Source organism: Campylobacter sp. US25a, assembly GCF_004379075.1.
Taxonomy (GTDB): domain Bacteria; phylum Campylobacterota; class Campylobacteria; order Campylobacterales; family Campylobacteraceae; genus Campylobacter_D; species Campylobacter_D jejuni.
Window position 1 is genome coordinate 1 of the sequence record NZ_RYYM01000010.1, and the last position, 57,302, is coordinate 57,302.

The 57,302-nt window shown below is 30.5% G+C and carries 64 protein-coding genes and 1 pseudogene (1 of these 65 running past the window's edge); 14 read left to right on the forward strand and 51 right to left on the reverse strand.

The features are described from left to right. On the reverse strand, positions 1-1,142 hold a 1,142-nt coding region (locus ELQ12_RS07385), incomplete at its 3' end, for a cache domain-containing protein (protein WP_193551455.1). 236 nt (positions 1,143-1,378) lie between these two features. Between ELQ12_RS07385 and ELQ12_RS07390 the strand changes: the two genes are divergently transcribed. The 3 genes from ELQ12_RS07390 to ELQ12_RS07400 are packed head-to-tail and all read left to right on the forward strand — an operon-like array spanning position 1,379 to position 3,926. After that, positions 1,379-2,263 carry a zinc ABC transporter substrate-binding protein gene (locus ELQ12_RS07390; protein WP_134264676.1) on the forward strand — a complete coding sequence of 295 codons (885 nt, stop codon included), beginning with the start codon at positions 1,379-1,381 and terminating at the stop codon, positions 2,261-2,263. Between the two features lie 12 nt (positions 2,264-2,275). Then, entirely contained in the window at positions 2,276-3,130 is an 855-nt protein-coding gene (locus ELQ12_RS07395) for a metal ABC transporter ATP-binding protein (RefSeq protein ID WP_070240306.1), read from the forward strand. Next, a complete protein-coding gene (locus ELQ12_RS07400; RefSeq protein ID WP_070240304.1) occupies positions 3,123-3,926 on the forward strand; it encodes a metal ABC transporter permease in 804 nt (267 codons plus the stop codon). Before ELQ12_RS07395 ends, ELQ12_RS07400 begins: the two co-directional genes overlap by 8 nt. Here ELQ12_RS07400 and ELQ12_RS07405 read toward each other — a convergent pair. From ELQ12_RS07405 to ELQ12_RS07455, 11 genes are all read right to left on the reverse strand, one after another. Continuing rightward, positions 3,915-5,246 carry an McrC family protein gene (locus tag ELQ12_RS07405; RefSeq protein WP_070240302.1) on the reverse strand — a complete coding sequence of 444 codons (1,332 nt, stop codon included), beginning with the start codon at positions 5,244-5,246 and terminating at the stop codon, positions 3,915-3,917. The genes ELQ12_RS07400 and ELQ12_RS07405 overlap by 12 nt on opposite strands. Beyond that, positions 5,239-7,245, reverse strand: coding sequence for an AAA family ATPase (locus tag ELQ12_RS07410; RefSeq protein ID WP_134264677.1), 2,007 nt, complete (start codon positions 7,243-7,245; stop codon positions 5,239-5,241). The genes ELQ12_RS07405 and ELQ12_RS07410 overlap by 8 nt, the downstream gene beginning before the upstream one ends. Before the next feature lie 64 nt (positions 7,246-7,309). Then, positions 7,310-7,732: a ribosome maturation factor RimP gene (rimP, locus tag ELQ12_RS07415; RefSeq protein WP_070261566.1), complete on the reverse strand. Its 423-nt coding sequence runs from the start codon at positions 7,730-7,732 to the stop codon at positions 7,310-7,312. Continuing rightward, positions 7,722-8,084, reverse strand: a complete 363-nt coding sequence (gene rbfA / locus ELQ12_RS07420; RefSeq protein WP_002778650.1) for a 30S ribosome-binding factor RbfA — start codon at positions 8,082-8,084, stop codon at positions 7,722-7,724. Before rbfA ends, rimP begins: the two co-directional genes overlap by 11 nt. Further along, a complete protein-coding gene (infB, locus tag ELQ12_RS07425; RefSeq protein WP_070261567.1) occupies positions 8,081-10,693 on the reverse strand; it encodes a translation initiation factor IF-2 in 2,613 nt (870 codons plus the stop codon). Before infB ends, rbfA begins: the two co-directional genes overlap by 4 nt. Beyond that, complete coding sequence (locus ELQ12_RS07430) at positions 10,680-10,937, reverse strand: YlxR family protein (RefSeq protein ID WP_002870410.1); 258 nt, start codon at positions 10,935-10,937, stop codon at positions 10,680-10,682. The genes infB and ELQ12_RS07430 overlap by 14 nt, the downstream gene beginning before the upstream one ends. Positions 10,938-10,961: 24 nt before the next feature. Continuing rightward, positions 10,962-11,840 carry a homoserine kinase gene (thrB, locus tag ELQ12_RS07435; RefSeq protein WP_002857455.1) on the reverse strand — a complete coding sequence of 293 codons (879 nt, stop codon included), beginning with the start codon at positions 11,838-11,840 and terminating at the stop codon, positions 10,962-10,964. 8 nt (positions 11,841-11,848) lie between these two features. Further along, positions 11,849-12,250, reverse strand: a complete 402-nt coding sequence (locus tag ELQ12_RS07440) for a tRNA (adenosine(37)-N6)-threonylcarbamoyltransferase complex dimerization subunit type 1 TsaB (protein ID WP_002851789.1) — start codon at positions 12,248-12,250, stop codon at positions 11,849-11,851. Between the two features lie 38 nt (positions 12,251-12,288). After that, on the reverse strand, positions 12,289-13,173 hold the full coding sequence (gene lpxC, locus ELQ12_RS07445) for a UDP-3-O-acyl-N-acetylglucosamine deacetylase (RefSeq protein WP_070210199.1): 885 nt from the start codon (positions 13,171-13,173) through the stop codon (positions 12,289-12,291). Further along, on the reverse strand, positions 13,173-14,546 hold the full coding sequence (locus ELQ12_RS07450; RefSeq protein ID WP_070261568.1) for a M23 family metallopeptidase: 1,374 nt from the start codon (positions 14,544-14,546) through the stop codon (positions 13,173-13,175). Before ELQ12_RS07450 ends, lpxC begins: the two co-directional genes overlap by 1 nt. Positions 14,547-14,625: 79 nt before the next feature. Then, the gene (locus tag ELQ12_RS07455) at positions 14,626-15,453 is read right to left on the reverse strand and encodes a prephenate dehydrogenase (RefSeq protein ID WP_002864662.1); all 828 of its coding nucleotides are present in this window, start codon (positions 15,451-15,453) and stop codon (positions 14,626-14,628) included. 76 nt (positions 15,454-15,529) lie between these two features. Between ELQ12_RS07455 and bamA the strand changes: the two genes are divergently transcribed. From bamA to ELQ12_RS07490, 7 genes are read left to right on the forward strand one after another with little or no spacing between them, the layout of a single operon-like run. After that, a complete protein-coding gene (gene bamA, locus ELQ12_RS07460; RefSeq protein ID WP_126210484.1) occupies positions 15,530-17,749 on the forward strand; it encodes an outer membrane protein assembly factor BamA in 2,220 nt (739 codons plus the stop codon). Next, complete coding sequence (locus ELQ12_RS07465; RefSeq protein ID WP_002860954.1) at positions 17,749-18,471, forward strand: inositol monophosphatase family protein; 723 nt, start codon at positions 17,749-17,751, stop codon at positions 18,469-18,471. Before bamA ends, ELQ12_RS07465 begins: the two co-directional genes overlap by 1 nt. Positions 18,472-18,479: 8 nt before the next feature. Further along, positions 18,480-19,322, forward strand: a complete 843-nt coding sequence (gene accD / locus ELQ12_RS07470; protein WP_070276142.1) for an acetyl-CoA carboxylase, carboxyltransferase subunit beta — start codon at positions 18,480-18,482, stop codon at positions 19,320-19,322. A gap of 1 nt (position 19,323) precedes the next feature. After that, positions 19,324-19,773, forward strand: coding sequence for a 23S rRNA (pseudouridine(1915)-N(3))-methyltransferase RlmH (locus ELQ12_RS07475; RefSeq protein WP_002870404.1), 450 nt, complete (start codon positions 19,324-19,326; stop codon positions 19,771-19,773). A gap of 11 nt (positions 19,774-19,784) precedes the next feature. Beyond that, on the forward strand, positions 19,785-20,147 hold the full coding sequence (dksA, locus tag ELQ12_RS07480) for a molecular chaperone DnaK suppressor DksA (RefSeq protein ID WP_002870403.1): 363 nt from the start codon (positions 19,785-19,787) through the stop codon (positions 20,145-20,147). Continuing rightward, a complete protein-coding gene (locus tag ELQ12_RS07485; protein WP_002877207.1) occupies positions 20,137-21,123 on the forward strand; it encodes a hypothetical protein in 987 nt (328 codons plus the stop codon). Before dksA ends, ELQ12_RS07485 begins: the two co-directional genes overlap by 11 nt. Further along, positions 21,120-22,046 carry a tRNA-dihydrouridine synthase gene (locus ELQ12_RS07490; RefSeq protein WP_070233945.1) on the forward strand — a complete coding sequence of 309 codons (927 nt, stop codon included), beginning with the start codon at positions 21,120-21,122 and terminating at the stop codon, positions 22,044-22,046. The genes ELQ12_RS07485 and ELQ12_RS07490 overlap by 4 nt, the downstream gene beginning before the upstream one ends. A gap of 24 nt (positions 22,047-22,070) precedes the next feature. On the opposite strand, the gene ELQ12_RS07495 is transcribed toward ELQ12_RS07490, so the two are convergent. The 36 genes from ELQ12_RS07495 to aspA all read right to left on the reverse strand — a co-directional run bounded on the left by ELQ12_RS07495 (position 22,071) and on the right by aspA (position 51,986). Continuing rightward, complete coding sequence (locus ELQ12_RS07495; RefSeq protein ID WP_134264678.1) at positions 22,071-23,273, reverse strand: hypothetical protein; 1,203 nt, start codon at positions 23,271-23,273, stop codon at positions 22,071-22,073. Positions 23,274-23,400: 127 nt separating this feature from the next. Further along, positions 23,401-23,808, reverse strand: coding sequence for an rRNA maturation RNase YbeY (gene ybeY, locus ELQ12_RS07500; RefSeq protein WP_002871111.1), 408 nt, complete (start codon positions 23,806-23,808; stop codon positions 23,401-23,403). After that, entirely contained in the window at positions 23,805-24,419 is a 615-nt protein-coding gene (gene recO / locus ELQ12_RS07505; protein WP_002851895.1) for a recombination protein RecO, read from the reverse strand. Before recO ends, ybeY begins: the two co-directional genes overlap by 4 nt. After that, positions 24,419-24,940 (reverse strand): cysteine hydrolase family protein, encoded by a 522-nt coding sequence (locus ELQ12_RS07510; RefSeq protein ID WP_002785057.1) that lies wholly within the window; start codon positions 24,938-24,940, stop codon positions 24,419-24,421. Before ELQ12_RS07510 ends, recO begins: the two co-directional genes overlap by 1 nt. 4 nt (positions 24,941-24,944) lie before the next feature. Continuing rightward, positions 24,945-25,700 carry an ATP-binding protein gene (locus ELQ12_RS07515; protein ID WP_002871110.1) on the reverse strand — a complete coding sequence of 252 codons (756 nt, stop codon included), beginning with the start codon at positions 25,698-25,700 and terminating at the stop codon, positions 24,945-24,947. Beyond that, on the reverse strand, positions 25,697-26,383 hold the full coding sequence (gene pfs, locus ELQ12_RS07520) for an aminodeoxyfutalosine nucleosidase (protein ID WP_002797846.1): 687 nt from the start codon (positions 26,381-26,383) through the stop codon (positions 25,697-25,699). Before pfs ends, ELQ12_RS07515 begins: the two co-directional genes overlap by 4 nt. After that, positions 26,380-27,255, reverse strand: a complete 876-nt coding sequence (locus tag ELQ12_RS07525; RefSeq protein ID WP_243834136.1) for an ACP S-malonyltransferase — start codon at positions 27,253-27,255, stop codon at positions 26,380-26,382. Before ELQ12_RS07525 ends, pfs begins: the two co-directional genes overlap by 4 nt. A 47-nt stretch (positions 27,256-27,302) precedes the next feature. Continuing rightward, positions 27,303-27,866: a peptidylprolyl isomerase gene (locus ELQ12_RS07530; protein ID WP_070233950.1), complete on the reverse strand. Its 564-nt coding sequence runs from the start codon at positions 27,864-27,866 to the stop codon at positions 27,303-27,305. 14 nt (positions 27,867-27,880) lie between these two features. Further along, entirely contained in the window at positions 27,881-28,828 is a 948-nt protein-coding gene (locus ELQ12_RS07535) for a tetratricopeptide repeat protein (protein ID WP_052949424.1), read from the reverse strand. Positions 28,829-28,831: 3 nt separating this feature from the next. After that, the gene (pal, locus tag ELQ12_RS07540; RefSeq protein ID WP_002851617.1) at positions 28,832-29,329 is read right to left on the reverse strand and encodes a peptidoglycan-associated lipoprotein Pal; all 498 of its coding nucleotides are present in this window, start codon (positions 29,327-29,329) and stop codon (positions 28,832-28,834) included. A 76-nt stretch (positions 29,330-29,405) separates the two neighbouring features. Beyond that, a complete protein-coding gene (gene tolB, locus ELQ12_RS07545) occupies positions 29,406-30,614 on the reverse strand; it encodes a Tol-Pal system protein TolB (RefSeq protein WP_044779377.1) in 1,209 nt (402 codons plus the stop codon). A 9-nt stretch (positions 30,615-30,623) separates the two neighbouring features. Next, entirely contained in the window at positions 30,624-31,403 is a 780-nt protein-coding gene (locus ELQ12_RS07550) for a TonB C-terminal domain-containing protein (protein ID WP_070233952.1), read from the reverse strand. 2 nt (positions 31,404-31,405) lie between these two features. Next, complete coding sequence (locus tag ELQ12_RS07555) at positions 31,406-31,795, reverse strand: ExbD/TolR family protein (RefSeq protein ID WP_002862495.1); 390 nt, start codon at positions 31,793-31,795, stop codon at positions 31,406-31,408. Positions 31,796-31,803: 8 nt separating this feature from the next. Next, positions 31,804-32,358, reverse strand: coding sequence for a MotA/TolQ/ExbB proton channel family protein (locus ELQ12_RS07560; RefSeq protein ID WP_002854361.1), 555 nt, complete (start codon positions 32,356-32,358; stop codon positions 31,804-31,806). Then, positions 32,358-32,747 carry an ATP synthase F1 subunit epsilon gene (atpC, locus tag ELQ12_RS07565; RefSeq protein ID WP_002851752.1) on the reverse strand — a complete coding sequence of 130 codons (390 nt, stop codon included), beginning with the start codon at positions 32,745-32,747 and terminating at the stop codon, positions 32,358-32,360. The genes ELQ12_RS07560 and atpC overlap by 1 nt, the downstream gene beginning before the upstream one ends. 3 nt (positions 32,748-32,750) lie before the next feature. Beyond that, positions 32,751-34,148, reverse strand: coding sequence for a F0F1 ATP synthase subunit beta (gene atpD, locus ELQ12_RS07570; protein WP_002852005.1), 1,398 nt, complete (start codon positions 34,146-34,148; stop codon positions 32,751-32,753). Between the two features lie 24 nt (positions 34,149-34,172). After that, on the reverse strand, positions 34,173-35,057 hold the full coding sequence (gene atpG, locus ELQ12_RS07575) for an ATP synthase F1 subunit gamma (protein WP_002860587.1): 885 nt from the start codon (positions 35,055-35,057) through the stop codon (positions 34,173-34,175). A gap of 8 nt (positions 35,058-35,065) precedes the next feature. Further along, the gene (gene atpA / locus ELQ12_RS07580; RefSeq protein WP_002851836.1) at positions 35,066-36,571 is read right to left on the reverse strand and encodes a F0F1 ATP synthase subunit alpha; all 1,506 of its coding nucleotides are present in this window, start codon (positions 36,569-36,571) and stop codon (positions 35,066-35,068) included. Positions 36,572-36,584: 13 nt separating this feature from the next. Next, positions 36,585-37,106 carry a F0F1 ATP synthase subunit delta gene (locus ELQ12_RS07585; protein ID WP_134264679.1) on the reverse strand — a complete coding sequence of 174 codons (522 nt, stop codon included), beginning with the start codon at positions 37,104-37,106 and terminating at the stop codon, positions 36,585-36,587. A 2-nt stretch (positions 37,107-37,108) separates the two neighbouring features. Further along, positions 37,109-37,621, reverse strand: coding sequence for a F0F1 ATP synthase subunit B (locus ELQ12_RS07590; RefSeq protein ID WP_002860937.1), 513 nt, complete (start codon positions 37,619-37,621; stop codon positions 37,109-37,111). A 10-nt stretch (positions 37,622-37,631) separates the two neighbouring features. After that, entirely contained in the window at positions 37,632-38,057 is a 426-nt protein-coding gene (locus ELQ12_RS07595) for a FoF1 ATP synthase subunit B' (protein ID WP_002871099.1), read from the reverse strand. A gap of 60 nt (positions 38,058-38,117) precedes the next feature. Continuing rightward, the gene (locus ELQ12_RS07600) at positions 38,118-38,954 is read right to left on the reverse strand and encodes a ParB/RepB/Spo0J family partition protein (protein ID WP_002871098.1); all 837 of its coding nucleotides are present in this window, start codon (positions 38,952-38,954) and stop codon (positions 38,118-38,120) included. Positions 38,955-38,959: 5 nt separating this feature from the next. Further along, entirely contained in the window at positions 38,960-39,745 is a 786-nt protein-coding gene (locus tag ELQ12_RS07605; RefSeq protein ID WP_002851697.1) for an AAA family ATPase, read from the reverse strand. After that, positions 39,742-40,395 carry a biotin--[acetyl-CoA-carboxylase] ligase gene (locus ELQ12_RS07610; protein WP_002860934.1) on the reverse strand — a complete coding sequence of 218 codons (654 nt, stop codon included), beginning with the start codon at positions 40,393-40,395 and terminating at the stop codon, positions 39,742-39,744. The genes ELQ12_RS07605 and ELQ12_RS07610 overlap by 4 nt, the downstream gene beginning before the upstream one ends. Next, positions 40,358-41,275, reverse strand: a complete 918-nt coding sequence (gene fmt / locus ELQ12_RS07615; RefSeq protein WP_002881381.1) for a methionyl-tRNA formyltransferase — start codon at positions 41,273-41,275, stop codon at positions 40,358-40,360. The genes ELQ12_RS07610 and fmt overlap by 38 nt, the downstream gene beginning before the upstream one ends. 73 nt (positions 41,276-41,348) lie before the next feature. Further along, on the reverse strand, positions 41,349-42,104 hold the full coding sequence (gene proB / locus ELQ12_RS07620) for a glutamate 5-kinase (protein WP_070243409.1): 756 nt from the start codon (positions 42,102-42,104) through the stop codon (positions 41,349-41,351). A 122-nt stretch (positions 42,105-42,226) separates the two neighbouring features. Continuing rightward, positions 42,227-43,264 carry a GTPase ObgE gene (gene obgE, locus ELQ12_RS07625; RefSeq protein ID WP_070243408.1) on the reverse strand — a complete coding sequence of 346 codons (1,038 nt, stop codon included), beginning with the start codon at positions 43,262-43,264 and terminating at the stop codon, positions 42,227-42,229. Positions 43,265-43,370: 106 nt separating this feature from the next. Then, positions 43,371-43,625 (reverse strand): 50S ribosomal protein L27, encoded by a 255-nt coding sequence (gene rpmA / locus ELQ12_RS07630; protein WP_002800974.1) that lies wholly within the window; start codon positions 43,623-43,625, stop codon positions 43,371-43,373. A gap of 10 nt (positions 43,626-43,635) precedes the next feature. Continuing rightward, on the reverse strand, positions 43,636-43,944 hold the full coding sequence (rplU, locus tag ELQ12_RS07635) for a 50S ribosomal protein L21 (RefSeq protein ID WP_002778820.1): 309 nt from the start codon (positions 43,942-43,944) through the stop codon (positions 43,636-43,638). A gap of 158 nt (positions 43,945-44,102) precedes the next feature. After that, positions 44,103-45,305: a CsgG/HfaB family protein gene (locus ELQ12_RS07640; RefSeq protein WP_070261575.1), complete on the reverse strand. Its 1,203-nt coding sequence runs from the start codon at positions 45,303-45,305 to the stop codon at positions 44,103-44,105. A gap of 9 nt (positions 45,306-45,314) precedes the next feature. Next, positions 45,315-46,652, reverse strand: coding sequence for a DUF6844 domain-containing protein (locus ELQ12_RS07645; protein WP_002871095.1), 1,338 nt, complete (start codon positions 46,650-46,652; stop codon positions 45,315-45,317). A gap of 81 nt (positions 46,653-46,733) precedes the next feature. Further along, on the reverse strand, positions 46,734-47,357 hold the full coding sequence (lpoB, locus tag ELQ12_RS07650) for a penicillin-binding protein activator LpoB (protein ID WP_070261576.1): 624 nt from the start codon (positions 47,355-47,357) through the stop codon (positions 46,734-46,736). Between the two features lie 23 nt (positions 47,358-47,380). Beyond that, positions 47,381-47,749, reverse strand: coding sequence for a YcfL family protein (locus ELQ12_RS07655; RefSeq protein ID WP_070285794.1), 369 nt, complete (start codon positions 47,747-47,749; stop codon positions 47,381-47,383). A 9-nt stretch (positions 47,750-47,758) separates the two neighbouring features. Next, entirely contained in the window at positions 47,759-49,120 is a 1,362-nt protein-coding gene (locus ELQ12_RS07660; RefSeq protein ID WP_134264680.1) for a COG3014 family protein, read from the reverse strand. A gap of 105 nt (positions 49,121-49,225) precedes the next feature. Further along, complete coding sequence (locus ELQ12_RS07665; protein WP_070274131.1) at positions 49,226-50,563, reverse strand: anaerobic C4-dicarboxylate transporter; 1,338 nt, start codon at positions 50,561-50,563, stop codon at positions 49,226-49,228. 16 nt (positions 50,564-50,579) lie between these two features. Further along, on the reverse strand, positions 50,580-51,986 hold the full coding sequence (gene aspA / locus ELQ12_RS07670) for an aspartate ammonia-lyase (protein WP_002854440.1): 1,407 nt from the start codon (positions 51,984-51,986) through the stop codon (positions 50,580-50,582). Positions 51,987-52,261: 275 nt separating this feature from the next. Between aspA and ung the strand changes: the two genes are divergently transcribed. Both ung and ELQ12_RS07680 read left to right on the forward strand, forming a co-directional pair. Then, complete coding sequence (ung, locus tag ELQ12_RS07675; RefSeq protein WP_070243405.1) at positions 52,262-52,957, forward strand: uracil-DNA glycosylase; 696 nt, start codon at positions 52,262-52,264, stop codon at positions 52,955-52,957. A gap of 119 nt (positions 52,958-53,076) precedes the next feature. Next, positions 53,077-53,772 carry an aspartate/glutamate racemase family protein gene (locus ELQ12_RS07680; protein WP_002860924.1) on the forward strand — a complete coding sequence of 232 codons (696 nt, stop codon included), beginning with the start codon at positions 53,077-53,079 and terminating at the stop codon, positions 53,770-53,772. 193 nt (positions 53,773-53,965) lie between these two features. Here ELQ12_RS07680 and cydB read toward each other — a convergent pair whose 3' ends face one another. From cydB to ELQ12_RS07695, 3 genes are read right to left on the reverse strand one after another with little or no spacing between them, the layout of a single operon-like run. After that, complete coding sequence (gene cydB, locus ELQ12_RS07685; protein WP_002860923.1) at positions 53,966-55,090, reverse strand: cytochrome d ubiquinol oxidase subunit II; 1,125 nt, start codon at positions 55,088-55,090, stop codon at positions 53,966-53,968. Continuing rightward, on the reverse strand, positions 55,090-56,652 hold the full coding sequence (locus ELQ12_RS07690) for a cytochrome ubiquinol oxidase subunit I (protein WP_070210683.1): 1,563 nt from the start codon (positions 56,650-56,652) through the stop codon (positions 55,090-55,092). Before ELQ12_RS07690 ends, cydB begins: the two co-directional genes overlap by 1 nt. After that, entirely contained in the window at positions 56,653-56,886 is a 234-nt protein-coding gene (locus tag ELQ12_RS07695; protein ID WP_002851632.1) for a DUF4492 domain-containing protein, read from the reverse strand. A 159-nt stretch (positions 56,887-57,045) separates the two neighbouring features. Here ELQ12_RS07695 and ELQ12_RS07700 point away from each other — a divergent pair, with 159 nt between their 5' ends. Continuing rightward, positions 57,046-57,234 (forward strand): toxin, encoded by a 189-nt coding sequence (locus ELQ12_RS07700; protein ID WP_070210682.1) that lies wholly within the window; start codon positions 57,046-57,048, stop codon positions 57,232-57,234. Positions 57,235-57,244: 10 nt separating this feature from the next. Then, positions 57,245-57,302 (forward strand): annotated as a pseudogene (locus ELQ12_RS10395) (cytolethal distending toxin subunit B family protein); its annotated part runs 607 nt beyond the window's last position; the annotation flags it as partial.

A 57,302-nucleotide genomic window follows, 5' to 3' on the forward strand; every position in this document is an offset into this window, starting at 1 on the left:
ACGGTTTGAACTGATTCTTTAACAGCTTGATTGTCTTGTTCTAAACCTTTTTTAGTAGCAAGGATGTTTTCGTTGATAGCACTTGAGATTTGTCCAAATTCATCATTGCTTTTTACTTCTATAGTAGAAACATTTTTTGTTTTATGGTTGATGAAGTCAAAGAATGAAGTTAAACCTGTTTGGATAGCTGCAAGCGGAGAGAGATATTTTGATACGATGAAATAAAGGAGGATGACGCTAATAATACTTGTAAAAATAACAATCGCGGTTTGTATAAATGCAATTTTATATATTGGAGATTCTATTTGTTCTATTGACTCCCCAATACAAGCAGTATAAACTCCAGAAACTTTTGCACATACAGCAAATCTTTCACTACCATCTTTTGGTCTAGTATACTCAAAAGGTTCAAAATCTTTCTTGGTTTTTGCAAGATTTGTAATTGCACTAATATCATAACCTTGTTGTAAAAGAGCTTTGTCTGTAGAAACAAATACTTTATTTTCTTCATCAAATACAAAAGTTCTACCTGGTAAATTTTCAAATTCAGCTTGCAAATCTGCTGCAAGAACATCTACGGCCAAAACTCCTATAAATTTACCATCTTTATAAAGTGGAATAGAATATGTAAAGCAAGGTAAATTTGTAGTTACATCAATATAAGATGGGGTAATATAAAGTTTATTTGTTTTAACTGCTTCTATATAATATTCTCTTGTTCTAGCATCATAATTATCAGCTTTTCCATAAGTTCCAAAATCTAAATTTTTAGCATCAGAGTCTGGATCACTTACAACAAGTTCGCCATTTGGTTGAGCAATATAAACTGCTAAGAATCTTCCAGCATCTCTAAAATTCTTTAAATCTTTTCCAACATAATGCATTAAAGCATCTTGACTATCTAACTGTTCTACAGGATGCTTTAAAATACTTTTAGCCAAACTTTCAAGAGTTAAAGAATTTCTTGCCTTAAAAGACTCCATAGAATTTTTAGCCGTTTTAACATAATTTATTTCAGCATTCACAACTTCATGAAAAATTGCTTGCTTTACAAATATAAATGTTACAACACCTAAAATTATCAAACACACTACTGCGATTAAATTTGCAATCAGTGAAACCTTCAATTTTACGCTTTTCATAATTTAAGCGCTCCTTTCTAATATTATTTTATAGGGATATCTACATAAAGTTTTATAATTATAAATTAAAAAATTTAAATTTTTACTTAAATTTAAAAGTTATAAAAAATTAATTTAATATTTATTAAATTAATTTATATTTATTATTTTTATTTAAAGTAATATCGCTTCGAAAATTCTATGTATTAAGCTTAATATCGTTATAATTTAGAAAAATTTATATCGAAGGAAATATTTTGAAAAAAATTATATTATTTATCTTATCTTTAGGGATATTTTATACTTTCACACAAGCTAAAAACTTCGAACAAGATCAAAATAACAATAGCAATTTAGTTAGTGTCAGTATAGCACCTCAAGCATTTTTTGTTAAAAAAATAGCTGCAAATACTCTAGATGTCAATGTTATTTTGCCCTCAAATAGCAATGAGCATAATTTTGAATTTAAACCAAGTGCTATGAAAAAACTTGAAAAAAGTGATATTTATTTCACCATAGGCTTAGAATTTGAAAAAGTTTTTACGGATAAATTTAAACAAAATTTTCCAAAACTTCAAGTTGTAAATATGCAAAAAAACATAGCTTTGATTCAAACTCATGATACACACGAACACTCTCATGAGCACCACGAACATGAACATTTTGATCCTCATACTTGGCTAGATCCTATTTTGGTCCAAACTATGGCTTTAAATATTTATGACACCTTGATTCAAAAATATCCACAAAATAAAAATTTATATAAACAAAATTTAGATAAATTTTTAGCAGAATTAGATAGTTTAAATTTACAAATTGCCTCAAAATTAGAAAAATTAAAAAATAGAGAATTTGTAGTTTATCATCCTTCTTGGACATATTTTGCAAAACGCTATAATCTTATACAAATTCCTGTAGAAATTTTAGGCAAGGAGCCAAAAAGCAAAGATTTGCAAAAACTTATCACTCTAATGAAAGATAAAAATTTAAAAGTCATTTTTGTTCAAAATGGTTTCCCTGAAAATGCAGCAAAAACACTTGCTAAAGAATGTGATGCAAAAATTTACAAAATAGATCATTTATCTTATGATTGGGAAAATGAGCTTTTAAAAACTGCTGATGCCTTTTCTCATAATTTATAATCAGGTTTTTTGATGCTTTTTTTTGAAATTTCTAATCTAAACTACGCTTATGATAATGAAATCATCTTAAAAAACATCAATCTTAGCTATGACAATAAAGATTTTCTCTCTATCATAGGTCCAAATGGTGCAGGAAAATCAACACTCGTAAAACTTATCTTAGGACTTTTAAAATCCAAAAATAAAATCCATTTCAAAGCTCTTCAAAGAAAAGAAATAGGCTATGTTCCTCAACACACTCTAGCCAATCCTAATTTTTGTCCAAGAGTACTTGAAATCGTTCTTATGGGACTTGTAAGTAAAAAAATTTTTGGTTTTTATGGGAAAAAAGATAAAGAAAAAGCAATGCAAGCTTTAAAAAGCGTAGGGATGGAAAAATTTTGTAACAAAACAATTGATTCTCTAAGCGGAGGACAAAGACAACGTGTTTTTATTGCAAGAGCCTTAGCTAGTGAATGTAAGATGCTTATTTTAGATGAACCTACCGCAAGCGTTGATAACAAATCTGCTATACAAATTTTTGAACTTCTAAGCTCCTTGCACCAAAAAGGTATGGGAATTTTACTCATTTGTCACGATATCAACCTTGTATTAGCTTATAGCGATAAAATTGCACATTTAAATAAAGAACTTTTCTTGCATACCAACACTAAAGAAAAAGAAAAAAGTTCATTTTTAAAACATTTATACGAAAACCACTCTCATTTTTGTGATGTAGAAATGAGTTTAAATACTTGTTTTTGCGATGAAGAAAATTGCGATAGTAAAAAACTATGCGAACAAGAATTTACAAGAAGAAATTTGAAAAAAACAGAATTTAAAAAAGAAAATTTTTGTTTAAAATTTTCAAAGGAAAATAATGCTTGAAATTTTAAATTTCACCTTTTTTCAAAACGCTTTATTAGGAGCGATTTTAGTCAGTATAACTTGTGGGATCATAGGCACTTTGGTGATGATAAATCGCCTTTTTTCTATGGCTGGAGGTATAACACATGGGGCTTTTGGTGGTATAGGTATAGCTTTTTATTTCTCTTTACCTATTTTATTAAGCACGGGAATATTTACTTTATTTTTGGCTTTTTTAGTAGCTTTTTTAGCTAAACACTATGAACACAGAAGCGATAGTATTATCGCTGTAATTTGGGCTTTTGGAATGGCTGTTGGGATTATTTTAATCGATTTAAGCCCTAATTATAACACAGATTTAATGGCTTATCTTTTTGGGAGCATTTTGGCTGTAGGAACGCAAGATTTATGGCTTATGGCTTTGGTTGATAGCGTGGTCGTACTTTTGATCTTTTTATTTTATAGACAATTTGAAGCATTAAGCTTTGATGCGGAATTTGCAAAAGTTCGTGGTATCAATACAAGTTTTTTTCATTATCTTTTAATCGCCCTTATGGCTTTATGTATAGTTATTTCTATACGCCTTGTAGGGCTTATTTTGGTTATGGCTTTACTTAGTATCCCAAGCTTTATTGCTGAAAATTTCACTAAAAGACTTGGCTTTATCATGATTTTGGCAAGTTTTTTAAGTATGATTTTTTGTGTTTTAGGACTTATACTTAGCTATTATCTTAATCTCTCAAGCGGTGCTTGCATCATAGCTGTAGCTTGTTTTGGTTTTTTAGTGCATTTGATAGGAAAATTTTTAAAAAGGTAAAGGTGCGAATAACACTTGCACTTTTATATCTTTTTGCCCTTGTTCTTTAAAATACAAATGTTCGCTTGCCTTAAAAACAAAAAATTTTTCTGCGATTTTTCTTTGTAAATCTTGAGTTTTTTCACATAAAGGATACACAAGTTTAATATCATAAATTTTAAATTTGCAAGCATAAGCAAACATTTGATACAAATCGCTTTGTGCTATACCCTGTTTTTTCTCATCTTCACTATCATTTGGAATTTTCCATTTGGTATCTAGGATCGTTTTATTTTCTATATATAAATCAGGCTTTAACATGAAACAATTTTCATCATTTTTTGAGATTAAATACTTTCCATTGTTTTGAACTTTAATATCTTGAGTTGGATTTACTTTTTTTAGCATATAAGCTACATAATCTTCAAAAATTTTCTCCATAGGAAAAAGCAAAGCAAAAGCTTCATTTTTACCATGATAAGGCATAAAACTTTCATTTTTTAAGAAAATTTTACACCACAAAAGCAAGTTTTCATAATAATCAAAATGTCTTGAAATTTTATAACTAAAATCTTTTTCATAATTTTTAGAAAATTCTACCTCATCAAGCATTTGCATGGCTTTTATAAGTCTAAATTTATTCAAACTTGTTTTGGATTTTAAAAAATTTAGCGTTGATTTTATCAAACGATTGGGTGCTATATCTAAAACAAACTCATCATTGCTTGTAAAAAATCTTTCTTTGTGTATCAAATTTTGCTTGATATGTTCGTTAAATAGTAATTTTCCCTTCAAAAAAACCCTATTTTCTTCGCAACTTAGATAAGATCTCATCAAGCCTTTTTTATGCACGCTATCAAATTCATCTAAAAACATAGTGATAAACACTTCAAATAAAGGAATTTTAGAACTTTGCAAAGATGAAATTTGCGATTTTTTAAAGGGGGAGTTTTTTAAGGTTTTTAGCATATTTATCAAAAGATTTTTAGGATTAAATTTAAAATCTTTTTCATAAAAATCATTATTTTTAGAAATATTGTCTAATTCATAGTATCTTTTTAGTTTTTCTTTATCGTGATTTGAAGAGCTATCTTCTTTTTTATAGCTATCTAAATTCGTGCATTTTGGCAAGATCTCCAAAACCCCACTTTTAGTCTGTATAATGCCGACATAATTTTTAGCTTTTAAGGTATTTTTATTTTTAAAGCCTAGAAGATTTTCATTATTTTTTGCAAAATCTTCTAGCTCTTTATAAAACCCTTCGGCCTTTTCTTTGAAAATTTCTTTTAAATCTTCTTTAGAAAAAGCTTGGTGTTCGATGATGGAAAAAGTGCTATTCATTTTCGTTTTTTAATTTATTTGCTATTTCATCATTATAAATTGCTTGATATATTTCTATTTTATCCCAAATTTTATCATCAAATGAAGCAATATTATAAATACTTCTCTCGCTATTAACACTATCTAGATTTTTTATTTTTTGAAGATATTTATCATCTTTTTTATCTTTAAAAATCATACCATTATCATTTAAAACCGCATTAATCAAAGCATAATCATTATAAAAATACTCTTGCAAAAGCGGGATAATTTTGTTTTGAAAAATACTTTTTAAATCATTTAAATTTTCAACACCTATAAAAAATGCGTGTCCTATGGTTTTTTCTCTATCTAGTAAATATTCTATACGAGTGTTTATAGCTTTTAATAATTCTTGTAAATTAATACCTTTACAATCCATAGATAATTTGCTCACATCAGGCATCATCTCAACAAATTCAAAGCGTCTTCGCAAAGCTGTATCAAGAGAAGTTATGCTTCTATCGGCTGTATTCATAGTGCCTATGATATAAACATTTTTAGGCACTCCAAATTTTTCATCGCTATAAGGCAAAGCCACTTTTAACTCTTCTTTTTCACCTAACCTTTTGCTAGGTTCTATCAAGGTTATAAGCTCACCAAAAATCTTACTTACATTACCACGATTGATCTCATCTATTATGATTATAAAAGGCTTTTTTGTATTATCTTGTATAAGTTCTAGATTTTTTACGTTACTAATTTTATCTAATAAAATATTGGGAGAAATTCTCCATAGTTTATAAACTGTTTTTTGGGTTAAATTTATATTATCATTGAGTTCGTATATATTAACTTCATCATCTTTTGATATCCATTCTACTTCTCTATAGGTTTGATATTCACCTTGTTGAGTATATTTAACATCACTCTTAATTATACCTATGCCTTTTATTGTCTTTAAAGAATTAAAAACACATACTAAATCACCCAATTGCATTTCATTTTTAAAACTATTAATGGTATTTTTATCATTATTGCCTAGTTTTAAAAATTCATCTCCCATATTTTTTGGAATTTCATTCCATCCAATGCAAATTTTATTTTCTTTAAAACATTCTTCCCTTAATGAAGCATTATATCCTAATGAAATTTTCCATACAGATGAATAATTACTTATTAAGGTATCATTTTTTGATTTCTGTTCTTTATATAAAGCTTTCTTATAGAGTTTTTTAAAAATACCATCTTTAATTTTATATCTAATTTGTGAATTTTCATTTTCATTTTGTTTATCTAAATCAGGCTTTATACCTTCTATAAATTCTTCATATCCATAGCTTTGATGAAAAGTGGTAAAAACTATTTGTCCATTTTTTACATACTCATCAAATTTGGCTTTTTTCTCATCTCTGCTTTCTAAATTTTCACCTAAAATCTCTAAAGCTTTATCTATAGTATGATAAGTTTTTCCTGTCCCTGGAGGTCCATAAAGAATTTGATTTAAAGGCGTATTGTTCTTCATCATATTATAGTCCTTTATAATTTTAAAATCATCTTTAGATAAATTATTTATATAGTTTGATAAGTATAAAAATACATCAAATAACCTATCCTTTATTTCTTCAAATTTATCAATCTTTTCTTCTAATTTATAATCGAGTATATTGTCTTTTTGTATTTTAAGCAATGCATTACACTTCTCTTCTTCTTTGGTAACTATGCGCATATAAATATCATCCCTTGACACTCCAAACCATATATAAATACCATGCCAAGCAGATCTACCTTTTTTAAACTTTATATACTCTTCTTCTTCAATTTCTTTATATAATGCAAACCCTTTATATTCATCCTTTTGGAGTGTTTGCAATCCGGTATATAATTTCCACTCATAGCTTTCAAAAAAATTTTGAATATCTTCTATGTCGTCCTTGAAAGTAGAATTGCGATCATTGTAAAATTTCATTGCCAAATCAATCATTTTTTTAAAAATATCTTGAATTTCTTTCTTGTCATTTTCAGAAAATATTTTTGTCATTTAACATCCTTGATTTTTGTTTTTTATAAAAAATAATTAAATTATATTAATATTTAACTTAAATTTACCATATAACAAAGGTTCTAGCTTTTTTTATATCATTAAAATTTATAGTAGTTTTTTCTTTGTTTTCTAAATTTTCTAAAGTGATATTTTCATCATCTACAGCAATGATTTTTGCTTCGAATTTTTCTTTTTCATTGGTTGCAATCTTCACAAGTTCACCTATACTTTTTGCAAAGTGTTCTATCTTACTCAGTTTTCTTTCAAGTCCTGGTGAAGATACTTCTAAAAAATACTCCCCATTTACAGGTGGCTCTACGTCAAAAATAGGCGATAAAATTTCACTAAGTCTTGCACAATCATCAAGATTTACCCCGCCTTCTTTTTGCACATAAATTCTATAAATTTTTCTGCCATTTTCACTTACTAGCTCATCATCATAAAAACTAAGTCCTGCTTCTTTGCAAAGGGCTTCAAGATTCATTTTTATCCTTTTTTATTTTTTCAAAAAGTGCGTCCATGTGGTTTTGATACTCAAGTCTATCATCAAATTTAAAGTGAAAATTCGGACACCTATACCAGCCCTGCTCACTCATGCAGTAATTTTGCAAAGCTCTACTTGCCTTTTTTAAAGAAGATAAAATTTTTTCTTGCTCATGAACATTAAAAAACATCTTATCAAGATACACAAAAGCATCGTATCTGCCTTTTTTACACTCTACATCCACTACACACAAATTTTTCAAATTTTCATCATCTAAATTTGCTAAAGCTTCAGGGATCAGCTCTTTTAAGATACTTTCAGTGCGTAGTTTTTTAATCTCACTTGGGTTCATAGACTTGCTTGTTCCTCTACTTCTTTATAGCTTTCTATATAATCACCCACTCTCATATCATCACACCCTTCTATACCTACGCCACACTCATAGCCTTTTGCCACTTCTTTAGCATCATCTTTAAAGCGTTTAAGCGAGCTTACATTTCCTTCATAAACCACAACTCCATCACGGATAAGGCGAATTTTAGCTCCACGGTTAATCACCCCTTCAGTTACCATACAACCTGCAATTTGTCCGATTTTTGGCACATTGATCACTTGTCTAATCTCTGCTTGTCCTAATTGCTCTTCAGAAATAATCGGACTCATCATACCACCAAGCAAAGCTTTTACATCATCAAGTAGATTATAAATCACATTATAGGTTTTAATTTCTACGCCTTTATCCTTAGCACGCTCTTTAACTTCCCCTGTTGGGCGTATGTTAAAACCTAGTACTATAGAGTTTTCACTCGCACTTGCAAGCTCTATATCACTTTGTGTGATCCCTCCTACCCCGCTATGAATGATATTCACTTTAATCTCATCATTTCTAAGTTTTTCTAAACTTGCTTTTAAGGCTTCTAAAGATCCTTGTACATCAGCTTTTAAAATAACAGGCAAGGCTTTTAGATTACCTTCTTTGATCTTAGCTCCAAGCTCATCAATGCTAACTTTAGTAGATTTACTAAGTTCTTTTTGGCGATTGTATTCGTGGCGTTTATTAGCGTATTCTCTTGCTTCTTTATCGGTTTTTACTGCGATTAAAATTTCACCTGCATCTGCTACTTCGCTAAGCCCTACGATAACCCCACATTCGCCTGGTTTGATTTCTTTTAAAGCTTTACCTTGATCATCACTCATCGCACGCACTTTTCCATAAGCCTCACCTGCAACCACAGTACTTCCTACAGTAAGTGTTCCATTTTGCACGATGATAGTAGCTACCGCACCACGCCCTTTTTGCACAGAACTTTCTATAATACTTGCTTTAGCAAAACTTTTTGGATTGGCTTTAAGTTCTAAAATATCAGCTTGTAAAAGCACGATCTCAAGCAAATCTTCAATCCCCATTCCTGTTTTAGCCGAAACCCCTACAAATTCATAAGATCCACCCCATTCTACTGGCATGATTTCCATTTCTGCGAGTTGAGTTTTTACCATATCAGGATTTGCTGCTTCTTTATCCATTTTGTTAATAGCAATAATAATAGGCACGCCCGCTGCTTTAGCATGATTTATCGCTTCTTTGGTTTGTGGTTTTACCCCATCATCTGCGGCCACAACAATGATTACAATATCAGTGATACTTGCACCCCTTGCACGCATAGCAGTAAAAGCTTCGTGACCTGGAGTATCAATAAAAGTAATTTTACGCCCATTTTTTTCTACCATATAAGCACCCACATGCTGAGTAATACCCCCTGCTTCACCACTTGCAACGCGTGATTTTCTAATATAATCTAACAAAGAAGTTTTACCATGATCAACATGCCCCATGATAGTGATCACAGGTGCTCTAGTCACTAAATCTTTTTCATCAATCTCTTCTTCATAGTCTTTTACATAATCAAACTCATCAGCCTCGTTAATGATATTGATCTCTATACCAAATTCAGCAGCCAAAATTTCAATCGCATCTTCATCTAAGAAATCATTTTTTGTTGTCATCATTCCAAGCATGAAAAGTTTTGAAATCACTTCACTAGTGCTTTTTCCTATCTTATCAGCGAATTCATACACACGAATTTCTTTAGAAATAGCAACGCTACTTACTTCTTCTACTTCCTTTTTTTCAATCTTTTTAGGTGGTTTTTTACGACTTCTTCTTTGAATTCCACCTTCAAGTCCAAAACCCGCAGAATTTCCAACAGCTTGTCTTATAAAATTAGGTTGTTTTTTATTGATATTTTGTGGTTTTTCTTGTTCTTTTACACTAAAATCAGGTAACACTACCTCATCTTCATCATCTAAAGAAATATCACCAAAATCATGTTCATCTAAAAAATTCATTTTTTCGGTACTTTCTTTTTTACTCGCAACAAAAGATTTTTTTTCTTTTTTCTTTTTCTTTAAACTCTCATCAGCATTTGAAAACATAGTTTTTAAACTTAAGCGCTCTTCATTATTGATAGATATATCATTTGAATTTTTTACTTCTTCTTTTTTAACTTGAATTTCTTCTTCGTCTTTTTTCTTTTTAACAATGACAAGTCCGCGTCTTTTAGCTAAAGTTGCACTAGCAAGGCTTTGTGGCTTATGAGCATCAATAATTTCTTGTTTTTCTTCTTTTGCATTTTCTTTTTCAACTTTTAATTCTTCTTTTTTAACTTCTTGTTTAAGCTTTTCTTCTTTTTTAGGTTCTTTTTTTTCAGATTCATTTAGCTTTTCTTGTTCTTTTATATTTTCTTTTTTAGGCTTTTTTGCCGTAGAAGTTTTGATATTTTTCTTAAAAGCTTCTGGAATTTCTCTTGTTTGTATATACTCATAAATAGCTGCTGCGATCTCAGGTTCTACAGCATTTGATGCTGTTTTAATTCCAAGTCCTAATTCATTTGCCTTTTCAATAATTTCCTTACTATCATAACCTAATTCTTTTGCGATTTCATGAATTCTAATCTTTGCCATTTAAAAATATCTCCTTAAGTCCTTGCTGAGTAATTTTAGTATTTAAATTTTTACATATTTTAGAAAATGCTTTTTGTAAGATTTTATCTTCTTTCTCAATACAATTTTGACATAAATATCCGCTTCTTCCATGTTCTGCTTTAGGCACAATATCTCCTAAAACAACTTTAAATCTAAATAACATATTTTGCTCAAAGCGGTTTTTACACACTATGCACATTCTAATTGGTATATGTTTTTTCAAAATTATATCTTTTTTTTATATTTTTTAGCAAATTTCAAAGCCATTATCATCAAATTCTAAATATTGCACACGAAAATCTTTAAATTTTGTTTGCATTTTCTTTGCCAAAGCTAAAGCATCATCTTTAAAAGCTAAAGAAAAAAAGCTCGATCCCGAACCTGAAAGCGTACTCATTAAAGCTTTATTTTCTAAGGCAAATTTTTGCACTTCAAAAAGCTCGGGTAAGTTTTTCATACGATTGATTTCATGGAGCTTATCTTGACTTGCAAATTTTAAAAATTCATATTTTTTCTCCAAAAAACAAGCGGTTAAAAATGAAGCATGAGAAAGATTGAAAACCGCATCATTAAAACTTAAATTTTTGGCCAAAGCTTGGCGTGATTGTTCCGTGCTCATTGCCAAATTTGGGATCACAACCACAGCAGCTAAATCTTTATCAATCTCTTTTTTGATGCTATAAACTTTATTTTTTTCAACCAAAGAACACACAAAACCACCAAGAGTAGCTGGAGCGATATTATCTGGATGGTTTTCATAAATTAAAGCTTCATCTAAAATACGTTCTTTTTCTACCTTAAATCCACTCATATAATAAGCACTGGCAATAGCTCCAACAATCACAGCTGAAGAGCTTCCTAACCCTCTTGAAAGAGGAATGTTATTTTGAAAAATAAAACGAAAATTATCTTTTTTTCCGCTTAGTTTTTCATAAATTTCATAAAAAATATTTACAAATATATTGTTTTTTTTAAGAAAAATATTATCACTGCCCTCACCTCCAATACTAATGCTAAAAACACCTGATTTTTGGATTTGAGTTTCATTAAAAAGCTTTAAACTAAGTCCTAAACAATCAAAACCTGGCCCTAAATTCGCACTCGTAGCGGGAACTAAAATTTTCAAATTTCATCCTAAATTGCATCTAAAAAATAAAAGGGAAGATTATCATTATTTAGTTTAAGCTCTTGTAAATTTTTTGGTAAAAAAAACTCTGCTGGGATATTTTGCTCTAAACAAATTTCACCTTCCTTATATACAAAACAAAAATTTTTATTTGCACTTATGGGTTTATAACCATTTAATTCAAAAGCACTCACCGCAAATAAAGGAATATTTTTTACTATACTTAAAGTACTCAAACTTACATAAGAAATTTTAATCCCCATATAAGAACCTGGACCATTAGCATAGATTAAACTTGTAAAATCATATTCTTTAAGCAATTCATCTAAAATTTTTGGTAAAAATTCGCTTGCTTTTTCTTCACTTTTATAAGTTTTTATAAGTTTATCATCTTGATAAATTCCAATCATTAAAGGCTTAGATAAAGCATTAAGCAAAAGAGAGGTTTTTATGCAAATACCTTTTCATAAGCTTTTTGGGTTGTTTTTTCAAGGCTTACAATTTCATAAGCATCTTTATCTTTTAAAACTTCTTTAGTGAGCAAATGATTTAAATGATGACTCCCAGCATATGAAGTATAATCTCCAAAAACACGATATCCAAGTAAGGTTAAATCTCCAATTGCATCTAAAATTTTATGTCTTACAAACTCATCTTTGAAACGCAAACCCTCAGGATTTAAAATACGATTTTCATCTACCACTATAGTATTTTCTAAACTTCCACCTAGTGCTAAATTCATACTCCTAAGGGCTTGAACATCTTTTAAAAAACCAAAAGTTCTAGCTCTTGCTATGTTTTCTATATAATTTTTTTTGCTGAATTCAAAATTGTAACTTTGTTCACCTATAACAGCATTGTCAAATTTAATCGTATAGTTAATACGGGGTTCTTTAGTAGGAGTTAAACGCACAAATTTATTACCATCTCTTACTTCTATAGGCTTTTTAATTACCATAATTTTTTTAGGCGCATCAAGTTCTTTTACCCCTGCTTCATCAAGCATCATACAAAAACTAATACTTGATCCATCCATAACAGGAGCTTCATTTGCATTTAAAACTATGCGTACATTATCGATTCCATAAGCATTAATCGCACTCATTAAATGCTCTATTGTAGAAATAAACCCCCTTTCATCTCCTAAAACAGTTGCCATTTGAGTATTGATCACATTTTCAGGACTTGCCTTATAACTTGCATTAAGATCACTTCTAAAAAATACTATACCACTATTTGCTTCTAAAGGCTCTAAAATAATTTCTATAGGTTCGCCCTTATGAAGTCCTATACCTACGCCTTTGACAGTTTTTGCTAAAGTTAATTGTTTCATTAATTTTTTCCTAAAATTATCTTTTTACCATCATTTAAAACATTGTAAATATTATTTTCTATCCATTTTTTATCTTGCCATTGTTCAGGACGCGTTTCAACTCCTTGAACCAAAACTCCAAAATGCAAATGATCGCCTAAGGCTAACCCACTTGTTCCTGTTTTGCCTATAATGCTTTGTTTATTAATCATTTCATCTAAATCAACATTTTTAGAAGAACAGTGCCCATAAAGACTATATACTCCAAAACCATGATAAACAATTAAATTTAAACCATAAATTCCATTTTCAGCAGCAAAAACAACCTTGCCTGCGTTATTACTTATGATAGGAGCTTGTGCTACGCTTGCTAGATCAAGCCCCATATGATAAGAATCACTCACAAATTGCCCATTATAAGAATAATACCTATGATCAGCAAAATCCGCTACTTTCATACCATTTTTAAGAGGTAAAAATAAACTCAAATCAAAATTATCAATTTTTTCCTCAGGTACTTTTGAAGTGATTTCATGGATAAGTTCTTCATTACTATTTCTTAAAGTTTCATTGACAAACTTAAATTTTTCATAACGATTGAGATTATTATCTTTTGGAGCGTATTGATTGGCTAAATTCTCAATCTTTCCATCTAAAAATTTATCCGTTAGATTGATATTTGAAACACGATATTTACGATTAACAAAATAATACCTTATACGTTCTTTTGAAATATTTCCCGCTTTATCCGTAGCGATAACAAATGCGCGAAATTCCTCATCCCTTGCATCCCAAGCAATCAAAGCCGCATAATACCCTTCTTTTACATAAGGTGTAACTTTAAAGATTTTACCTTTATTTGTTTCTATATACACCTTATCTAAATTAGCATCATCGGCCTTAAAAACAACTGCCCCAGCACCGCCTTGCTCGATTTGGTAAGAATTGCTTATGATATTGATTTTTGGAGCCGTATTATCTACTAATACCGCAATTTGTTTTCTTGCTTCATTGCCACTAAAAAAATTCCAAAAACTAGAATCTTTAGCTATCACCTCCAAAACAAAAGATTTTACATTTTCTTTGTAACCAAATTTTGGCAAAGCAACTTGTAAGGTAATATCTTTTAAATTAGAAATCTTTTCATCTGCTATAACCATTGCACTAGTATTGTCGTCTTTATGCAATATAATTTGTACATTTTTGATAGAACTTTCATCATCTTTAACATGCACTAAAATAGGTTTTTTAAGATCAGTATATACAACATCTGGCATTAAAATTTGAGGAGGATTTTTTTCAAAAATACTTAATCTTGAAATAAAAAAAATCAAAATTGCTATTAAAATTAAAATTAAAACAGATAAATAAGTTTTGCCTTTTCTTTTTGCCATAACCTTCCTTAAAAATTTTCAATGTTTTTGTTGTTTTTAGTATAAATTCTATTATATTTTCAGTAAATATCTAGCAAATTTATAAAATTTCTCTTAGAGTATTAGCCTGTTTCATCCATTCTCTTAATTCATCATTTTTGTCTAATTGTATCATTTGTTTACATCTCTCTAATTCTTGTTGAAAAAAATCAATAGAACTTAATAAGTTATCTTTATTTTGTAAAAAAATACTTTCCCACATTTGTGGCGACGATTTGGCAATTCTGCTCATACCTTTAAAAGATCCTCCAGCTAAATGAACAATATTTCTTTTATCCTCTTCTTTCATTACAAAATTTGCCAAAGAAAAACTTATAACATGAGGCAAATGAGAAATAATAGCAGCATGATGATCATGGGCTTTACTATCCATAAAAACAATTTTCATCCCTAAATGAGAAAAAATTTCTACCGCTCTTTTTTGATGCAAGTCATCAGCTATTTCACTATCACAAAGAACACAAACTGCATCTTTATAAAGCTCTTTAAAAGCCGCTTTTGGACCTGAATTTTCAGTTCCTGTCATAGGATGAGCAAAAAGAGTTTGTTTGATTAAATTCTTAGGCAAACTTTCTATAATTTTTCTTTTTGTACTTCCAAGCTCTATAATTGTTACATTAGAAGGCAAATCAACTAACTTTTGCAAAATTTCTATAATAGCATTAACAGGAGTTGCGACAAAAATCATATCACATAAAGCTAAATCTTTAAATTCTATAAGCTCATGAATAAGACCTAATTGCAGAGCATCTTTTTCATTTTCTTTGCTTAAATCCATACCATAAACACAAGAAATAAGCTTATTTTCTTTCAAACAAAGCCCTAAAGATCCACCCATAAGCCCAAGCCCTATAATTGCTATTTTCATACTTTCTACCTTAGTTTTTTTGTTAAATTTTTTTTGCTATTATACAGCTTTTAATAAAGCTTTAGGTAAAAAATCAATGAAAAAACATCTTATTAGTATTTGTGCTTTAGTTGCTATAGCCAATGCAGCAACCATTAAGGATATTAAATTTATCGGATTAAACCACTTATCAAATACAAGTGCCATAAATATTACAGGGCTTAAAATAGGAGAAGAAATAGATCCTGTAAAAATTAATACTGCTATTCTTAATCTTTATAAACAAAATTATTTTGAAAATATCGCAGTAGATAATAACAATGGAATTTTGGAAATTATAGTTACTGAAAAACCAACTATAGCAAAGGTTACTATCACAGGTATAGCTTCAAATGATAGAAAACAAGTTGAAAGTATTTTAGGGATTAAAAGAGGTACACTACTTGATGAAGGAAGTATAAAAGAAGCTATTGAACGCATTAAAGCTTATTATGAAGCAAAAAGTTATTTTGATACTATTGTAGAATACAAAAAAAAGACTTTAGAAAATACCGATGGATTAGAGCTTGAATTTATAGTAAATCGTGGTGAAAATATCATTATTGATAATGTTCATTTAAGTGGAGCAAAGAAATTTTCATATTCTGATATAGAACCTTCAATTGTCAATAAAGAAAAAGAATTTATGGGATGGATGTGGGGACGCAATGATGGAAAATTAAAAGTTTTTGAACTTAGTAACGATAGTTCAAGAATTGCTGATGAGTACATGAAAAAAGGATATTTAGACGTTCAAGTATCTCCTCCTTATCTTAAAACCTACACAGATACTTATCAAGCAAATTTGACTTATTTTATCAAAGAAGGAAAGCCTTATAAAATTAAAAGTATAAACATAGAAAATCCTTTATTTGATGATAAACAAAATGCACAAACCGTAAAAGATTTAAGATCAAGCGCTGGCAAAACTATCAATATTGAAGACATTAGAAAAGATGTTAAAACCATAGAAACACAAAGTGCTGATTTAGGTTATGCGTTTGTAGAAGTCTATCCTGATATTCAAAAAAATGATCAAACTCAAGAAGCTACCGTTGTATTTAAAGTAATCCCTCACGATAAAGTTTATATAAGAAATGTTATTATTTCAGGAAATTCACGCACTGTAGATCGCGTCATACGCCGAGAATTATATATAACAGAAGGTAATTTATACAATAGAACAGACTTAAGCGAGTCAAAAAATGCTTTAAAAAGAACTTCTTATTTTGACGATGTAAATATCAAAGAAGAAAAAGTTGATGATACACATATTGATTTGATTGTTGATGTTAAAGAAGCTTCTACAGGAGCTATTTCTGGAGGCATTGGCTATGGATCAAGCGATGGTATTTTACTTAATGCTTCTTTATCAGATACAAATATCTTTGGTTCAGGGATAAAAAGCTCTGTAAGCGTAGATAAAAGCGATGATACCTTATCAGGAAGGATTAGTCTCATAAATCCACGCGTTCTTGATAGTCAATATAGCCTAGGTGGAACACTTTATTCAAATGACTATGAATGGGATAATTATTCAGAAAAAAATTACGGCTTTGATATAACAGTTGGACGCCAATTTGCAAGATACTATAATGTAAGCTTAACTTATAATCTTGAACAAAGCGATATTTATCACTTAAGTCCAACTCTTTTAAGAACAGGATATGAACTTGGCAAAAGTATTAAAAGCTCTATAACTCCAGCAATCACCTTTAACAATACAGATGATTATTATCTGCCACGATCAGGTATCATTGCTTCAACTAGTTTAGAATACGCTGGACTTGGCGGAGATCAAGAATTTATTTCATCAAGCTCTAAATTTAACTTTTATCAAGGTTTGCAAGACTATATAGGATATGATCTTATTTATCGCTACAAAGCAAGCTTTTATAAAGTATGGAATGAAGGTTATTTACCAATTAACCAAAGAATTTATTTAGGTGGTATTAGATCGATACGCGGTTTTGAAAGCAGAACGGTAAGTCCTAAAAACCAATGGGGAGATGAAGTGGGAGGAACCATAGCTTTTGCCAATTCCGTAGAACTTAGTTTTCCTTTGATTGATAGAATTAAACTTCGTGGTAGCGTGTTTTTTGATTATGGTATGATAGGACGCAAAAATTTAGATGAAATAAAAAGAATGAGTACAGGTATAGGCATTGAATGGATTACACCAATTGGACCTTTACAACTTGTATTTGCCAAACCTCTTAATGATAAAAAAGGTGATGATACTAACAGTTTTGAATTTAATCTTGGAACACGCTTTTAATGAAAGAATTTTTAGATGCTTGCTTGAATGCAAATTTGCAAATACGCAAGTATCTAAACAATATCCCACAAAATGATCTTAAACTTTGCTCTAAATTAGGCTATGATGAAAATCAAGGCTATGAGCTTGACTTAAAATGTGAACAAATTTTCATAAAATATCTTAGTTGTTTTGGGCAAATTTTTTCTGAAGAAAGTGGCTTGATCGGGAAAGATAACCCAAAACAAATGATTCTTGATCCTTTGGATGGAAGTTCAAATTTTGTTTCTAAAATACCATTTTATGGAACTTCTATAGCTCTCATAGAAAAAGATCAGGCAAAAAGCGCTTTTGTTTGCAATCTTGTCAGTCAAGAAATTTTTGCTTTTAATAACAATCAAGCTTTTAAATCTAATCTTTCCGATCCAAAATACTCACCCTTAACACCTAATCTATTTTCTAAAATAGGTATAGTTGAAAAAATTTCACTTTATCCAGAACTTCTCGATTTTTTAACAAAAAATCAATTAAAATTTCGCTCTTTGGGCGCAACAGCCTTAAGTCTCGCTTATGCTTCGTATTTTAGTTTTGTATTAATTCTTGGAAAAACACGAATTTTTGATACAGTAGCTGCTTTAACAATTCATCAAAATTTATATATAGAAAAAAATGAAAATTTCCTTCTCCTAAGCCAAGACAAGAAAATTTTTGATATAATCTTAGAATTTTTAAAAAATAATTAGGTGAATATATGAATTTTGCAGATATTTTTTCAAAAATAAGAAGACAACAACCTAGTGTTAAAGAAGCTCCAAATCACTGGATAAAATGCCAAAGTTGTCATGCTTTGATGTATTATAAAGAAATAGAATCTTGTTTTAATGTTTGCCCTAAATGTAATTATCACATGAGAATTTCAGCTGATGAACGTATTAAACTTTTAAGCGATGAAGGCAGTTTTATTGAGTATGATGCAAATTTAGAGGCTATAGATCCTTTAAAATTTGTTGATAGCAAATCCTATAAAAAACGCCTTAGCGAAGGTGAAAGTAAAACAGGTAGAAAAAGTTCTGTTATTAGTGGAGAATGTGAAATCAATGGTTTAAAAACCCAACTTGTTGTATTTGATTTTTCTTTTATGGGTGGATCTTTAGGTTCTGTTGAAGGAGAAAAAATCGTTAGAGCTGTACAAAGAGCCATCACAAGCAAAACCCCTCTTGTCATCGTAAGTGCAAGCGGTGGAGCTAGAATGCAAGAAAGTACTTATTCTTTGATGCAAATGAGCAAAACTAGCGCCGCACTTAAACTTCTTAGCAAAGAAAAACTTCCTTATATTAGCATTTTGACTGATCCTACTATGGGCGGAGTAAGTGCTTCTTTTGCTTGGCTTGGAGATTTAATCATCGCTGAACCTGAAGCTTTAGTCGGTTTTGCTGGTGCAAGAGTTATTAAACAAACTATAGGAGCAGATTTACCTGAAGGCTTTCAAAAAGCAGAGTTCTTGTTAGAACATGGACTTATAGATGCCATAGTTGAAAGAGGAGAACAAAAACAATATCTTAGCGATGTGCTAAAATTTTTCAGTGGAAAATAATTTGCAAGTTAATATCTTTTGTATTCAAAAAAGTGATGAATTTAAAACTTGGAGTGAGAAATACTCTAAACTCATCTCCAAATACGCCACTTTAAAAGAAATAAATGTTTTTAATAAAAAAATAGCCTTAGCTCAAAATTTAAATGCCATAGAAGCAAAAAAAAGCTATGAAGAAGCTTTTATGCCTTATAAAAAAGGCTATTGTATCGCTCTTGATGAAAAAGGGAAAGAACTTACAAGTATAGAATTTGCAAAACTCATCCAAGATAAAAATGAATTAAGTTTTTTTATAGGTGGTGCTTATGGTTTAAGAGAAGAATTTAATCAAAGTTTGGATTTTAGACTATCATTAAGCAAACTTACTTTAGCACATCAATTTGTTAAAACCTTACTTTTAGAACAAATTTATCGTGCATTTTGCATCAACAACAATCACCCTTATCACAAATAGAAAGTTTTAAAATGAAAAAAAATGAAATACAAAATTTCAAAAATATTTTAGAAGAAAGAAAAAAAACCATCTTAGAAAATTTGCAAAGCAATTCAAATGAAATCGAAGCTCTTCACAATAGCGTCCCAAGCGATAGTGTAGATTTTTCTATCATAGAAACAGGCTCTCAAATTGACTTTACTATCAGCACCAATCTCAAAGAAGAACTTATAGAAATCGAAAATTCTTTAGATAAAATCAAAAACGGCACTTATGGAATTTGCGAATCTTGCGATGATGAAATCGACTCTCAAAGACTAAAAGTCAAACCTCACGCAAGATATTGTATCACTTGCCGTCAAATTGCAGAACAAGGAAAAAAACATGAAAATTAAACTCTTCTTACTTGCAAGTTTTATTTATATAGCACTTATTTTTGCCTTTGCTTGGCATCTAGAACTAGGAAGCTATACTCTAAATATCAGCACTTATACCTTTGAGCTACCTATTATGATATGGCTTGTTATTCCTTTATTTGTTTATATGATTTTAGCCGTTTTGCACATAGCATTTTATGGATTTTTGCGTTATTTAAAATTTAAGCATTTTTTTAAAGATGCAGCTAAATTTGAAGCTTATACTCAAGATTTACTCCTTGAAAAAGATCTTAAAACCACTTTTCAAACAAAAGAATTTAGAGCTGTGGCACAGCTTTTTAAAACCCTAAAAACACATGAAAAAATTCCACACTCAAATAAAATCAATGAAATTTTAGATCTTATTGATGGTTTAAATAAAAACGAATTTTTTAACCTTAGTAAATTTAAACTCGAAAATAACAATGTTTTATATTTGCAAAATGAAAAAAATCATCTCAAAAACGATGCAAATTATGCCTATAGCAAACTTAAAAACCTTAATGAAATCAAAGATGAATTTGAAGAAATTGCTTTTAATACTCTTATAGAAAAAGCTAGTTATGAACAAATTAAAAATGTAAAAATCCCTAAAAAGCCTTCTGAAGTTCTCACACTTATCAAGCGTTTTAAAGAAGGAAATTTAGAACTTAGTGCAGCAGAATACGAAGTTTTACTTTCACACAATATACTAAGCGAAAAAGACTATCTTAACGCAGCAAAACTAAGTACTAAACTTTTAAATCCTGATGCTATTTTAGGAATTTTTAACAAAATTAAAAATGAAAAAAGCGAAGCTTTAAGAGCACATTTATATCTTTTAGCTGAATTTGGACTTTTAGATGAGTTAAGAGAGCAAATTCACAATGATGATAAGAAATTTAATGATTTTAAGGCCTTTTTAGCCTTGCGTGAAAAAAATATCAAAATCAATCTAAACCAACTCATACAATGATAGATTTTAGCAAAAAACCTTTATTTTTAGCTCCTATGGCAGGTTTTTCAGATCTGCCTTTTCGTAATGTAGTAAAAAAATTTGGTGCTGATATTACCATAAGCGAAATGATAAGTTCTAATGCCTTAGTTTATGAAAGTTCTAAAACTCTACATATGCTAGAAAGAGCTGAATTAGAAAATCCTTATATAGTCCAAATTGCAGGTGGAGATAAAGAAGTGCTAAAAAAAGCAGTGCAAATGCTAAATGAAATGGATTTTGTAGATGGGATTGATTTTAATTGCGGTTGCCCTGTAAATAAAGTTGTTAAACAATGCGCTGGTAGTGCTTTGCTAGAAAAATTAGAGCTTTTTAAAAATCTTGTAGGAGTAATTAAAGAAAACAATAAAAAAAGCCTTACAAGTGTGAAATTTCGACTAGGATTTAATGAAAAATATCCTGAAAAAATGGCTAAAATTTGTGAAAGCTTGGGGGTGGATTTTGTAAGCATCCACGGACGCACAAGAAAACAGCTTTATAGCGGAAAAGCCGATTATGAATCCATTGCCAATGCTAAAGCAAGCGTTAGTATTCCTGTGATTGCAAATGGTGATATTAACGCACAAAATGCTAAAGAAGTTTATAAAATCACAAAATGTGATGGACTTATGATAGGGCGTGCAAGCGTAGGAAATCCTTGGATATTTTATGAAATCAAAAGCGGTAAAAGTGTAGATGAAAAACTCAAAAAAGAAATCATACTCACTCATTTTGATGAAATGATAAAACACTACAAAGATCAAGGCGTAAGTATATTTCGCAAACATTTACACGAGTATTCTAAAGGCTATAAAGACGCTTCAGCCTTTAGAGATGAAGTCAATCGTATCGACAATACAGAAAAAATGCGAAAAAAAATAGAAGAATTTTTTAGTTTAACTTGATTGATTTTTATAATTTAAAAAACCTTAAGCCTTAATATCTATACTTTTTGGTGTAGAATTTAAAGAAAGGATTTTATTAAATTCTCCTGCATCATCATCACTAAATTTCATACCAAAAAGAAGTTCTAATTCTTTACTAGTGCTAAATTTATCTTCTAATAGTTTTTTTACAAGTTCGTTTCTTATATTATCATCTTTGTAAGTTTCTTTGTTTTTACTTTCTGCTTGTATAGGTTTAAAAGGCTTTTCTTTGCCTTCTTCTGAAGTTTCTTTGTTATTTGTATTTTTTAAAGGATTGCTATAATCTACACCTTTTGCCTTTTCTGCTTCTTCTAGTGATTTTACAAACTCATCGTGTCTTTGTTTAAAATCAAGATATTTGATTTTAAATTCTTCTAGGCTCATATTAGAATTAATAAGCTTATTGTATTCATCTCCTAAATTCTCAATAGTTTTTATTAGTTTATCATCTCCTAAATTTTTAGCTCTATTTATATAATTCCATATTGATAAACTATCTCCCATAGGATTGCCCCAGCCATCTTGCTCGTAGGAATATTTTAAGGGATTTTTATTCATAAAGGACAAAAATTCTTTTATTTCATTGTTGTCCGTATCGCTATTAAGTCCAGCTAATTTACCCAGTAAGGTTGTTTGTCCTTTAATTGTGCTAAGATTATTTATAAAAAACGCAATTAAAGCACCACCTTTAGATATTTTGTTATCATGTATTTGATATTTATTAGAACCCAAATCTGCTATATTTTTATCAGCAAGCTTCCAAATGAAAGCATTATCGCTTTGTAATTCTTGCCAATAATTTACCCCATCTTTTTGGGATAGATTTTTTAAATCCTGTTCTTGAAAGCTTTCTCCTAATCCCTTATCTTTAACAAAAGAAGAAAAAGAGTTATAAGCATTTCCTATTGTTTTAGCAATGTCTATTTGAGAGTAAAAAGGTTGTCTTTTAATAAAGTTATTTACAAAATTATTTAAACCATCTGCATAAATCTTATAATCTTTTGGCAAGCCTGCTGCTTCGTTGAAATCACTTGTAAAAAAGCCCTCTTTATCTACGCCATAGCCTAAAATTTTATCTACCGCTTGTGATTTATCACTTACAAGGTTATTATTTGCTATGGCATTAGATGATTTTGTATTTGAAGTAGTATTACTAAAAGTATTTGTGTAATTGCAGCTCGAATAAGAATTTATACCATTAATCATTTTTGCCTTCCTTGTAAATAAAATTTATTAAGATAAATCGGCAAAAATGATTTTTTCTTAAAATATCTACTCATAATTTAAAATATATAATATAAAACCTTCTAACACTCGAAGAAAAAATTCTTACTTAATCTTTTAAAGTCCTTATAATCAAACTTTTAGGCAAATTAAAATGCTCTATAAGTTCTTTCTCTTTTTCTCTCATTTCTCCATTATCATTTTCATGATCAAAACCTAACAAATGAAGCATAGCGTGGATAAAAAGCAAGCTTATTTCTTCTTCATAGCTATGCCCTAACTCTTTAGCCTTCTCTTTTGCCAAATCCACATTGATCACAACAGAACCCAAAGGCAAACTCTCATCGATATTTTCAAGCGGAAAAGAAAGTACATCAGTGGTTTTATCTTGTTTTCTTTGCTCTAAGTTAATTTCTTGCATTTCTTTACTATCCACAAAGACAAGCTCCACATCTTTAGGACTTAAAAAACTTGCTATAGATTCTAAAAAATCACATTTTTCATCACTTAATATCATAAACCTTCCTTAATCAAATGATATAAATTTTCTATTTCTTCATCATCAAAAATCGCACAATTTTTACTGCTATAAAATTGTTTTAGTTTTTTCTCTTCAAACTCAAATCCTAAAGCACATTGAGAATGCGAAGGTAAAAAAGCCCTTAGTAATGTAATGGAATTTTGAATTTTCTCATCACAGGCGAAACAAAAAAAATCTTTATGCAATCTTCCTTCAAATTCCAAAATTTTTAAATAAGCATCAACAATAACACGCTTTGGATTTTGTTTTTCAAACCTTTTCACACACTCATCAAGTAAATCAAAATAAAAACTATCAAGCTCTTCCACATCTTTTAAGTGTCTATATAAAAGACGGATAAATTCTTGCCAAATAAGCATTTTATCCCTTTGCATAATCCATAAAAATCCCAAATGCAATACATCTTTAAGTCTTGGTAAAAAACTAGGATTTTCTTCTAAAGCAAAGTCGATTTTATAGCCGCTTAAAATACTAGAATGTCTAAGTCCATAAAAACGATAAGCCTTAATAAGCATTTTAGGACTTAAAATATAAACGATCAAATCCTCATCTTTAACTTTTTGAGTATGAAGTATAAAGCCTTGCATTAAACAATTTCAATACCATAAGCCCTAAGTATATCAAAAGCGGATTTTTCTAAATTTTCATCAAAACTTGCACTTAAATTTTGGTGTAAAATTATCCTTGCATTAGGCTTAGCACCAAAAGCTAAAATGATATTACAAAACACACAAATATGAGAAACAAGCCCTGCAAAATGAAGTTCTTCATAATCGCTTTTTTGTATGAAATTAGCTAGTTCTAAGCTACCAAAAGTATTTTTATAAAAAATTTTATGAGCTTTTTGTAAAAAAGGTTCAAATTCCTTTGGCATTTGCCAACCCAAACTCTCTTTAATACAATGTTTTACAGGTAAATTTAAACCTTCTTTACTTTGTAGATAATGCTCATCATGCGTATCATAGGTTAAAAGCAAATGCGTGTTATTAAAATCGATTTGATTTAAGGCTTTAAGAATATTTTCTTTGATTTTTAAAGCCTTATCAAAACCTAAACTTCCATCAATAAAATCATTTTGATAATCCACTAAAACAAAAGCTTTTTTCATGCTTTTATGCCTTTTGAAGCCAAAAACTCTCCGTGTGTAAATTGGCAAAAGCGGTTTTTAAACTTGTAAAAAGCTTAGGATGATCTTTTTCTAAATTTGCTAAAAGCTGTTTAGCTTCTTCTCTAGCGTGGGGGAATTTTACATTTTTTTCGCTGAGTTTCATACCAGGACAAAATTCATTTCCTATCACGCTAAGTTCATTTTGTGTAGCATTATCCCTAAGCTGTCTTTCTCGCACAAAAATCAAAGGGCGTATCACAATTACACCGCGTTTGCTTTGATAAATAGGCGCTAAGGTTCTTAAAGCTCCATTATGAATAAAATTCATAAAAAAGCTTTCTGCTGCATCATCTAAATGATGGGCTATAGCAAGCTTGTTAAAACCTTTTTCAAGAGCGTAAGTATATAAAGCTCCACGACGCATTCTCGAAAAATAACTACAAAAACTTGAATTTTCTCTTATGGTATCACCTGAAACTTCATAAATATTTGAATCAAGCACGCTATGTCTAATGCCGTGTTCTTCACAATGTGCATGAAGATGAGAATAATCCTCGCCCATGCCATAACTCAAAGTTACCGCTTCAAGTTCAAATTTAAAAGGAGCATGAGCTTGCATACGATTTAAAAGATGGGCTAAAGCCAAAGAATCTTTCCCGCCGCTAAGCCCTAAAAGAACCCTATCTCCATCTTTAATAAGTCCAAATTTAGCATTAGCTTGTGCAACTTGGCGTATGAGTTTTTTGCTAAGATTTATCATAATTTCTCGCACATTTTAAGCACAAAATTGGCTGAAATTTTAGCTGAATTGATCACAAACTCATCAAAATCAAATTCAGCCTTTTCCCCTGCTTTATCACTCATAGCTCTTAAGATAAAACAAGGCACCTTTAAAGCATCGCAAACCAAAGCCACACTTGCGCCTTCCATTTCACAAGCATCCGCATTGAAAATTTCTCTAATTTTTGCTTTTTTTGCTTCATCGCAAATAAACTCATCACCCGTTGCAATAATACCTGCACGCAGTTTGATATTTAATTCCTTAGCAACTTCTAAAGCAAGATTGTTTAATTTCTCATCGGTTTTGATAAAAATTTCATTACCTGGAACAAAACCCAAAGGATGCCCAAAAGCGGTAATATCAAGATCGTATTGGGCTAATTTTGTTGCATAAAGCAAATCACCAATTTCAAGTTCAGGATTAAAAGCACCCGCAACTCCTGTAAAAAGCAAAGCTTGTGCGCCAAATTTTTCTATCATCACACTAGCACTAAGAGTAGAATTTACCTTGCCGATTTTAGAATACGCTAAAACAAGTTCATGATTTTTATACTTTGCAAAATAATAAGTATTATTAGCGTGTTCTATTTTTGTATAATCTTTAAGTGTTTCAAGCAAAGGAGTGATTTCTTCACTCATGGCTCCTAAAATTGCTATTTTCATCGTATAACCTTTAAAAATTCATCAATATCATTCATATTTGTTAAAGCATAAGTTTCTTTTGAAGTGATTTTTTTATTCAAACCCTTAAGCACACTTGCGCCAAATTCTATGAAATAATCTACTTCATTTTCACATGCCTTAATGCTTTGTTTATAAAGCACAGGAGAGATAAGTTGTGCTTTTAAAAGCTCAAGGGCTTCTTCTTTGCTTGTATAAATTTTGGCATTTGCATTAGAAATTACGGCTTTAAAATTTGGTTTTAACACCTTTTCAAGCTCCACACAAAGCTTAGCTGAAGCATTTTCCAAAAGAGGACAATGACTTGCCACGCTCATATTTAAAAGCATAGCTCTTTTAGCTCCTGCTTCTTTAAATACACTTTCATAACTTGCTAAATCAGGTTTTAAACCTGCTACAACGATTTGTCCATCGCAGTTATAATTTGCAGCGAAAATTTGCTTGTTTTCTTTTTGTGCTTTTTGACAAAGCTCTTCAACCTTTTCATCATCAAGCCCTAAAACAACCATCATACCCGCTTCAACTTTTACACAATCTTCTTGCATAAAAAGCCCTCTTTTATTGACCAAAGAAAGAGCCTCTAAAAAATCAAAAGCACCATTGACAGCTAAGGCTGAAAATTCTCCCAAAGAATGCCCTAAAGCAAATTTCGAACTTAAATCAGGTTTTTTTTCAAGTAAAACACTATAAGCCATTAAGGAATTTAAAACGATGGCGGGTTGAGTAAATTCACTTTGATTGAGTTTTTCGTTTTCTTCAAAAAGCAAATGTTTAAAATCAATCTTACAAAAATCACTTGCGTTTTGAAGGAGTTCTTTGGCTTTTATAGAGTTTTCATAAAAATCTTTTCCCATGCCAAGACTTTGTGAGCCTTGACCTGGAAATATAAACGCGGTCTTCATTAATGACAACCGCAACCGCCACCACCACAGCAACCGCCGCCACCGTGTCCGTGATTATGATCGTGTCCATGTCCGCTTCCACAACCACAACTATGACTTCCTGCGATAATACCTGTAAGAATTTCATCTTCACTTGCAGCTCTAGCATCTACGATATTTAAAGAAAAAAGCAAATCACGACCCGCATAAGGGTGATTATAATCAATTGTCACATCATTTTCACTAATTTCTTTTACAGTTACACGAACAGTTTCGCCATTTTCACCTTCGCCAAAAAGCTCCATACCTACCTTTAAATCAATACCTGCAAATTGCTCTTTTGGTAAAGTTTGAACGGCATTTTCATCGTATTCGCCTAAACCTTTTTCTTTTTTAATTACCACATCAGCATTGCTAGGACAATCAAGCTTCATCACTTCTTCTTCTAAGCTTTCTAAAATCTGACCTTTGCCTAAAATAAAAGAAATAGGTTGAGAATATAAATTTGATTCTAAAACTTCATTTGTATTTGCATCTTTTAACTCATAAAACATTGAAACTACACTATTTTTTTCTATAGCCATTTTATCTCCTTAATTTATTTTCTATTGGGTGAAGCTTTTGCTTCGGGTGAATTTGGATAATTAGTTTTTAAAGCTTTATAAAAACCATTTGCTGTTTTTGTATCACCTGTTTTATCCAATGAAATGGCAGTATGATATAAAAGTTTTGGGAAATAATCCCCTTTTGTACTCAAAGAAGAACTTTTTTTATAATAAACAATAGCATTGTTATAATTTTTTTGTTTATACTCGATCTCCCCTAACCAAAAATTTGCTCTTGCGGGTTTATACTGCTTTGTTATGAGAAAATTTAATTTTGCTTTGGAATCTTCAAAAGCATTTTTATCAACATCTTTTATCGCTAATTCTAAAATTTCATTATTTTTTTTCTTTTTCCAAGATTCATCAATTTGTTTTACTTTATCATCTTGGGTATTTTGAGTATTATTGTTTTCAATGGTACTGTTTGAATCTGTAGTTGAAACAACAACACTAGGTGTAGTAGCTTTAACGCTTAAATTTGCATCATTTAATTCGTTTTTAGAAACATAATTTGCATTAATAGCATCTACTAAAGAACTAAGTTCGGCTAAAACTTTTTTTACTTGCTTATTATTAGCTTCTTGAATTTTTCTACTTTCTTCAACATAAGCTTTTAATTTTTGAATTTCACTAGTAAAATTATTTTCAATATTTTGATTATTCTCTTCAACTTGACTTAATCTAGAATTTGATTTAGCATATTGAGAATTTATACCTTCTAAAGTGCTTTGTAAACCCTCGATTCTTTCGTTAATTTCATTAATTCTAGCATTTGTTTGTATATTTTCATTATTTAAATTATCTAACTTTTCTTTAAATAATTTTTCATTTGAAGTTAAACCATAAGAAGAATTGCTTGTTATATCTCCTGCACCAAAAGCTGAGCTTTCTGCATAAAGTAAAGTAGCTCCAAGAAGAGCTACTGTGAATATTTTTTTCATTAATTATCTTGATAATTTAAATTCAGCACGTCTGTTTTGCGCATCGCAAGCTTTAGTTTTTTCAGTGCACACAGGATTTGTTTCTCCATAGCTTTTAACAGCAATTCTATCAGCATTTACACCTTTAGCGATTAAAGCTTCTTTTACAGCTTTTGCTCTTTTTAAACCTAGAGCTTGGTTATATTCATCAGTTCCCCACTCATCGCAGTTTCCTTCAACAGTAATACTTACACCGCTTACTTCAGTGTTAAAGATATTAGCATTCGTGCTTACAACATTTTGCATATCAGGACGAATGTTGAATTTATCAAAATCAAAATATACTTTATTTAAAGTATCATTAAGTTGAGAAATTTTTGAATCAATATCCCAACCATCACTTCCACCTGAACCACGATTTGAATCAACACTACTATCACCGCTTACGCTAGTGCTTTTTGTGCTACAACCACTAATAACAACTGCAAGAGCTGCAATTGAAGTAAAAAGAATTTTTTTCATTTATGACCTTTCAAAGTTAATAAATTCTTACTATTATATCTAATTTTTAATTAATTTTAACCTAAAATTGAAATTTTTACCAATCAATTGATTGAATTTTTCCAACCCTAAGAGGAAAATAAAAAGTCTTATTTGCATTTACACGAATAACACCTAAAGCACTTTGCGCACCTAAATATTTGATAAATACTATACTTCCACCGTCACTAGAAAATCTTGGAAATAAATTTTTTCCATTTGCTGTAAGTTGACGAATATAATCACTATTAATTGACATCAAATAAATATTAAAAACACCTGCTTGATTTGGTTCACGACTTGAATAAACCAAAAAATCTTTATAAGTCGAAACAGCCGAATTGTTTCTACCATGAAAAACAACTTGTTCAGCACTATTACTATTTAAATCTTGCATAAAAATATTAGGATATCCTAAACGGTCGCTTACAAATACCACTTTATTATCATCTGAGCCAATAAAATTTCCATTAACATCAATACCAGAATAATTAGTTAATTGTGTTAGATTTTTGGTATTTAAGTCATATAAATAAACATCAGGCTGATCTTTTGGAGCCATGGTAACAAGTAGTTTACTTCCATCTACACTCACATCACTTGCTACAACCATGCCACCACTTGATAAAATTTTACTAGCTTTATTGGTATTTAAATCATAACGGTATAAAGTTGGCTTATCATGATCATAAGCTGTATAATAAAATAGAGTTTGTTCTTTATTTCCCCATTTTGGAAATAAATTAAGCCCACCATCAACAATAACTTTTTGATAAGTTAAAGTATAATCAGCCATAATAATTTGACTTTTTTTAGAGCTAGAATTTCTCGCGATCAAAATTTTATGATCCATCCAATCAACAGGTGCAAGTCCTAATGCATTTACAGAAGCTTTGACGCTTTTATGTGCCAAAAATGGATATTGCTCTAAACCATTTAAAGTATAAGTTTGCTCTGACTTATCAGAACCGCCAGCTTTTATTTTTACATTTAAACTCAAAGTGTTACCATTTTTATTTAAAGCGTATTCAAAAGTATAATTACTTGTCTCAGTTGCATTAGCAACAACTTCAAAGTTTGAACTTACTTTCAAATCGTTCACAATGATATTATAAAAGCTTTTCTTTAAATTCTCATCACTTAAATTTGAATTATCTTTAACGATAATCTTTGGTAAAACTACACCAGAATTAACAACATCAATCACTGGATCTTCTGCCCAAAGACTTCCTAAAAAGACTAAAAAAATTGCTACAATTTTTTTCATTTTTTTCTCCTAATCATTTTTAACTTTTGCTTCATCTCTTAAATTCATGGTAATGCTTATATTTTTATTTTGCGGAGGATAAGTAATAAATTTACCTTTTTGACTTTCTAAAAATTCAGCCACTTTAGCATCATATAAAGGATTCCCACTTTTTTCAACTGAAGTATAGCCAAATTTTCCATTTTCATCAATAAAAATTTTTACCTTAACAGAAATTTTTTCACTATTTGGATAATACTGAGTCCATCTTTGAGTGATAATACGCACAACTTTCCCTAAAAATTCATCATAAATTCCAATCTTTTGCGCCTTTGTGCTTTCTCCTTGCGTTGAACTTTCTTCTTGAAGTAAACTATCATTAAGTTGTTTTACAAGTTCGGAAGCTTGAGGTTTTGGAGCACTAGAAATTCCTGATTTAGCACTTGATTGAATTTTTGTAGTCTTTTCTTCTTGTATTTCTTTAATATTTCCAAAAAGCTCATTAAAATTACTTGCCTTTTGGTCAATATCTTCAGTTTTAACTGTTTTATTTGTAGTCTGAGCAAAAAGTTTTTCTATATCAATTTGCTCTGTTGGTTTTTGTATTTCTTTAGGAGTGTTGCTTTGAGTAATAACTTGTTTTGATGGTTCAGCAAGTTCAATATCTACAAAACTATCTTTTATATCGGTATATTGTATAGCAGATTCAATCTCGCTTACAAGTCTAAAAAAAACAAGAATTACTATACTAATATATATTACTAAAGCAAGTAAAAACGAATTTAAATTACTCAAACCATAATTTTTCATGATTATTCAGTCTGTAAAGCAACTTTATTAAATCCTAAATTTTTTACACTTCTTAAGACTAAAATAACATCGTCATATTTTAAGCTTTTATCAGCGCGTATAAAAACTGGATCTTCGGTATTAAATTGTGCTTTTCTTTGAGCAAGATTGTCAGCAAAACTTATAAAATCGTATTTTTCTTGATTTAAAAAAATTTCTTTTTTTGCATTAATACTAATAATTAAACTCTTAACAGTTGGAGCGCTAGTATTTTTTTGACTACCTTGTGGAAGATTAATTTTTTCTTCATAAGTAATGCTTGGAGCTGTTACCATTAAAATCGCAAGCAATACAAGCATAATATCCACTAAAGGTGTGATATTAAGTTCAGGTTTTTCATCATCAAATGGCATTTTTAACCTTATTTACTCGAACTTATAACTTTAATCTCGCTATCAATAATGCTTAAAAGTTCGAAAGCTTTTCTTTTAATGATGAGATGAAATGTATAAGCAGGAATTGCCACTAAAATACCGCAACCTGTAGCAACTAAAGCCTCGCTGATTTTAGGAGCTATGATACTTAAAGAATTTTGAGTTCCAAGCCCACCAAAAGTTTCAAGTATAGAAATAACTGTCCCAAAAAGACCTATAAAAGGTGAAGTTGAAGCAATAATACTAAGCCAAGTAAGTCCAGCAGAAGCGCGACGACTTGCTAAATTTTTATAGATTTCTAAATGATTTGAAGTTGTATCATTGCATTTTCTTAAAATCGAATCAGTACGACTTAAATCCTTCTCACCCAAGAGCAAAGTTTCTAAACTTTCTTTTTCCTTATTTCTCCATGTAGCCAAATAAGTCAATCTAGCAAACAAAATACTAAACGCTAAAATAAAATATAAAGAAAGCCATAATAAAACTATATAAGTAATAATACTTGAACTATTGAAAAAATGAAATATAGCTTCAAAATTCATTAATGCATCCTTGCATTATCAAGTTTTGAAAAAGTTGCCGCTAAAGCTGCATTATCAGAACTCATAGATTTGATCAAATCTTTTGCTTGAGCAAGATTTTTTTCAATCTCACTTTCATCACTTCCGCAAACCCAAACCGCACCCTTTGCTAGCACGCAAATCTTATCTTCATCTACCTTTGCATGCCCAGCATCAATAGCAATTAATTCATGATTTAAATCAGCTTTTTCAATATCAATTACTCCAGATTTTAAAGAAGAAACCAAAGCAGCATGTCCTTTAAGCACGCCAAATTCTCCTTCACTACCCGGTAAAGTAACAGATTTTACTTCTCCTTGATAGATTACACCCAAAGGCGTAACTATCTCGAAATTAATCAAATCGTTCATAAATTAACCTTTTAATTTATCCGCTTTTGCAATAGCTTCATCTATATTTCCAACCATATAGAAAGCATTTTCTGGTAAATGATCATATTTACCTTCTAAAATTCCCTTAAATCCTGCTATTGTATCTTCAAGGCTTATATATTTTCCTGGGCTACCTGTGAAAACTTCTGCAACGAAAAATGGTTGTGATAAGAATTTTTCAATCTTTCTCGCTCTTTCAACTACAAGTTTATCCTCTTCGCTAAGCTCATCCATACCTAAAATGGCGATGATATCTTGTAAATCTTTGTATTTTTGAAGCACTGATTGAACACCACGAGCAACTTTATAATGTTCTTCTCCAATGATATTTGGGTCAAGCATTCTTGAAGTTGAGTCAAGTGGGTCAACTGCAGGATAAATACCCTTTTCAGCAATAGCTCTATTTAAAACCGTTGTAGCATCTAAGTGAGCAAAAACAGTTGCTGGAGCTGGGTCGGTTAAGTCATCAGCTGGAACGTAAACAGCTTGAACTGAAGTGATTGAGCCTTTTTTAGTTGAAGTAATTCTTTCTTGGAATTTACCCATTTCACTTGCTAAGGTTGGTTGATAACCCACAGCTGATGGAATTCTTCCTAAAAGTGCTGACATTTCAGAACCTGATTGTGAAAATCTAAAGATATTATCAATAAACATAAGCACATCAAGACCCATTTCATCTCTAAAATACTCAGCCATTGTTAAACCTGTTAAAGCAATACGATTTCTTGCCCCTGGTGGTTCATTCATTTGCCCATAACATAGAGCAACTTTGTCTAAAACATTGCTTTCTTTCATTTCATTATAAAGATCATTTCCTTCACGAGTTCTCTCACCCACACCTGCAAATACAGAATAGCCGCTATGCTTAAATGCAACATTGTGAATAAGCTCCATAATAATAACAGTCTTACCAACACCTGCACCGCCAAAAAGACCTACTTTACCACCTTTTGCATAAGGAGCAAGTAAATCCACAACTTTAATCCCTGTTTCAAAAATCTCACTTTTTGTGCTTTGATCTTCAAAAGCTGGTGGATCTCTATGAATCGCCCATTTTTTATCAAAAGAAATTTCTTCACCTTCATCGATCAAATCTCCAGTAACATTGAAAATTCTTCCTAAAACTTTCTCACCAACAGGAACACTAATAGGAGCACCTAAAGCCTCAGCTTTTAAGCCCCTTACCAAACCATCTGTCATATCCATAGCAATAGTTCTAACTCTATTATCTCCTAAATGAGCTGCTACTTCTAAAACAAGTTTATGTTTTTTTCCTTCGCTTTCAAAATTTACAACAATTGCTTCATTAATTTGAGGTAAATAGTCGTTAAAATCTACATCAACAACCGGACCTAATACCTGTGAAATAAATCCTTGCATTATTTATCTTCTCCTTAAAATTTACTATTTCATTGATTCAACACCACTGATAATTTCTATAAGCTCAGTAGTAATAGATTCTTGTCTTGCTTTGTTATAAGCTAAATTTAGTTGTTTCACTCTTGCCTTTGCGTTATTAGTTGCATTATCCATAGCTTGCATTCTTGCGCTATGCTCTGCCGCCAAAGAATCGATTAACGCATAATACATATTATACTCAAAATACGTTTTCATTAAATCTTCTAAAAGCTCAGTTCCTTCCGGTTCAAGCTCTAAAAGAGAATTATGAGTCTGTTCAATACTCTTTGGTTCAACTGGAATAAGATGATTAATTTTAAGTTCTTGGGTAATCATATTTTTATAACCATTATGAACTAAAATCACTTCATCTGTATTTCCATTTAAAAAATCATCTACAGCAGCATGAATTACTTCACATGCTTTCTCATAGTCAGGACTAGAACTAAGATGGAAATATTTCTCTAACAATTCTATTTTTTGAAAATTAAAATATTCAATCCCAGTTTTACCTATAGCTCTAAGACGAATATTAATATTTTTTGCTTCATATTCTTTTAGCATTTCACTTACTGTTTTTAAAGTCTTAATATTAAAACCACCGCATAAGCCTTTATCTGCAGTGATAAATATTAAATCTACGGTTTTAATTTGTTCTTTTTTATGAAACAAAGATAAACGCACATCATCTTCATTGTGAACAATTTTATTGATCTGAAATGAAATTTCACTCAAAATTTCATCGATTTTTTGTGCATAAATTTTTGATCTTTTAGCTGCTTCTTCTGCTTTTTTTAACTTAGCAGTAGAAACTAGCTTCATAGCATTTGTAGTCTTTTGAGTGTTATGAACACTTTTAATTTTTCTTTTAATTTCTTTTAAATTAGACATAAAAGACCTTATAAATGATTTGCTTTAAACTCATTAATGGCTTTAGCTAGTTTTTCTTCCAAATCAGAATCTAAAGCTTTTTTAGAGCGAATTTGCTCAAAAATATCTGGATGTTTTGCCTCAATAAAAGGATAAATTCCATCTTCAAATTCCTTAATTCTAGAAACAGCAATATCATCTAAGAAACCTTTGGTTCCTGCAAAAATTAAAACTACTTGTTTTTCAACGCTAAGCGGAGAATAAGGTGGTTGTTTTAAGAGTTCAACCATTCTTTGTCCACGTTCAAGTTGTTTTCTACTTGCCTCATCTAAATCACTAGCAAATTGTGCAAAAGCTTGAAGCTCTCTATATTGAGCAAGGTCAAGTCTTAATGTGCCTGAAACTTGTTTTGTAGCTTTAATTTGAGCAGCCCCACCTACACGAGATACTGATAAACCAACATTAATTGCAGGACGAATTCCTGAGTTAAATAAATCAGTTTCTAAGAAAATTTGTCCATCTGTAATTGAAATAACATTAGTTGGAATATAAGCAGAAACATCTCCTGCTTGTGTTTCAATTATCGGCAATGCCGTCAAAGAACCAGCACCTAATTCATCATTTAGCTTGCTTGCTCTTTCAAGCAATCTTGAATGAAGGTAAAAAACATCGCCTGGATAAGCTTCACGACCTGGAGGACGACGTAAAATCAAAGACATTTCGCGATAAGCTACAGCATGCTTGCTCAAATCATCATAAACAATTAAAGCATGTTTTGCGTTGTCTCTAAAAAATTCACCCATGGTTACACCAGTATATGGAGCTAAGTACTGTAAAGCCGCAGGATCTGAAGCGCCGGCATTTACAACAATAGTATATTCCATAGCACCATGTTCTTCTAGTCTTTTAACCACTTGTGCCACTGTACTTTGCTTTTGACCAATTGCAACATATATACAGATAACTCCTTGACCTCTTTGAGATATAATAGTATCAACAGCAACAGTAGTTTTACCTGTTTGTCTATCGCCTATGATAAGCTCTCTTTGACCACGACCAATTGGCACAAGTGCATCAATAGCTTTAATTCCTGTATGTAAAGGCTCATGAACACTTTTTCTCGCCATAATACCTTTTGCTTTTTCTTCAACAAAACGATATTCATTAGCATTGATCACACCTTTAGCATCAATTGGCTCACCTAAAGCATTTACAACACGGCCAATCAAAGCCTCACCTACTGGAACTTTAAGTAACTTCTTAAGTCTTTTTACAGAAGCACCTTCTTTTAAACCTTCTCCTTTTCCAAGTATAACAATACCTACACTCGACTCTTCAAGGTTTAAGGCCATTCCTTTATCACCATTTTCAAATTCTACCATTTCTCCAGCCATAATATTCTTAAGTCCATATACCTTAGCAACACCATCAGCTACAGAAATAATTTTTCCTGTTTCTTCAATTTCAAGATTTAAATCAAAATTTTCAATTCTTTCTTTGATTATTGAACTGATCTCATCAGCTTTAAATTTCATTTACTTTTTCTCCTTAGATAATTTTCAATATATATTCGTTTAGCTTATTTTGAAGAGCTTTCATAGAAAAAGAAAGTTCATAACCTAATTCTTCTAATTCTATTTTAACACTATCATCTTGACTGATTTTATTGATTAATTTAATATTTGCATCAAATTTTTTGTTAAGTTTTACTTCAAGATCTTTAAGATTTTCTTGATTTAATTTTTCTTTAGAATATACAATACCAACAAAAATATTTTCTTTAAAAGCTTTTTGTCTTTCAAGTTCTTTAACTATTTGAGGAATGCATTCTAATCTTGAATTTTCAATCAAAAGTCTTAAAAAATTTTGAAAACTAGAATTTTTAATATCAAAAAAAGAATCAAGAAATTCCATTTTTCTTTCTTTTTTAATCTCATTAGATTCTATAATATTTTTAAATTTTGGCAAAACAAAAGCAGAATTTAAAATACACAAATTCTGATAAAAATCATTTATATCAGCTCTTGAAGCTATCGCTTTTGCATATCTTCTTGCAATTATATTTTCCATATTTAAGATACCTTCTTCATCATAAGTTCTATTATTTCACTCTGTTTTAATGTCATATTTGGATCAGAAAAAATTTCATTTAAAGTATTTGATACTAATTCTTTTTCCATTTTTCTAAATTCATAATCTTTCTGTTCCTCGAAATGTTTTTGAAGCAAATCCAACTCATCTTGAGTTTCTTTCTTAATATTTTGAACTAAGATTTCAGCTTCTTTTCTTGCTGTAACTAAAGCAGCAGCAGCATTTGCTTTAGCTTCTTCAAGTTTTTTCATCGTATCTAATTTCTTAGCTTTACTTTCTAAAAGTTTTTTTTGAATTTCATCAAGCTTAGAAGAAATTTTTACAATACGGTTTTTGTAAAAATTTTTAAATGGAGTTGCAACAAAATAATACAATATAGCCACAAAAATTAGAAAATTAATAGTCCTTGGAATAATATCATATTCTCCACTAACATTTGATGCACCAAAAGCATACAAAGGTAGCAAAAATATAATAAAGAATAACTTACTCATTTCTCTCCTCTTAAATTCTCTTTATGTTATTTTGCAAAGCTTGCTTAAGCTCAGGTAAATGTATGTTTAAATGTTCTTGTAATTCTTGTTTTTGAATAGCTAAATCTGCATAAAAGCTGGCCATTTTTCTTTCTAATTCTTCTTTCTTGCTTCTAAGAATTTGCTCCGCTTCTTCTTTAGCAGTAGCTATAGCACTTTGTTTAATTTTTTGAATTTCTTCTCTAGTGTTAATATGAATAGCTTCTAATTCATTATTCACATCTAAAACTTCTTGAGAATTTTCTTTTACTTTATTCTCATCATTTTCTATAGAATCATTTCTTTCATCCATAAATTTTAAAAGTGGCTTATACAGCATACTATTTAAAATAACTATCATAGCTAAAAAAATAGCCATAGTAGCAAGCATTATGGAAGGATGCATATCTTCAAACATAATTCTCCTTGGTTAGAATTTTTGAAGGACTATTCTACCATAAAAAAGCTAAGATTTTGGTTAAAACTTTTCAAGCATTTTGATTAATTTTTTAATTTTATCAATATTTTCTAAATGAATTACAAAATCATTATTTTTATTTTTGCAGTCAAATCCAAAGCGATTTAGTATGTGTTTTAATTTCTTTATTTCATCTTCAAATTCTTGATTAGGTAAGCTTTCATTATTTTTTATTTTTTTAACTATTTTTTCGGTATCTCTAACATTAAGTTTTTGACCTATTATACTGTCAACCAACATTTTTTCATCTTTTTGATCTAAACCAACCAAAACTTTAGCATGACCCTGAGAAATTTTTCCAGAAGCAATCAACTCTTGAGTTCTAATGTCTAAATTCAGAAGTCTTAAAGTATTTGTTATTTGAGTACGAGACTTATGAATAAGTTCTGCTAAATTCTCTTGAGTAATTTTATGAACTTGCATCAAATCCTTATAAGAATTAGCAAGCTCAATAGGGTTTAAATTTTCTCTTTGTATATTTTCAATAAGAGCCAATTCTCTAAGCTTATTCTCATCAATATCAGCAATAAAAGCTAGAATTTCTTTTTTTCCTAATGCTTTCACTGCTCTTAAGCGACGTTCTCCAGCAATTAAAATAAATTTACTATTTTTTTTAAATACAATAATAGGCTGAATAAGTCCAAATTCTTTGATAGAATTAGCAAGCTCATCTAAAGCTTCTTGATCAAATTTCTTTCTTGGCTGAAATGGATTGGGTGAAATTTGATCAATTTCTATCATAGTGCTTTGATTTTTATCAAAACCCAATTCTTTACTATAAACAGTATCCATATCACTGATTAAACTGCTTAAACCCCTATCTTTATTTAACCCCATTATAATTATCCTAATATAGAATACGCCAAATTTTGATAAGCAACAGAACCTGGCGATTTAATATCATAAAGAATTATAGGCTTTCCAAAACTTGGACTTTCTGCAAGTTTTACATTGCGAGGGATCACAATAAAGTCATCTTCGTTTCCATTAATAGTAAAAAGTTGTTTTTTAAAATTTTGTTTCAAATCATCTACAACATCTTTAGAAAGATTATTTTGAGAGCTATACATTGTCGGTAAAAATCCACGAACCCTGAGTTTAGAATTAATAGTTTTTTTGATAATTTTAATTGTATTTAAAACCATAGCTACACCCTCAAGCGCATAAAATTCGCACTGTATAGGGATAATTACACTATCGCTTGCTGCAAAAGCATTTATAGTAATACTTCCAAGAGCAGGTGGAGAATCAATAATAATAAAATCATACTCATCAATCACTTCTTGAATTTGATTTTTAAGCAGCATTTTTTTCTCATTATTTTCACCTTTAGCAAGCTCTTGTTCTATACCTACAAGACCTATATTTGAAGGAGCTAAATGAAGTTGTGGCAATTCTGTTTTTAAAATAATATCTGAAAGCTTTTTTCTTCCTATAAAAACATGGTAAATATTATACTCATAATTATTACGATTAAAACCAAGTCCTGTAGTCGCATTAGCTTGCGGATCAACATCAATCAAAAGTACTTTTTTCTCAGCCACAGCTAAAGAAGCGGCTAAATTTACTGCTGTTGTAGTCTTTCCTACTCCACCTTTTTGATTTGCTATTGTAATAATTTCGCTCATCTTAAACTATACACCCTTTTATCACCTAGTAAAATTGAACCATCTTCATACAAAAAAGAATTTTCAAGTGAAAAAACTTTACCTTCATGATGGACGCTAAATTTTCTTGATTTTTCGAATTCTAACATATACTTGCTAAAAATATTCTTCCATAAAAATTTTTTTTCTACTTTTTGCAAAAACTCACTCACTAAATCTTTAAGCGAAATTTCTATATCGCATAAAGCTGTATTTTGAGGTGAAAATTTCAGATTTAAACCCATACCGCCTATGATAAAATTTGAAATTTTAGCACTTATAACCCCTCCAGCTTTTTTATCATCTAAATATAGATCGTTAGGCCATTTAAGCCAAATTTTAGAACCTTTTTCTTGTAAAACTTCTTTAAGTAAATAAGCAAAATAAATGCTCACAGAGGCCAAAGGTAAATCTTTTGGTAAATCTTCTTCTTTAATACAAAAAGAAAGATGTAAATTTCCTTTAGAGCTTTGCCAAGAATTTTCCCTGCTTCCAACTCCATTTGTTTGTTCTAAAGCATAAATAGCAAAATTTCCATCAATCTTTCCATTGCGTATTTGCTCGCATAAAAAAAGATGAGTTGAGTCTATACTTTCAACACAAACTATCTTCACTTTTAAGCCTTTTTCCATTTAAATAAGTCCTACCATCAAGAACTTTTTTTCCACTTTCTTGAAGTTTTTTAATACGCAAAACTCCTTGTTTGCAAGCAAGCAAAAAACTTTCTTTTTCTAATTCTAAAATTTCACCCATCCTAGCATTTTGTTTTAATTCATCCACAAGTTCAACTTCTAAGAATTTAAGTCCATTTTCCAAAAAAACTCCAGGCCAAGGAGTAAAAGCTAGATATTTTTGATAAAGTTCTCTTGCATTTTGCAAATTTATAAGTCCATCTTCTTTTTTGATTTTTCTACAAAGTGTTGCTAGACTTTCCTCTTGTTTTTTAGGGGTGATTTTATCGAAATTTAAAAGAGTAGAGAGGATGAGCTTAGCGGCCAAATTTGCTAAAAGTTCAAAAACTTCACTTGAATTTTTATCTTTTATATCACATTCTAAGCTTTCAAGTATAGCACCTGTGTCAAGCCCTTCTTCCATCAGCATGGTGCAAACTCCACTTTTTTCATCTTTGTTTAAAATTGCACTTTGGATCGGACTGGCACCACGGTATTTTGGAAGTAAAGAAGCGTGCAAATTCACACAAGGTGCTAAATCCAAAATGGCTTTAGGTAAAATTTTTCCATAGGCAGCAACCACGATAAAATCAGGATTTAAATCCTTAATCTCTCTTATAATATTTTCATCTTTTAAAGAACTTGGAGTAAAAATAGGAATACTAGGATAATTTTGACTTAAAAAAGCCTTAGTATCACTTGGAGTTAAAATTTGCTTTCTACCTACAGCTTTATCAGGCTGGGTAAAAAGTGCTACGAGTTTAAAATTTTCATTTTCTACTAGTGCTTTTAAAATACAAGTTGCGTAAGATGGAGTACCCATAAAAATAATTTTTTTCATTTTTTCGCTTTGTGTGAAATTAAAAGTTTTAATTATAACTTATTTGATTTTAAAAGAGAATTTAATAAATTAATCACTCAAACAAAGTTCCACCTATTTGTTTATCTTCTAATAAAAATGTCTTTGCCGCACTTAAATCAAATCCACTTGCTAAAAACATTTTTTTATTGTGTTCAAGTAAAAATTTAGCTGCTTTAAGTTTGGTTACTATACCGCCTGTTCCGTGTTCACTGCCTGTTTTTATGGTTGTTTGTAGCCATTCTTCTTTAATATGAGTGATTTTTTCTAAACGCTTTGCATCACTAAATTCACTAGGATTTTTATCATAAAATCCATCAATATCGCTTAAAATCACAAGCAAATCCGCATCAAAAAAATGCGTAGCATAAGCACTTAAGCTATCATTATCACCAAAGACAATTTCTTCTATAGCTGTAGCGTCATTTTCATTGATAATAGGCAAAATTCCTAAATTTATCATCATATCGATAGCATTTTTTGCGTGTTTGGTAGCTTTTCTAGAGTCAAAATCCTTACCTGTAAGTAAAATTTGTCCACCTAGTTTATTAAATTTGGCTAAAAGCTCGTTATAAACACTGATTAAAAAAGGTTGTCCAATAGCGGCTAAAACTTGTTTATTAATGAGGTTTTTTCTATCGATATCTAGTTTGGTGTGTCCTGCTGAAATAGCCGCTGAAGTTACTAAAATCACTTCATATTTTTCCATGAGTTTAGCTAAAAATGCGACTAAATTTTTAAGACGCTCAAAACTTAAAGTGTTTTCTTCGCTAATCACATGAGAACCCACTTTAACAACTATTCTTTTCATGCTTATTCCTTGAAAAATTTTTATAATTTTAGCCAAAATTTCATATAAACTAGTTATTTTTTGAAAAAATAGGGAGTGTTTGAAATTTTTAATATAAAACACTTCCTAGATTGTTAAAATTTTTATTTGTTATTTCTTAAAGTTTTAATTTCTTCTAAAAGCATGAATTTAAGTTCTTTAAGTCCTGTTTTTTCAAGGCTTGAGACTTTGATTAAAAAGCTTTGCGGATTATTTATTTCTTTGAGATAATTTTCTAACTCATTAATGTTTAAAGCAATTTGCTCGGCAAATTCTTCTCCTAAATTAACACTATCACTTTTTGAAATCATGATGCCAAATTTACGCCCAAAAAGTTCATTGGAAAATTTTTCAAGTTCTTTTCTTAGTACTATAAATTGTTCTTTTAAAGGCATTTGCCTCATAGGATCAAGCACGAAAAGTAAAAAGCTCGTTCTTTCTATGTGCTTTAAAAAAGCAAGTCCTAAGCCTTTACCCCCACTTGCTCCTTCGATAATCCCTGGAATATCAGCCATAACAAAGGAATTATACTCATCTACATCTACGAGTCCAAGTTTTGGAGTAAGGGTGGTAAATTCATAATTTGCAATTTCAGGTTTTGCATTTGAAACAACGCTTATAAGAGTAGATTTTCCCACATTTGGAAAGCCCACAAGCCCTACATCGGCAATAAGTTTAAGTTCAAGTCTAACTAAGCGACTTTCTCCTTTTATACCAGGTTGTGCGTAATCGGGGCGTTGATTAGTGGCGTGTTTAAAATGAGTGTTGCCAAGTCCGCCTTTTCCACCTTTTAAAAAAAGCTCTTTTTGTCCTTCTTTGGTAAGATCGAGTAAAATTTCATTAGTTTGCGCATCGATAACTTGTGTTCCTTCGGGCACTATAAGTTCTAAATTTTCACCCTTTTTGCCATTTTTATTGCGTCCCATTCCACCAGCACCATTTTGTGCGCGTAATTCTCTTTTGCCTTTGAAATTTACAAGAGTGTGGGTATTATTATCACATACGAAAATAATATCGCCACCATTTCCACCATCTCCTCCATCAGGGCCACCAAGTGGAACATGTTTTTCACGGCGAAAACTTACAGCACCTTTACCACCATCGCCTGAAGCTAAAGTAATTTTAACACTATCAATAAACATTTAAATTGCCTTTGACTTTAAATTTATAAAGCTAAATTTGAGTAAATAAAAGAAGTTAAATTTATAAATTTAAAGTTTTCAAGACGCTAAAAAGCGTCCTAAAAACTTATGCAGGATATACAGAAACTTTTTTTCTATCTTTATCTTTTCTTTCGAATTTTACAAAACCATCAATCAAAGCAAAGATAGTATGATCTTTTCCCATACCTACATTGTTACCTGCATGAGTTGCAGTTCCTCTTTGGCGGATGATGATATTTCCAGCTCTAACAAACTCGCCACCAAATTTTTTAACACCTAAACGACGACCTATAGAATCGCGGTTATTTTGAGTTGAACCTTGACCTTTCTTGTGTGCCATTCTTTACTCCTTAAGCTTTGATATCTTTTACTACAACGCGAGTAAATTGTCTTCTAAAACCGCGTTTGAGTTTAGAATCTTTTCTGCGTCTTTTTTTGTAAATCACAACTTTTTTATCTTTTCCGTGATTGATCACTTCCAAAACAACTTTTGCACCTGCTACGAAAGGCGCACCTACCTTTAATTCTTTATCATTGATAGCAAGAACTTCGCTTACTTCAATACTTGCTTTGCTTTCAGCTTCAAAGTGATCTAGTTTTAGCTCATCGCCAACACTTACTTTGTATTGCTTTCCACTGTGTTTGATAATAGCATACATTGCTTTTCCTTATAAATTGGTAGTACCATAAAGCACCGCAATAACGGATTTAAAAGCTTTAGTGGTTTAATAAAATTTTGATTTTACAAAATTTTTCTTTAATTTTTGATGAATTTAAGAAAGGATTTAGAGTTTGAGAAAAATCAAACTCTAAAAATTTAAAAGCCTAGATTTACTCCGCCACCTTCTTGGGTTTCATAATTTGCATCACGACCTATAGTATAACCATTTCCACTATTGCTACCAATTAAAGGTCTACAAATATCGCCTACTTTTACACTACCTTCTGTGATTTTTGCATAAGAAAGTTTAGGGCTTGTGCGAGTGATTTCAATACTTCCTGTTTTGCTTTCTACTCTTCCTGTATTTTCTTTTGTATAAGCATCTTTTATAACCTTCCCAAGAGCAAAACATTCATAAATATCACCTTGATTTAAGCTTTGAGAAAATACTACTTCATTGTTTTCAACGCTTGCAACTTTCAAAGGATAAATTGCATTTAAAATATCTCCTGCAATACGATTTGCAATTTGTTTGAGTGCGGTTTCATTGGCACTAAGACTATTGTCTTTAAGATTGACTTTCATACTTAAAGTATTAGAAAATTTAATTTGTCTTGTAGCAAATAAAAGCACACGATAATCTACGATAACTTCAATTTCAGTTTTGCTTTTTCCTGTTAAATTGCTTGTTTTTTGTTTACCTTCAAGTCCTGAAATAGAAAACAATAAAATATAATCTGTTGCTAACACATTTTTAAGTTTATAAACTTCATCGCTAGCTGCGTCGCCACTTTTGATTAAAGCTTTTTCCATTTCATAATAGCCACTAGAATCACGGTCTAAAACATTAAATTTACGACTTTGCAATAAATCAGAAATGATTTTTTGTTGCAAAGCTGAGCCTATGCCTCTTTTTGCAGCATCTGGAGTAGAATCAAAAACAGTAATACTTCTTCTATTATCTGCACTTAAAACTGGAACTTGATACTTTTTTGTTGTTGTGGTTTTAAAAATCGTTACATTGGCTGTATATTTACCATTTGCATCTTGTTCAACACTATTGATTTCATAAGTATCGGCTCTACCTTTGGTGGCTTTTGAAATTTGCTCGCTGTAATTATCTTGTATGTTTGAACCTGAATTACCAGTTGAAACGCTAGTGTTAGATTTCTTAAGAGAATTGATGCTTACTCCGCTCATTTTTCCTATAGCTTCTATAATGGCATTGTTTATCGCATCTTCCCTAGTTAAACCTGTGCCTTCGCCTATGCTTGATTTTGTTGAAGTTGTGGTTATAACTTTAGCATTAAGACTTAGGCTTAAAAATAAGCCTAGAAAAAGAATTTTAGTTATTTTCATCTTTTACCTTTAAAAATCATCCATGCTATTTACAACATTAGAACTTCTTTGTATGCTAGAAGATTTTTTAGCTTCATTTTTTGTTGCATTTGACTTTGAATTTAAAGCCTCATTTGTGTTGGCTAAATTTTCATAAGAATAAAATCTCACAGCTCCTACATGTTCAATACCATTTTCACTTGTATAGCTCCATTTTTTAAGAGTACGAATACCACGAATTTTACCGCTTGCGCTTGCTTTTATTTTACTATTTACTTTATCAATAATATTTGTTATGTTTTGAGTTTGTTCTTGAGTGGAACTATCATTAACATTAATACTTTGTTTGATGATTTCCTCGTAAGTATCACCAGTTGTTCTTTCATCTTTAAGACTTAAATTTGTATTAATAAACTCTATAATAGCAGCATCAGCCATAGCAAGTGCTGTTTCTTTGGCTCTATCTTCTAAAATATTTGTTTTTTTAGCATTGCTAGGATCTGCTACATAACCCCAGTTTCCATAACTTAAAATAATAGGCGCACCATTTTCATCATAAACTAAGCGAATTCCATATTCATTTAAAAAGCCTTTTGTATCTTTTGGCAGATACTCACTTATTGCCTTGCCTTTACCCTTAATAGCACTCTGTCTTGCTAGTGCCATATCTTTTGCTAATTGGCGAGTTTTATTGGAAATAACAGCAATAACACCTACATCATACTCACCTCTTCTTTGTGTAACTATAGTTTGCACAGGAACAAGTCCACTCATAGAACCTATGGCATTTGTCATAGTTTTATTAAGAAATTCTTGCTTTAATAAAGTCTTTTTTCTGTCTTCGCTTAAAGAATTTGCATCTATACCTAAATCTTTTAATGCCTTATCAAGCTGAGCACCAGCTAATTGTGTAAGTTTATTTAAAATTTGATCAACCTTATCACCTTTTGGCAATTCATCAAATTCCTTAGCATTAGTAGAATTGTCTGCTTCATAATTTTGAATCCTGCTTGTAGCAATTCTTCCAAAAGCATCTCTTATAAATTCGCTTTGCAAATTTAACATTGCTTTTTGATAAGCATTTTGTAAAGCTTGTGCAAATTGTGGATCAGTATCATTTACAGCAACAGTACTTTTTCCCGTATAAAAAGTTTTTCCATCTTTGGTTATACCATATTCTATACCGAAATTATCGGCAAATTCTTCAAAAAAATCTTCAATTGATTTTGGGGTAATATCCTTAGTACTTGCGTCAGACATTTCATTTTGAGTATTTATATCTTGTTGTGTAATTTCTACAGGCTGGGAACCTTGTGCATAAAGTAAACTTGCCATAACTAAAGAGCCGATAAATAATATTTTTTTCATTTCGTATCCTTTTAAAAATGATAAAAAAAGCCCAAGCTAAACACTTGAGCTAAAAATTTTATTCATAAATTAATTTTTATTTTACCAAGTAACTGATTTACTAGAACCGGTTTTATCAATAGTTTGTTCATCTTCCCAATAAACTAAACCTGATGTTAAATCAGTAAGTCTTAGTAAGAAAAAGTATTCTACTTGAGTTTTATCATTGCTAAGTTTTACATTATCTTGTCTAATTTTACCCGCAAGAGAAAAATCAGGCGATACCAATGTACCCTTTTTTGCTATGGTTTTTTGATTAAACTCATCATTATCTCTTAATTCTCTTACATCTTCACTCATGCTATCAAGTGCTCCGCCTGCAGCAACTGCTGAAGTTAGAACAAATTTACCTGATTTTCTTAATGCAGAAGTGATTTTTGCGGTGAGTTTTTCAGTATCGATTCTTTGTGGGGTATCATTTACAACCCTACCAATAGCAATAACCTTTCTTGTACCTGGTTTAATATTTGCAAAAGCAGGATCGCTTAACATACTATTTATCATAGTTTCAGCTGCACTTTCAAAATCTTGTCTATCAAGACCCAAGGTTAAAGCATCGCCTTTTTTTACCTGACTTGCCTTTCCATCTGTATAAGCTGTTTGCGCACAACCACTAAAAAGCAAAGCTCCAATAAGAGCTGTTCCTAAAATTTTTGTTTTTTTCATGATTTATCCTTCCTAAAATGAGATTAATTTTTTGCTTTAATTTCTAATCTAAAATCCTTCGCTCTTATATCAGATGCAAGTTTACGAAGAATCACCTCTTGTCCTGCTGGAATTCTAAGGGCTTGATAGTCCTCATTTAAAACATCTCTTAGCACAAAACCATCTTTATCTAACCAATCCACTTTATAAATTACATTTTTAGCAAAAGTACTGCGTAAAATCACTTCAAATTCTAAATAACCATTGCTATTTATACGCTTTTGAAATTGTTTTACTAAACTTTTTGGTAAATTTGAACCTAAAATTACAGCATTTTGATTTGAATTTATTTGATAACTTGGCACACAAGCACTAAGTAAAAACATTAAAATAAATAAAATAATTTTTTTCATCTTTTAGCCTTATTTTTCCATGATAGCAACACTTGCAGGTAAATACGGAGCAAAAGAACGCACTATCACAAGAGCATTTTTATTTTTATCCAATGATTTTTGAAACAAAATATTGCCTTGTGGATCTTTGATTTCTAAATTTCCGTCGTTTTCTATTGTTGCTACGGCAATACTTTTTGGTAAACCTCTCCAAGAACGCACATCAGCTTTGTTGGTTGCAGCAGTTGCTACTGCTGTTGCAAGACTTAGCCATCCACCTGTAGAGTCATTATTTGCAACAGCTACATTTAAAGTGGTTTTAACTATAGTTTGAGCTAAGGCTTTAGCAATCATTGCAGGCATATTTATTTTAAATTCAGTAGCGACAATATTGTCTAAATCCACAAAATCATTTGTATTTTGACCATTTATATTTAAATTTGCAAAAGAAGCTTCCCTTTTTTTCAAGGTTTGTAAAGCAATATTTGTGCTAATAATTTTTTTATCCACTATAAAAGGTAAGGTTAAAGCAAATTCATCCTTAACTACACCGAATCCATTTTCATAAACTACAAAAACATATTTTTTAGCTTTTTTGACTTTTATTTTTGTGGCATATTCTTTAAAAATTTTAGCCTCTTTTTTGATAGTTTTGTTTTTTGGATAAATAATAGCTACTTCTCTAAACAAATCTGCAGCTTTTCTATAATCTTTATCCATAAAGAAAAATATTGAAGCAAGATAAGTCGCATAAGGATTTATGAAATTTTTTGTTGTATCAAACTCTTTAAATAAGTTATCGTATTGTGCTTCTATAACTTTTGAGTTTTCATTCATATTTTTATCATAATTTTTATCTTCTTTTGCCTTATCTAAATCAGCACGATTTTTTTCAATTTCTTTAGCAAAATATTCTTTTGCCTTATCTTGACGCATTAAAGCACGATTAAACTCAACTCTTGCATTTTCATAATCATCTTCTTCCATATAGTTTAGAGCTTTATATATATTAACCATAATTCTTTCATATAAAGAACCATCATAATCAACTATAGTATCATTAAGCAAGGTTGTACCAACAAATTTAGTTGCTTTAGAGCCTACATTTTCTAAATCCACATCATATTTATAAGATTCTTCCGCAGCATCAAAAAATACATTACTTTTGTTAAAATCACCACAATTTCTAGCAATCAAACCTGCATTTAATCCTGTATAAATGACATCATCATTTTTTTTAATTTTTTCTAAATTTTGATTGAAAAAATTATCACCACAATATTTTTGTGTTAAAGCATTTTCAAATGTTGTATTTTGTTTAACCTGATTAACACAAGCTGTTAAAAAAAGGCAAACAATACCTGAAAAAATCAACCCAACTTTTATCTTCATTAAATTTCTTTCTTAAAAAAAATTAAAAATGAATATTATAGCGTAGTATATATTTAAAAACTAATGAAAAAATTTTCACCCTAGGAGAAAAACCTAGGGTTTGATTTAAATAAGCATAGGAGCTAATACAAAGCCTAATGCTACAGCAATTGCAATAGCTAAAACTCCTGGTATAAAGAAAGAGTGATTAAATATAAATTTACCAATTCTAGTCGTTCCTGTATCATCCATTTGCACAGCGCCAAGTAAGGTTGGATAAGTTGGAAGCACAAAAAGTGCTGAAACTGCTGCAAAACAAGCTACAAGCATATAAGAATCATGCGGATTTGTTGCTGAAATTCCTAAAGCGGTGATAATTACAGGTACAATGGCCTTTGCGGTTGCTGCTTGAGAATATAAAAGCATACTTGCAAAGAAAAATGCAACTGCTAACATAGCAGGGGTTTGTTTAACCCAGTCGCCTGCTACTTCTTTAATAGAAGCTTCGTGTCCTGCAACAAAAGTATTTCCAAGCCATGCTACACCAAAAACACAAACACAAGCAGTCATACCACTTTTAAATACGCTGGTATCAAGAATTTTACCTGGTTCAACTTTACAAAGCCAAGTGATCAAAGTTGCTGCAGTAAGTAAAAAGCTCATAATAGCTGCATCTCTTGGAACCACAACAGGATCGATCCATTTAATATTGCTCGAAATTGCGGTTGCATAAAGTACAACTGCCAAAACAGTGATCAAGAAAATTCCTACTGAAAGTTTAGCACCTGGTTTATCTTCACCATGTAAAATAGCTCCTGCATCTTTAACAAGTCCTGCTTTTAAGCGTTCTTGATAAACGCTATCTTTGCTTAAATCCATAGGAGTGATTAAACTCACTATAAAAGCTGTAAGCATACAAGCTATAAAAGTTGTACTGATCCAAATTCCAATTAAAGTTGGATAATTCCATCCAAGTGGCTCTAAAACTCCGCTCATATAAACCACAGCTGCACTCACAGGAGAAGCAGTGATTCCAATTTGCGAAGAAACAACCATTAATGAAAGTGGAGCACTAGGTTTTATGTTTTGAGATTTTGCAACATCAACTACAACAGGCATTAAAGAAAATACTGCATTTCCTGTTCCTGCTAAGATTGTAAGCAACCATCCACAAGCTGGAGCTAAATAATTTATAAATTTAGGGCTTGATCTTAAAATTTTTTCTGTCACCCTTACCATATAATCAAGTCCACCTGCTTGTTGCATAGCAGAAATTGCTGCAATAGCTGCAGCAATAATTAAAATAACATCCCAAGGAATATTACCAGGTTTCATACCTAAAACAAGTCCTAGTATAACTACACCTAATCCTCCAGCATAACCTATAGCAATACCGCCTAGGCGAATACCGATAAAAATTGCCCCAAGAAGGACGATTACTTGCAAAATTATCATTATATCCATATTAAATCCTAAAATGCTATTTTTTAGCTTCCATGTGAGGATTTAGCATATTTGATGGTGTTAAAATTTCATCAATTTGTTCTTTACTTAAAAGCCCTCTTTCAAGCGCAATATCAGCCACTCTTTTTCCAGTGTTCATTGCCTCTTTAGCTATAGAAGCTGAATTTTCATAACCAATATAAGGATTTAAAGCTGTTACTATACCTACTGAATTATAGACAAAGTCTGAACAAATTTTTTCATTTGCAGTAATACCATCTATACATTTATCAGCTAAAGTATACATTGCTTTTTCTAGCATTACAATAGAATTAAATAAGCTATATGCTGCAACTGGTTCAAAAACATTAAGTTGTAATTGTCCACCCTCACAAGCAAAAGTTACAGTTACATCTGCTCCAATAACAAAATAACAAACTTGATTAACTACTTCAGGAATAACAGGATTTACCTTACCTGGCATGATAGAACTACCTGGTTGCATTTTTGGAAGATTAATCTCATTAAGACCACATTTTGGACCACTACTTAAAAGTCTTAAGTCATTACATACTTTAGAAAGTTTTGTTGCAACACGTTTTAAAACACCTGAAATTTGTACATAAGCTCCCGTATCTTGAGTCGCCTCGATCAAATCCTCAGCCACAGTATATTCAAAACCTGTCACTTCTCTTATTTTTCTTTCTACAACCTTCGGATAATCAGGATGAGAATTAATTCCCGTTCCAATAGCAGTTCCACCCAAATTGATCTCTAAAATCAATTTTCTAGCTTCTAATACTCTTTGTATATCTTCACCTATCATTACGGCAAAAGTTTTAAATTCACGACCTAAAGTCATAGGTACAGCATCTTGCAGTTGGGTTCTACCCATTTTAAGAACATCTTTAAATTCTTCAGCTTTTCTCTCATAAGCTTTTTTTAGATGTTCCATAGCTTTTGCCAAATCACTTAAATAATCATGCAAAGCAAGGTGTAAAGCTGTAGGATAAGCATCGTTAGTACTTTGGCTTAAATTAACATGATCATTTGGATGAAGATATTGGTATTCACCTTTTTTATGACCCATAAGTTCAAGTCCTATGTTTGCTATAACTTCATTAGCATTCATATTTGTACTTGTTCCAGCACCTCCTTGGATCATATCTACTACAAATTGATCATAATACCCGCCTTCTAAAATTTTATCGCATGCTTTAATAATCGCATCTTGGATATTTTTATCCAAAAGACCTAATTCATGATTTGCCATAGCTGCAGCTTTTTTTACTCTAGCCAAAGCTCTAACAAAGCGAGGAAAATCTTTTAATCTATCATGAGAAATATCAAAATTTTCAACAGCTCTAAAAGTTTGCACTCCATAATAAACCTCATCAGAGATTTCCAATTCCCCAATAAAATCATGTTCTTTTCTTGTTCCCATTTTGAACCTTTCATAAAAAGTATTTTAATTTAAAATCAAAAATTTTTGATTTAAATCATAAAATAATGATATTGCATTTTTAGTTAATAATTGGTTAATAATTAAAATACTTTCAAAATATAATAAATTAAGTATTTTTATATCCTAAATTATGTCTTTATATTTAATTTTTATTAATATAAAAAATTTTATTTACTTCAAAAAAAATTAATATATTTTTGCAAGCTTTTTTTGCTAGAATAAAATTTTTAATAATTTAAATAATTAGGGATAACATGGAAGAAATTACAATAAACATAGATAAGATTAAAATAAATGATGACTGGAAAGAATTTTTAAGAGACGAATTTCAAAAAAAATATTTTCTAGAAATCAAAAAACAATACCTAAATGCAATTGATCAAAATATAATTATTTATCCGCCTGCAAATTTAATCTTTAATGCTTTTAATTTATGTCCCTTAAAAGAAATTAAAATTATTATCCTAGGACAAGATCCCTATCATCAACCAAACCAAGCAATGGGGCTTAGTTTTTCGGTTCCAAAAAATGTAAAAATCCCACCAAGTCTTAATAATATTTTTAAAGAATTGCAAAATGATTTAAACATCACTCCAGCAAAAAGCGGAGATTTAAGCTCTTGGGCAAAACAAGGAGTTTTGCTCTTAAATTCTATTCTTAGCGTTGAAGCAAGTAAAGCAGCTAGTCATAGTTCGTGGGGTTGGCAAGAATTTAGTGATGCTATAATACATAAATTAAGCAATGAAAAATCAGGGCTTGTTTTTATGCTTTGGGGAAATTACGCAAAAAGCAAGGAGATTTTGATTGATAATACTAAGCATTTGATTTTAAAAGCGGCCCACCCAAGCCCTTTAGCTAGAACAGGATTTTTAGGTTGTAAGCATTTTTCAAAAGCTAATGAATTTTTAAAAAAAGTTGGTAAAATTCCTGTAGATTGGAAAATAGTTTAAAAAATTATTTTAAATTTTAATAAAAATATTAAAATATATTTATTTATTTAAAAATAAATTATATTTCTATGAAATATATTGCAATAAAATAACTCAAAAATTAATTCTTAAGGAGAAAAATGAAAACCATTGGTATTATAGGCGGAATGAGTTTTGAAAGCACTATTACTTATTATAAAACAATAAATCAAGCTATAAATGATAAATTAAAATCTTTAAATTCTGCAAAAATTTTACTTTACAGTGTTAATTTTGAAGAAATAGAAAATTTACAAAGCCAAGATAAATGGCAAGAAGCTGCACAAATTTTGACTCAATGTGCTAAAAAATTAGAACTTGCAGGGGCTAATTTTATAATAATTGCAACTAATACTATGCATAAGGTTTTTGATGAAATTCAACAAAACATAAATATCCCTATTTTGCATATTGCAAAAAGTTCTGCTAAGGCTTTAAAACAAGAAAACATACAAAAAATTGGTTTATTGGGTACTAAATACACAATGACTCAGGATTTTTATAAAAAAATACTGATTGAAGAAAATATTAGCGTTATTACTCCTAGTGATGAAGATATAAAAATCGTTAATGATATTATTTTTAATGAGCTTTGCAAAGGTAAAATCAAGCAAGATTCTAAAGAAAAATATTTAAATATTATAAAAAAACTACAAGAAAAAGGGGCAAAGGGAGTGCTTTTAGCTTGCACTGAAATTGGTTTATTAATATCCAAAAATGATACAAATATTAAAATTTTTGACACAAGCCTTATTCACGCCCTTGATGCTGCTAATGAAGCTTTAAAAGATTTATGATTAAAAGATGCCCAAAAATGGGCAAATTGCAATATTTTGAAAAGATTTATACTTATATCGGTTTAAATCTTATCTTGCTTTATAGTTTGCTATCTTTTTCTAATTGATTGATATTTAGCATTATAAATTTATAGCTTAGATAAATTACTAAAGGCCAAGCCAATAAAAACAAAGCATGTAACATTTTTTCTCCTTAATATGCGTGATCATCGTTTGCGATTTCTTCGCGTGTAATTTTTACTTTATCCATTGCATTCCAAACATAGATAATATAAGCTAAAACAAAGGGTACAAGTAAAGACACATAAGCCATGACGCTTAGAGTATAATAGCTTGAACTTGCATTTTTTAAAGTTAAAGAACTTTGCAAATCACTTAAAGATGGGTAAAAAGCACTTTGACCTAAACCAATGCTTGATAATAAAGCAAAAACTGTTAAAACCGTTCCAAGTCCTAGGGTAAAAATAGCTTTAGAGCAACCTTTTGCTCCTTGAATCATACCTAAAAGCACTAAAATCACACCGATAGCAAGCAAGATAGCAAAAATCATTTGATTTAAGAAATTATATAAATACAAATTCGCACTCATGCTTACAGTTCCATTGGCATCTACGCTAAAACCATCTTTTAAAAAAATCCACGCTAAAAAACCTAAGAAAAAAGGTAAAAACAAAATGCTATTGATCATAAGTTTTTTCATAGCTCTTATTTTGATATTCTCATCATTGATATTGTTCATAAAATACGCTGCGCCTAAAAGCCTTGCTAAAAATACCAAAGCTAAGCCTAAGAGATAATTAAAAGGATTGAGTAAAAGTTCTAAGCCGTGCAAAGGGTTTTGCCAAGAAACAAAATTATGCTCATTTAAGATAAATTCAGAACCGCTAAAAAAGCTACTTACTGCAACTCCGATTAAAAATACCCCTAAATATCCATTGATTTTAAGAAAAATTTCATAGGTTTTAGAGCCATAAACATTATTTTCTTTTTTACGATACTCATAAGCCACAGCTTGTAAAATAAAACAAAATAAAATACAAAGCCAAGCCCAATAAGCTCCGCCAAAACTGGTACTATAAAAAAGTGGAAAAGCTGCAAAAGCTGCTCCGCCAAAAAGTACGAGAGTTGTAAAACCAAGCTCCCATTTACGCCCTAAAGAATTGACTAGCATGGTTTTTTCAAGCTCATCCTTGCTAAGCTCATCGATTAAAGTCTGTCCACCTTGGACAAAAAACATAAAAACTAAAAGTCCACCGAGCAAACTTAAAATCAACCACCAATAAATTTGCAAACCTTCAAGTTCTAAACCAAAAAACATTATTTTTCTCCTTTGCCCATAAGTGGAGTATGTCCTGCATGTGCGTCAAAACCTTTTTTAATCTGAGTAAGTATTATTTTAACTTCTGCAATCAATAAGGCTGTAAAAAGTACTGCAAAAATCCAAAATGAAATTTGAACATTGACTTTTCCAAGTTGTGTTGCTGCGATATGTACGGGAAGTAAGTCTTGAATTGCCCAAGGTTGTCTGCCTACTTCAGCAACAATCCAGCCTGCTTCAGCGGCGATATAACCCAATGGAATGGATAACAAACACACCCAAAGTACTTTTCTAAATTTCTCAATATCATTTGCCATAGTAAGATAAAGTGTAACAATGAAAAGTAAAAAGAAAAAACTTCCTAAAGCAACCATAATATGAAAGCTATAAAAAGTTAAAGCCACAGGCGGAATAGTATCACTTGGTTTTTCTAAATATCCATAACCAAAATCTTTAAAATGAGTTTCTAAAATAGATTTGTGATTTGCCATAGCTATTGTATCATTGTTTTCTTTAGCAAGTTTATAGTCTTTTAGAGCTTGTATAGCGATTTTTCCTCTATCGATACGATTTTGCATAGGTTCTATACCTTTGCTTTCATTTCCATAGATTAAATCTTCAATTCCTGGAACAAAAGAATTTGGATCACGGTTTCCTAATATAGAAAGAGCGTAAGGTATAGTAATGTCAAATAAAAACACACTTTCGTTATTGTCTATGGTTTTTTTAGGGTTTAAAATTCCAAAAGGCACAAGTCCTGCACGATGTTCACCTTGATAAACCCCTTCCATAGCTGCAAGTTTCATAGGTTGAGTTTGAGTTACACGGTAAGCACTTTCATCTCCGCTGAAAAACAAAAAGATTGAACAAACCAAACCAAAACTAGCTCCTACAACTAAGCTTTTTTTAGCCTCGATAATATGGCGTCCCTTTAACATAAACCAAGCTGAAATTCCTATTACAAATAAAGCTGAAATCACATAACCGCTGCCTATGGTATGTAAAAATTTTGAAATAGCCACAGGAGAAAGTGCTACTTCAAAAAAGCTTTGCATTTCATTTCTTGCTGTATCAGGGTTAAAGCTCATTCCTACAGGATATTGCATCCAACCATTTGCCACTAAAATCCAAAAAGCAGAAAGATTGCTTCCTATAGCCACACACCAAGTTGAAAGTAAGTGAAAACCCTTACTTACTTTATCCCAGCCAAAAAACATAACTGCAAAAAAAGTAGCCTCTAAAAAAAATGCCATAATACCTTCAATCGCCAAAGGTGCACCAAAAATATCTCCCACAAACCAGCTATAATTTGCCCAGTTTGTTCCAAATTCAAATTCCATTATAATACCTGTAGCTACACCGATAGCAAAATTTATAGCAAATAATGAAAGCCAAAATTTGGTGATTTTTTTCCATCTTTCATTTTTAGTTTTTACATAGATAGTCTCCATGATAGCAATGATAAAAGATAAGCCTAAGGTTAAAGGCACAAACAAAAAATGATAAAGTGCAGTTAAAGCAAACTGCGCTCTTGACCAATCAACGCTACTAAATTCGTTCATTTATTTTCCTTCGAGTGTAAGATTTTTGAGTACAAAAGTGCTTTTTTCTTTGTCGCTTTTAAAAATAGAATTAAAATTTACATCAAAAACAAAAAGTTTTAAAATCACAAACATAACAAAAAGTTTGATAAAGATAATTTTCCAAAGGGTCTTTCCAAGAGTTAAATTTTTAAAACCTTCTTTGTAAAAATTAAAAATTTGAGAAATACTAAAATATAAGTGTTTAAGATACATGTAAATTCTACCTTTAAAAACAACAAAATAAAACATTTTAAGGAGCGGAAAATTATAATGAAAATTATGTTATTATTTTCTTAAAAAATTTAAATACATAATCAAGGTTTTTAATGCAAAAAATTAAAGTTTTTATTTTTTTTATGATTTTTTTCTTTAATGCATGTTCTTCTAAATTTTGAAAATGTAAATCCTTTGGGGTGTTCATTTGGAGAATTTGAAGATACTAATTCTTTTTCTTTAAAACTAGGACTTGAACCTATTTTTCCTACCAATCAAGAAATTCCAAGTTTAATTAGCAATGCTGATTTAGTACTTATTACTCCTATTTACCCCACCTTTAACTAGTAGCATCAACAATAATACAATAAGACAACTTGCAAGTGGAGCAAACCCCTTAGATATCTTAATGATAC

Bases quoted from the DNA above. Each gene is read 5' to 3' on its own strand.
- ELQ12_RS07555 (WP_002862495.1), bottom strand. From the start codon at position 31,795: ATGCCATTTGATGATGAAAAACCTGAACTTAATATCACACCTTTAGTG.
- ELQ12_RS07700 (WP_070210682.1), top strand. From the start codon at position 57,046: ATGCATGTTCTTCTAAATTTTGAAAATGTAAATCCTTTGGGGTGTTCA.
- lpoB (WP_070261576.1), bottom strand. From the start codon at position 47,357: ATGAAAAAAACAAAAATTTTAGGAACAGCTCTTATTGGAGCTTTGCTT.
- ELQ12_RS07490 (WP_070233945.1), top strand. From the start codon at position 21,120: ATGATAGATTTTAGCAAAAAACCTTTATTTTTAGCTCCTATGGCAGGT.
- rpmA (WP_002800974.1), bottom strand. From the start codon at position 43,625: ATGGCACACAAGAAAGGTCAAGGTTCAACTCAAAATAACCGCGATTCT.
- ELQ12_RS07610 (WP_002860934.1), bottom strand. From the start codon at position 40,395: ATGGAAAAAGGCTTAAAAGTGAAGATAGTTTGTGTTGAAAGTATAGAC.
- atpA (WP_002851836.1), bottom strand. From the start codon at position 36,571: ATGAAATTTAAAGCTGATGAGATCAGTTCAATAATCAAAGAAAGAATT.
- ELQ12_RS07595 (WP_002871099.1), bottom strand. From the start codon at position 38,057: ATGTTTGAAGATATGCATCCTTCCATAATGCTTGCTACTATGGCTATT.
- ELQ12_RS07680 (WP_002860924.1), top strand. From the start codon at position 53,077: ATGAAAACCATTGGTATTATAGGCGGAATGAGTTTTGAAAGCACTATT.
- ELQ12_RS07695 (WP_002851632.1), bottom strand. From the start codon at position 56,886: ATGTATCTTAAACACTTATATTTTAGTATTTCTCAAATTTTTAATTTT.
- pfs (WP_002797846.1), bottom strand. From the start codon at position 26,383: ATGAAAATAGCAATTTTAGGAGCCATGAGTGAAGAAATCACTCCTTTG.
- ELQ12_RS07660 (WP_134264680.1), bottom strand. From the start codon at position 49,120: ATGAAGATAAAAGTTGGGTTGATTTTTTCAGGTATTGTTTGCCTTTTT.
- ELQ12_RS07690 (WP_070210683.1), bottom strand. From the start codon at position 56,652: ATGAACGAATTTAGTAGCGTTGATTGGTCAAGAGCGCAGTTTGCTTTA.
- ELQ12_RS07485 (WP_002877207.1), top strand. From the start codon at position 20,137: ATGAAAATTAAACTCTTCTTACTTGCAAGTTTTATTTATATAGCACTT.
- ELQ12_RS07605 (WP_002851697.1), bottom strand. From the start codon at position 39,745: ATGAGCGAAATTATTACAATAGCAAATCAAAAAGGTGGAGTAGGAAAG.
- tolB (WP_044779377.1), bottom strand. From the start codon at position 30,614: ATGAAAAAAATTGTAGCAATTTTTTTAGTCTTTTTAGGAAGTCTTTGG.
- ELQ12_RS07455 (WP_002864662.1), bottom strand. From the start codon at position 15,453: ATGAAAATAGCAATTATAGGGCTTGGGCTTATGGGTGGATCTTTAGGG.
- accD (WP_070276142.1), top strand. From the start codon at position 18,480: ATGAATTTTGCAGATATTTTTTCAAAAATAAGAAGACAACAACCTAGT.
- ELQ12_RS07410 (WP_134264677.1), bottom strand. From the start codon at position 7,245: ATGACAAAAATATTTTCTGAAAATGACAAGAAAGAAATTCAAGATATT.
- recO (WP_002851895.1), bottom strand. From the start codon at position 24,419: ATGCAAGGCTTTATACTTCATACTCAAAAAGTTAAAGATGAGGATTTG.
- rbfA (WP_002778650.1), bottom strand. From the start codon at position 8,084: ATGAACCCAAGTGAGATTAAAAAACTACGCACTGAAAGTATCTTAAAA.
- ELQ12_RS07440 (WP_002851789.1), bottom strand. From the start codon at position 12,250: ATGATTGGAATTTATCAAGATGATAAACTTATAAAAACTTATAAAAGT.
- ELQ12_RS07665 (WP_070274131.1), bottom strand. From the start codon at position 50,563: ATGGATATAATGATAATTTTGCAAGTAATCGTCCTTCTTGGGGCAATT.
- ELQ12_RS07585 (WP_134264679.1), bottom strand. From the start codon at position 37,106: ATGGAAAATATAATTGCAAGAAGATATGCAAAAGCGATAGCTTCAAGA.
- ELQ12_RS07600 (WP_002871098.1), bottom strand. From the start codon at position 38,954: ATGGGGTTAAATAAAGATAGGGGTTTAAGCAGTTTAATCAGTGATATG.
- ELQ12_RS07655 (WP_070285794.1), bottom strand. From the start codon at position 47,749: ATGAAAAAAATTATTTTATTTATTTTAATGTTTTTACTTAGTGCTTGT.
- pal (WP_002851617.1), bottom strand. From the start codon at position 29,329: ATGAAAAAAATTCTTTTTACTTCAATTGCAGCTCTTGCAGTTGTTATT.
- ELQ12_RS07405 (WP_070240302.1), bottom strand. From the start codon at position 5,246: ATGAATAGCACTTTTTCCATCATCGAACACCAAGCTTTTTCTAAAGAA.
- ELQ12_RS07465 (WP_002860954.1), top strand. From the start codon at position 17,749: ATGAAAGAATTTTTAGATGCTTGCTTGAATGCAAATTTGCAAATACGC.
- infB (WP_070261567.1), bottom strand. From the start codon at position 10,693: ATGGCAAAGATTAGAATTCATGAAATCGCAAAAGAATTAGGTTATGAT.
- fmt (WP_002881381.1), bottom strand. From the start codon at position 41,275: ATGAAAAAAATTATTTTTATGGGTACTCCATCTTACGCAACTTGTATT.
- ELQ12_RS07495 (WP_134264678.1), bottom strand. From the start codon at position 23,273: ATGATTAATGGTATAAATTCTTATTCGAGCTGCAATTACACAAATACT.
- atpC (WP_002851752.1), bottom strand. From the start codon at position 32,747: ATGAACGATTTGATTAATTTCGAGATAGTTACGCCTTTGGGTGTAATC.
- ELQ12_RS07535 (WP_052949424.1), bottom strand. From the start codon at position 28,828: ATGAAAAAAATATTCACAGTAGCTCTTCTTGGAGCTACTTTACTTTAT.
- lpxC (WP_070210199.1), bottom strand. From the start codon at position 13,173: ATGAAACAATTAACTTTAGCAAAAACTGTCAAAGGCGTAGGTATAGGA.
- rimP (WP_070261566.1), bottom strand. From the start codon at position 7,732: ATGAATCTTGAAGCCCTTTGCAAAGAAGCAGGACTTAGTTTTTATGAT.
- proB (WP_070243409.1), bottom strand. From the start codon at position 42,104: ATGAAAAGAATAGTTGTTAAAGTGGGTTCTCATGTGATTAGCGAAGAA.
- ELQ12_RS07515 (WP_002871110.1), bottom strand. From the start codon at position 25,700: ATGATAAATCTTAGCAAAAAACTCATACGCCAAGTTGCACAAGCTAAT.
- atpD (WP_002852005.1), bottom strand. From the start codon at position 34,148: ATGCAAGGATTTATTTCACAGGTATTAGGTCCGGTTGTTGATGTAGAT.
- rplU (WP_002778820.1), bottom strand. From the start codon at position 43,944: ATGTATGCTATTATCAAACACAGTGGAAAGCAATACAAAGTAAGTGTT.
- obgE (WP_070243408.1), bottom strand. From the start codon at position 43,264: ATGTTTATTGATAGTGTTAAAATTACTTTAGCTTCAGGCGATGGTGGT.
- dksA (WP_002870403.1), top strand. From the start codon at position 19,785: ATGAAAAAAAATGAAATACAAAATTTCAAAAATATTTTAGAAGAAAGA.
- ung (WP_070243405.1), top strand. From the start codon at position 52,262: ATGGAAGAAATTACAATAAACATAGATAAGATTAAAATAAATGATGAC.
- ELQ12_RS07645 (WP_002871095.1), bottom strand. From the start codon at position 46,652: ATGAAAAAAATATTATTTATCGGCTCTTTAGTTATGGCAAGTTTACTT.
- ELQ12_RS07510 (WP_002785057.1), bottom strand. From the start codon at position 24,940: ATGAAAAAAGCTTTTGTTTTAGTGGATTATCAAAATGATTTTATTGAT.
- ELQ12_RS07525 (WP_243834136.1), bottom strand. From the start codon at position 27,255: ATGGGAAAAGATTTTTATGAAAACTCTATAAAAGCCAAAGAACTCCTT.
- ybeY (WP_002871111.1), bottom strand. From the start codon at position 23,808: ATGATATTAAGTGATGAAAAATGTGATTTTTTAGAATCTATAGCAAGT.
- cydB (WP_002860923.1), bottom strand. From the start codon at position 55,090: ATGTTTTTTGGTTTAGAACTTGAAGGTTTGCAAATTTATTGGTGGTTG.
- ELQ12_RS07400 (WP_070240304.1), top strand. From the start codon at position 3,123: ATGCTTGAAATTTTAAATTTCACCTTTTTTCAAAACGCTTTATTAGGA.
- aspA (WP_002854440.1), bottom strand. From the start codon at position 51,986: ATGGGAACAAGAAAAGAACATGATTTTATTGGGGAATTGGAAATCTCT.
- bamA (WP_126210484.1), top strand. From the start codon at position 15,530: ATGAAAAAACATCTTATTAGTATTTGTGCTTTAGTTGCTATAGCCAAT.
- ELQ12_RS07450 (WP_070261568.1), bottom strand. From the start codon at position 14,546: ATGGCAAAAAGAAAAGGCAAAACTTATTTATCTGTTTTAATTTTAATT.
- ELQ12_RS07560 (WP_002854361.1), bottom strand. From the start codon at position 32,358: ATGAATTTTGAAGCTATATTTCATTTTTTCAATAGTTCAAGTATTATT.
- ELQ12_RS07550 (WP_070233952.1), bottom strand. From the start codon at position 31,403: ATGAAAAATTATGGTTTGAGTAATTTAAATTCGTTTTTACTTGCTTTA.
- ELQ12_RS07395 (WP_070240306.1), top strand. From the start codon at position 2,276: ATGCTTTTTTTTGAAATTTCTAATCTAAACTACGCTTATGATAATGAA.
- ELQ12_RS07590 (WP_002860937.1), bottom strand. From the start codon at position 37,621: ATGAGTAAGTTATTCTTTATTATATTTTTGCTACCTTTGTATGCTTTT.
- atpG (WP_002860587.1), bottom strand. From the start codon at position 35,057: ATGTCTAATTTAAAAGAAATTAAAAGAAAAATTAAAAGTGTTCATAAC.
- ELQ12_RS07640 (WP_070261575.1), bottom strand. From the start codon at position 45,305: ATGAAAATAACTAAAATTCTTTTTCTAGGCTTATTTTTAAGCCTAAGT.
- ELQ12_RS07530 (WP_070233950.1), bottom strand. From the start codon at position 27,866: ATGGCTATAGAAAAAAATAGTGTAGTTTCAATGTTTTATGAGTTAAAA.